This window comes from Streptomyces parvus (assembly GCF_032121415.1).
Taxonomy (GTDB): Bacteria; Actinomycetota; Actinomycetes; order Streptomycetales; family Streptomycetaceae; genus Streptomyces; species Streptomyces globisporus_A.
Genome location: NZ_CP135079.1, coordinates 2671179 through 2728849 on the forward strand (window position 1 = coordinate 2671179; position 57671 = coordinate 2728849).

The following is a 57671-nucleotide window of genomic DNA, read 5'->3' on the forward strand; positions in this document are numbered from 1 at the left end:
GCGCCCCGGGCCCCGGTGTCCGACACGGTCGCGAAGACCCGGTCGGGCAGCCCGTGGGTACGCCGGAAGGCGTGCCAGTCCAGGAACCAGCCGTCCTCCGGTGTGCCCGGCCGGTGCAGCGGCAGGGCGGTGGCCGGGGCGCTCCAGCTGCGCCGGCCGAGGACGAGCGAGCCGTACCGTACCCGGGGCCGGCCGGTGACCCCGCCGCGCGGCTCGCCCTCGGGGACGCCCGCCCACACGTTGAGCGGGGCCATCGAGGTCGGGGAGAGGAGGAGCAGGGTGCGGGGCAGTTCGGGCAGGGCGAGGGGGACGAGGTAGCCGAGGTAGACGGGGATCACTTCGCGGTCCAGCCGGACCGAGCGCAGGGCGAGCCGGTCGGCCTCCGGGTCGTGGATGAGATAGAGGTCGTCCAGGGCGATCCTGAACTCCTCGTCCAGCGTGCCGCGTTCGCCGGGGCAGACGATCTCGTACGGGGTCAGCCTGCCGTGCAGGTTGAGGTTGCTGGTGACCGGGCCGCCGGTGACCTCGGCGAGGACCGCCCCTTCGGGCACGAGGGCGTCGGTGTGCGCGAGGAGCCGTTCGCCGAGGCCGTCGAAGAGCTGGGTGAACCGGCTGAAGGGGAACGACACACCGCCGTAGGACCGGTTGAGGACGACGAGCGGGTCGCCCGGGCGGTCGGCGATCTGGACGTGGTGGCTCATCGGGGCGAAGTCGGACGGGGGGAGGTCCAGTTCACCGGCGACCGCGTCCAGGAAAGCGTCATCGAGCCACACCTCGGCCGCGCCCGGCTCCGCCGCCTCCCACAGCGCGGCCATCCGCGCGGTGAAGGTGCGGCGCGCGGCGTCGAGGGCGCGCAGCCGGGGCAGGCCGAGCCAGTTGACCTCCGGGACGTAGGTGCCGTCGGCGTCGTACGGGGTGCGGGAGGCGGTGAACGTCATGTACTGGTCGAAGAAGTCCTCGTGGAAGTCGTGGACCAGTTTCAGCAGGTCGTCGCAGCGGCCCCCGCGTCCGTAGCGCGCCAGGAAGAAGCCCTGGAAGGTGATCCGCTGCGGGAGGGTGAGGTCGAAGGCGGGCAGCACCCGCTCCACGGCCGCCAGCGGCCCGGCGGCCAGCCCCTGCCAGGCGTCGGCGTCCAGGGTGACGCCCGGGCCGTCCGGCGTGGCCACCGGACCCTCGGGGGCGACGCCCGGACCCGCCGCCGCGTCCTCGTACAGCAGCGTCTGCGGGACCTTCGCGCGCGCGACCCCCAGCTCCTCCTCCTGCACCGCCCGCAGCCCGGCCCGCACCGCTTCCAGCAGGGCGCGCCGCTCGTCCGGGGGCGCGTCGGCGAAGCGGGCGGCGTGGGCGGCGGGTTCCTCCAGCCGGTCCGCGAGCCGGGCGGCCCAGGGGCGGTCCAGTCCGCGCAGCGCGTCCTGGAAGGCACGCAGCGGGTCGGTGTCGTGGACCTCGGTCCGCAGGCACGGCACCTGGACCATGCCGACGTCCAGGAGCGCCCCGAGGTACTGCTCACACTCCTCCCGCGCCGCTCCCCGGTCCTGCTCCAGCCAGGCCGCCAGCTCGCCGTAGCGGATCGTGCCGCGTTCCTCGAACAGGCCGAGCAGCCGTTCCAGGGTGCCGCTGCGGCGCAGGAAGAAGAGCCGGTCCTTCACGGCGTCGAAGGTGACGGCGGTGTCGTCGTCCCCCGCCGTGACCCAGCGCCGGACGTAGCGGACCCGGTCGTCGTCGCGGCCCCAGCCGGAGGCGAGGGCAAGCGGCAGATCAGCCCGGCGGACCGGGTCGGCGATCACCGCGTCGGCCAGCCGGCCGAGCGCCACGACGTTGAGCCGTACCTGCGTCCGCCATTCCTCCCCCACCCGCACGCGCAAGCCCTCCGCGCCGGCGAGGACGCCGGGGGCGACGCCGGTGAAGGTGGAGAAGGGGCTGGTCTTGCACGCGGTCCGGTACACGTAGGAGAGCAGCGAGCGTTCGATCTTGCGCTGCTTGCGATCCGGTCGCGCCCCGGGGCGGGACGCCTTCTCCCGGTAGGCGTCGAGCTGGGCGTCCAGGGTCGGGGAGGCGAGCAACAGCCCTTTGCGCAGGCGTCCATGGCCCGCGATGCGGGCCAGCTCGGTGCGGGTGCGGTCCGTCTCGTCCGCCAGCAGAGCGGCCCCCGCCTCCCGCTTGTCGGCGAGGGCGCGCCGGCCGGTCAGCCAGTCGGCGACGGCCCGGGCGGCGGCGGGGTCGAGGGCGCGGACCCGGGCCAGGGCGTCCTCGGCGGCGAGGGGGGCCGGCAGCCGGTTGTTGAAGACGTCACGGCGCAGCTTCAGCAGGGCACGGCGCAGCGGTTCGTCGTCGCTGCCGCCGATCAGCCCGTGCAGCTGGTCCGCGGCCTTCCCGGCGAGCAGCGCCAGCTGTTCGGTGGTGTCGAGGACGTCGTCGGCCCAGCGGCGGCTGCCGGGGCAGCGCAGGGCCCGGACCTCGTCGACCGGGAGCCCGGCGACACGCAGCATGAACGCGGGCGGGACGGCCGGGGAGTTCGCGGTGTCGGTCATCGTCGTGTCCCCGCTCAGGCGATCTCGTAGCGGAAGTCGGCGGGGGCGGGGCGCTCGTTGCCGATCATCATGATCAGCAGGGGCGCCTCGCCCGTCCCTTCGAGACCCAGCTCCTCGATGTAGGAGATGTTGTCGAAGCCGAGGGCCACCCCGCAGCCGAGCTCCACCGCCGCCGCGGCGGTGTAGACGGACTGGGCGACGGCCCCGATGGTGGCGTTGACCAGCCGGTATCCCCGGTCGCCGACGGCGTCGAGGACGGCGGTGGTGCGGACGGTCGGCACGAGAACGGCCCCGGCCTGCTCCAGGTTGTAGTTGGCGAGGAAGTAGTTCCGCTGAAGGAACTCCCCCGGCCGCCCCTCCTTCACCCGCCGCAGGTTCCGCCGCCCGGGGTCGTAGACGTACGACCCGGGCTCGACGCCCTCGACGTGGCTCACGAACGCGTACACCTGCGCCAGCCGGACGTCACCGGTGTCGCCGCCGAGCCGCGATCCGGCCGAGGCGGCGGCCAGGCAGGCGGCCAACTGGTCGGCGGTGACCGGCTTCTGGGCGTCGAACCGGCCGAAGCTGCTGCGGCGGGTGCGCAGTGCGGTGCGCACATCGGCGTCCAGGGGCCGGGCGGGCGGCAGCGCGACCTCCGCGAGCCCCGGGTCGACGGGGTGTGCGGCGGCGGGCCCGAGGGCGTCCGGCGCGGGGCGGGCGGTGGCGTCGGCGGAGGTGGCCGCCTGCATGCGGAGCAGTGCGTCGAAGGTGAGGACGGTACGGGAGCGCTCGACGTCCGCCCGCCGGACGGAGACATTCGCGGTGGAGCCCTGCCGGCCCGAACATCCCCGCGCACCTGTCCACTTGAGCGGTACGACAGCGAAGATTCCCTCCTGCGCCGGGTCCACGCCGAGCAGGGCGGCAAGACGTTCCTCGTCGAACCAGAGGGCCGGTTCGACGGCCAGCCCCCGGGCGGCCGCCCACATCCGCCAGGTCTGGACGCAGGCTCCGAGGTCCATGGAGACGGCGTGGAAGGAGAAGCTGTTGTACTTGAAGGAGTTCTGCCAGTACTTGACGCCGAGTACCAGGTACTGATCGGTCCCCGCCCCCGGCGCACCGTCGCCCAGCGCCTCGCGCACCTGCCCCGAGACATCGCCCGTGAGCAGCCGTTGCATGGTGTGGTGCCGGGTGGAGTAGTAGTGCACCCCCGGCGGTACGGGGGCGCTCGGCCCGGACACCCAGTGGATGCTGACCGGGTAGAGGCCGCCGCCGGAGGCGGAGCCTCGCGACCAGTTGGCCAGCGGGTAGAAGGGCAGCGCGTTCAGGTCCGTGTTGGCCTGGACGCCGAGGCGGCGGCCGGTCAGACCGTACGAGTCGCGGAGCATGCCGGAGAGCGATTCGAGGTCGAACTCCCCCTGCGCCGGAGCAGCTTCGGGGAACAGGCCCCGATCGAGCGTCGCCCCGCCCGGATAGGAGGCGCCGGGCAGCGGGAAGCCGTCCGCGCCCGGGTGGTACTTCGCCTTGCGCGGGCCGTCCTGCCAGTTCGGTACGTAGTCGGCGGGGTCCATCGGGACCCGGCCGCGGTGCATGATCGCGGCGGCGTATTCATGGGCGTATCCCATGGCGGGCTCCTTGGTCACGGCAGGAGGGGGAAGGGGAGAGACGGTCATGGGGCCGGTCAGGGGAACGGGTGCGGGGCCGGGTTGAGTTCGGCGTCGGTGAGGTCCGCCGCCCGCAGGCCCGCTTCGCGCAGGGCGGTGCGGAGCCGGGGCATGCCGAGGGCGCGCTGACGGGTCCAGCCGAAGTCGATCGGCAGCAGTCCGGGCACGATCACGCTCACCGTGGTCAGCCCGAGATCCCGCTGTTCCGGCATGGTCTGGTCGACGACGACCACGTCGAACCCGGCGGCGGCCACGGCGTCCACGCACCGGCGGAGGTCCTCGCGCAGATCGTCGGAGACCGGGAGCACCGGACGCGCACCGCTCCCGCTCCCGTACAGCTCGTCGAAGGAGCGGGCCGGCGGGCGTACGCTCCCCGGCGCGCCGAGCAGGAAGTCCGCGTGGTCGCCCATCTCCGGGATCCCGTACGCCAGCGGGTGGTCGTGCAGCGCCTCGACCCGGGCGAAGTCGGCGGCCATGGCGCGCAGCCGCTCCTCGTCCCGCTCGGTGCGGCCCTGGAGGTTGACGGCGTCGGTGGCGATCTCGCAGAGCGCCCCGGCGAGGGCCGCCTCCGGGTCGAGCCCGGCCCCCGCGCCGAAGCACATCCGGCCGGGCCCGCCGTCGGGCCGGACGGCGACACCGGTGACGACGGGGATCGGGAAGGTGATCCGGGTGTCGAAGAACCGCGCCTCGTAGCCGTACATCTCCAGCCGGTCCACCATGTGCCGGGTGGCGGGGCGCCGGCTGGTGCGCGGGTCGATCTCGGGCAGCGCGGCCCGCCCGTACCAGGAGAGCAGGAACGCGTCCCGCTCCACGACCTCCATCAGCCCGAAGTAGACGGCCTCCTCCAACGCGCCGCCGGACGCGCAGCCGTTGGAGCTCTCCTGCACGAACCGGTTCTCCAGACCCGGCGCGTGGTAGTACGTGAGCACCTCGGGGACCAGGACGGTGCGGGAGTCGCGCAGCGACCAGCCGCGCACCCAGGGGATCTTCCGGTCCGGGGTGAAGGGCTTCACCCGGGGGTTGGCCCGGTGGAAGGCGTCGGAGTAGAGGCCGCAGACGCGCGGGTCCAGGGCGGCCCGGCCCTCGGCGCGCAGGGTGTCCAGGGCGGCGTGCACCTGGGCGTGCCGGGCCCGGGGCCGCATCCCCGCGTACCGCTCCAGCCCCTCCAGCACGCCGATGCGCACACTGTCGGCGAAGGTGTCGGCGTGCCCGCCCCAGAACGTCTCGCGCAGATACGGTCCCGAGCGCAGGGAGAAGCAGCCGATGGTGGCGGAGGTGGACGTGGAGGAGACGTCGTGGACGACGGAGGGGCCGAGCGACCCGCAGACGGGGTTGGCGTACGGCTCGACGGGCAGTTCGTAGTCCCGGAGGTCCCGGACCCGGAAGCCGCCGGGCCGCAGCTTGGGCGCCGGCTTCAGGGTGATGGCGGCGGCCTCGTCGCTGTCGGGTTCGGGCTGCCCGCAGCCGGGGCACTCCGGGTCGGGGACGAGCGGGTAGTGGCGGACGGCCAGGGTCTGGAGGTCGACGAGGTGGACGGCGGGGAATGCCCCGGTGTCCGGTCCACCGCCCGCCAGTCTGGCGGCGATCACCCCGGCGACGGCCTCGGCCGCGAACGGGGTGGCGTACGGGGACGGGCCCGCCGCCCGGGTCCCGGAACCGAGCTCCAGCGCCTCGCGCAGGGCGACGGACCGCACGGCCTGCCACCGGCGTTCCAGACAGCGGGCGCAGGGGCGTCGGGCGGTGCCGGGCGGCGTCGGCAGGGGGCCGACGACGGCGTGCCTCCCGTAGTAGCGCACGGGCACGGCATCGGCCCGGGGCGGCTTCCCGTCCGCCGTGAACGCGTCGCGCACGCCCAGGGGCCGGACGTCCGGTGACTGCGTGGCCGCCGCCCTTCCGTGCCGGGCCAGTCCCTGCCGCAGCAGCTCCCCGAGCAGCCGGGTGGACTCCCCCAGCACGGGAGCGTCCGGAGCGTCGGGCACGTCCGGAGCGCTCCGCGACGTCTCAACGGCCATCGGTGCCGCCCTCGCCGTCCACCGTGAGGAGCACCCGGGCCGTGGCGATGGAGCCGGAGCGCAGGTCCGCCGGGGTCGTCGGCACGTACAGGACGTCGCGTCCGGCGGACCCCAGCGCCTCCAGCACCGCGTCGAACGAGGTCTCCCTCCCGTCCGCCACGACGGACCCGCCGCTCACCGCGATCGCCCCGGGGGCCAGGTCGGCCACCAGCGGATCGCCGGGGTCGACCGCCGCCTCCGGGTCCTCGGCGGCGAGCTGCACCTGTCCGAGCAGGTCCCGCAGGGCGGCAGCGGCCGCCGTACGCCGGGACAGCCCGGCCCCGACCGCCCAACGGGCACCGGCGGAAGGCCCGTTCGCTTCACGGGCCAGCACCACGTGGGCCGTGCTGCGGTCCGCCTCGCCCAGGTCGAGGAGGTCCACGGCGATGTCCAGGTTGGCGGCGGACTTCAGCAGGAACACCAGCTCCGGGTCGTCACCGCCGATCGCCGCCGGGCGCACCCGGGTGGTGCCACGGACCGCGCGGAGCAGGGCGTCGTGGGCGAGCGCGGACAGCAGCCCCCGGCCCGCCGCCTCCGCCGCGCTGCCGCCCGCCCCGGCTCCGGCGGTGGTCGCCAGGTGCACCCGGTCGTGGTTGTGCGGCCCGAACGGGCGCAGGGCGGCGGCCGGTACGCGTACCGGGTCCTTGCCGATCAGGGACGTCGCCACCGCCCAGGCGGCGGGCGCGGCCCCGGTGCCGCCGCCGGTCGTCAGGGCGTCGGGCCCCAGCGTCCGCAGCTCCTGCGTACCGCCGTCCGTCCGGGCACCGGCGTCGGCGGCCTGCACGCCCGTCAGCGGAACCAGATGCTCCACATAGGTCTCGGCCGCCGCGTACAGCGCCCGGGTCCGTGCCCCGGCCAGGTGGTGCACGTCGAACGCGGCGATCCGGCGGCGGGCCCCGCCCCCGAGCGCCACCTCGACCCGGCTGAGCTTCAACGGGGTCTGGGTCAGCTCCTCGTCGTCGTAACGGCGGAAGGTCCCGGTGTACGGGCGGACCAGCGCGGAGCTGATCCGGTTCAGCTCCTCGACCAGCTCCTCCGCGTCCCGGGCGGTCTCCACGGTCGCGGTGACGGGCAGGGCGAGCGCTCCGGGGAGCGGGGCCGGTTCCTCGGCGGGGAGCCCGGAGCAGCGGGCGCAACGGGGGTGGGGCCGGACCGGTTCGGCCATCACGTCCAGCGATTCCAGGTCCTGGACGAGGACCTGGCCGGCCGTCTCGGCGGGCAGCGCTCCGGTGGTCAGGCGGAAGACCTCGTAGCCGACGAGGTTGCCGACCATCGCGGCGACAGGACCGGACAGGGCGGCCCCGTCGGACGGTGCGGCCCCCGCCGCCTCGCTCCACAGCTCGGCCGCCGTGCCGGGGTCGACGTTGCCGCCCAGGCGCAGCAGGGCGCAGGACCAGCAGCCGGTGGAGCCGGCGGTGGTGAGCGGGCCGACGACCAGTCGGCGGCCGAACAGCCAGGCGGGGATGAGCGTCACGCCCTCGGGCACCCCGGCAGCCAGCAGCCGGTGCGTGCGCGCCCCGGCCCCGGCCCCGCTGACGACGACGATGTCGTAGCCGTCCAGGTCGGCCCAGCCCGCGTCCGTTCCCGCGGGGATCGGGTCGATGCGCGCACCGTTGGCGGCGGCCTCGGCCGCGACACCCTCCGCAGCCGCGGCACCGCCCGGGGCCTCGACGGTCCCCACGCTCGCACACCCGTTGCGCACCAGGCTCAGCGCGCACCAGCGGGCCGTCTCGTCGTCGCCGAGGACGGCGACGCGGGTGGAGCGGTAGCGGGCGAAGCGGGCGGGGGCGTCGTCGGTGTAGTGGTCGACATAGGCGATCTGCGCGGCGAACCGTTCGGCGGTCTCCCGGTCGACCGCGTCCCCTGCGGTGTCGGCCTCGGGGATGTCCCGGGCGAAGCCGCGCGCGTACAGCATATTGACCAGCTCGGCGGCCATCGCCCGCCGCGCGGACCCGAACCCGGCGCAGAGTTCGGCCATGCGGTGCTGCCCGGTGAGGTGCGGGACGACGAGGGAGGCGAAACGGTAGGCGGTGCGGCCGGTGAGGTGGAAGCCGCCGTCGGCGTTGTGGAACAGCACCCCGCCGGGGGTCTCGGTGAACAGCACGTCACGGCGGATACGCGGCCGGGTGCCGGCGAGCGCGTCGAACGCCGTCGTCGCGGTGGTCGATGCGGGCGTGGCGGGTGCGGCGGACGTGACGGGGGCGGCGGGGGCAGCGCTCTCGGCCATGGGGGATCACACCTTCTCTGTGCGGCGGTCGCGGATCCGGGCGGTTCTTCGTACGTGGGCGCGGAGCAGATCGTGGATGCGGTACGGGCCCGGCGGGCCGTCCTCCAGCAGTCCGGCGTCGGCGAGTTGTTCCCGTACGGCTTCGGTGACGGGTCCCTCGTCCTCGGGGCCCCGGTCGTCGAGCAGCGCCGGGGGGCCCTGGGCGAGGTGGGTGAACGCCTCGGACAGCCGGGGGTCGAGCCGGCCGAGCGCCCGGTCGAAGAGGCCGGTGACCGAGTGGTCCGGGGAGTCCGTCAGGGTGAGCCGGGCGAGCGGGTCGTCGCCCAGCCAGTCGGCGGCGTCGGCGAGCCGCAGGCCCGGCCGGGTCAGCAGCCGGGCGGTGAGGATGCGCAGGGCGGCCGGGAAGTGGCCGCACACGGCGGCGAGCCGGTGGGCGGCACGGGGTTCGGCCTCCACCCGTTCGGCGCCCAGGGCGGTCAGCAGCAGGGCGTACGACTCGGCCTCGGTGAAGGTCGACAGGCGCTGCACCCAGCCGCCATGGGTCGCGATGAGTCCGCCGAGGCCCATCCGGCTGGTGACCACGACGGCGGGGCCCGGTCCGGCCCCGGCTTCCCCTTTCGGGGTGAGCAGGGGGCGCACCTGGTCGGCGTCGACCACATCGTCGAGGATGAGCAGCGCGCGCCCGTCGCCCGACGCCCCGAGCGCTGCCGCCACGTCGGCGGCCACCTCCTCGGCCGGGCGGGGTTCGCCGTCCGCGCGGGTCATCCGGACGAGTAGCTGCCCGGCGGGAAAGGCGTCCCGCACCAGCCGGGCGACGTGCTGGGCGAGCGCCGACTTGCCGATGCCCGGGGCCCCGGAGACCAGGACGGCGAGGGGCCGGTGGTCCTCGGGGCCGGGGGGCGGGGATGCGGTGAGGCGGGCGGCCAGGGCGGCGGCCTCGGCGGCGCGCCCGGTGAAGTGCGGCACGGCGGGGACAGGCCCGACGCGGGAAGCGGCGACCGGGGCGAAGGTCCCGGCGGCGGTGACGGCTGCCGCGACCGGCGTGGCGCCCTGGGCCGTGACGAGCGGTGCGCCTGGGGCCGTGGCGGACGCGGCGCCGTGGGCCGTGGCGGACGCCGCGTCCGGGGCTGTGATCGGCCGCGCGGCCGGGAGGGGAACGGTCTCGCCCCGGATGACACGGGCGGCCGCCGGGCCGGCCGGACCGAGGTCCTCACCGCGCAGGATGGAGAGTTCGAGCCGGCGCAGGGAGGGCGAGGGGTCCACGCCGAGCTCCTCCAGCAGGAAACCCTTGACCCTGCGGTATTCGGCGAGGGCCTGCGACTGGCGTCCGCTGCGGTAGAGGGCCTCGATGAGCTGTTCGTGGAAGCGTTCGTGCCCCGGGTGGACGCGCGTAGCGGTCCACAGGTCGACCAGCGCCTCACCGCAGCGCCCGAGCCCCAGCAGCAGGTCGCAGACCCGCTCGACCGCGCGCAGCCGTTCCTCCGCGAGCCGGGGCACCTCGTCGCGGTGCAGGACGACGGACCGTACGTTGGCGAGCAGCGAACCCTGCCAGAGCGAGAGGGCGTCCCTCAGCGCGCAGAGCTCCGCCTCGGGGTCCCGGTCCAGACCGGCGGCCCGGCGCACCCGGTCGCGGAAACCGAGGAGGTCCAGGGCGGGCGGGGCGGCGGTGATCCGGTAGCCGCCGGGTACCGCCTCGATGGAGGTGGTGACACCGTGCTTGGAGAACAGCCGGCGGAGCCGCAGCACACAGGTCTGGAGGGCCGCCCGGGCGGTGGCGGGCTGCTCCTCGCCCCATACCGCGCGCTGCAAGTACTCGGCGGAGACCGGGGAGTTGGCGTGCAGGAGCAGCGCGGCGAGCAGGTTCGCGGGTTTGGAGGGCTGCAGGACGACGGTGTCGGGACCGTCCGCCAGGGCGAGCGGCCCCAGGAGCTGGAACCGCATCCCGGAAGACGCCCCCAGGAGGCCTCCTGCCGCACCCGGTTCGCCGGCCGTGGTCGGCTCGTCGGCCGTGCCTGGTTCGCCGGCCGGGCGTGCCGGTCCCGCCGCGGCTGCTGGGCTCGACATGTCTAGTCCCAGCCGTTGACCAGCTTGCACATCTGGACGGGGGGCGATTCCGGGGGCAGTTGGCCGATGATCCCCGCCAGCTCCGTACAGATGATGCCGGCGATGTGGTCGGGGGCGTGCGGGAGGCCGGCCGGAGTGGTGGCCGATGCGGGGCCGGTCGAGAAGGTGAGGGCGGCGAGGGCGATACCGGTGACGAGGGCGGCGGCTCTGGCCGGGCGGCGCTGCTTCTGCGCAAGCGGAGACCTTGACACGTGTTCCCCTTCGACGGTGGCGTCGGAGCCGGGGATCGTCCCGGCACGGGAGACGATGCCAGCGCGGAACGCGCCACAAGAGGGGCCGCGATGTCAGCTTGCTGCACGGAGGTCCACCGCCCTGTGCAGCAAGCTGACACGGCCCACCGTGACCGACGGCCCGGGGTGGGGAACGGGGCGGGGAACAGGCTCGGCCCCGGGACGTTTGGAGGAACGTCCCGGGGCCTGCCGGTCATCCTACGGTGACGCCCTCGGGCTCACCTCCCGCCGGACGGGGGCGCGCTCACCCGTCCGTCGCGATGGCGTTCAGGACGTTCATCCGACCCGCCCGGAAGGCCGGGACGAGGGCGGCGAACAGTCCGACGAGGGCGGAGCAGGCGAAGACCGTGAGGATCGTCGGCCACGGGATCTCCAGGACCTCCAGGCCCTCCAGCGCCAGCAGCTTCTGGGCCGCGGTGCCCCAGCCCATCCCGAGTCCGAGTCCGAGCAGTGCTCCGAAGAGGGCGATGACCACGGACTCCAGCCGGATCATGCGGCGCAGCTGGCGGCGGGAGAGCCCGATGGCGCGCATCAGGCCGATCTCCCGGGTCCGTTCGACGACGGACAGGGCGAGGGTGTTCACCACACCGAGGACCGCGACGATGATCGCCAGGGCGAGCAGGCCGTACACGATGTTCAGCAGCTGTCCGATCTGGTCCTTCAGCTGCTCCTTGAAGTCGGCCTGGTTCTGGACCTTGTAGACCGGGTACTCGGCGATGGCGCTCTTCAGGGCCGCGTACGCCTCCTTCTCCTTGCCCTCCTCGGCCTTGGCGAACATGACCACGTTCTGCGGCATCCGGTCGGCCGGGACGTAGGACGCCGCCGTCGTGAGGTTGGTGTACATCGCGCCGCGGTCGATGTTGGTGTCGTCGGAGGTGATGGCCGCGACCTGGAGCTTCGCGGTCTCGCCCGCCTGGAAGGCGACGGTGATCGTGTCGCCGACCTTGATCCCGTGCCGCTCGGCGTAACCGTCGCCCACCGACATGGCGTCCTTGCCGTACGCCTTCGCGAGGTCACCGGAGACGACCGTCCGGCGGACGTCCTGCTGGTACGTCGGGTCGGCGGCGGTGAGCCCCTCGTCCTCCGTCCTGCCGTCCGGGGCGGTGATCTTCGCCTTGACGAAGGTGTAGTCGGTCATGTGCTCCAGGCCGGGGACGGCGCGCACGGCGTCGGCGGCCTGGGGCACGATCGGGCGGCCGGTGCTGCCGTCCTGGACGATGAAGTCCGCGCCGACCGACCTGTCGAGCTCCTCGGTGGCCGAGGCGACCATGGAGGACCCGACGACGGACAGGCAGGCCACCAGGGCGAGCCCGATCATCAGAGCCGCGCCGGTCGCTCCCGTACGCCGGGGGTTGCGCAGGGCGTTGCGCTCGGCCAGCCGGCCGACCGGGCCGAAGAGCCGCAGGACGACGACGCTCAGCCCGCGCACCACGACGCCGGCCAGGAGCGGGCCGATCACGATGAAGCCGATGAGGGTCAGCAGCACGCCGAGGGCGAGGAACATGGAGCCCTCGGTGGCCTTGTCCGCCTGGGTCGTCGCCCACAGGGCCGCGCCGCCCGCCGCCGTCAGGAAGAGGCCGATACCGGCCCTGATCCAGCCGGCGCGACCGTCGGCAGGGGTCCCGGCGTCGCGCAGAGCGGCCATCGGGGAGACCTTGCCGGCCCGGCGGGCGGGGATGTACGCGGCGAGGACGGTGACGACGATGCCGAGCACGAGGCCGATGGCGGGGGTCGTCCAGGCGACGGTGAGGTCCTCGGTGGAGAGCGTCATGCCGACGGCGCTCATCATCTTCATCAGCCCGACGGCGAGGCCGACGCCGGCCGCGACGCCGAGCAGGGAGCCGACGATGCCGAGGAGGACGGCCTCCAGGAGCACGGACCGGTTGACCTGCTTGCGGCTGGAGCCGATGGCCCGCATCAGGCCGATCTCGCGGGTGCGCTGGGCGACCAGCATCGAGAAGGTGTTGACGATGAGGAAGATGCCGACGAGGAAGGCGATGCCGGCGAAGCCGAGCATGGCGTACTTCATGACGTCCAGGAAGGCGCCCATGTCGTCCTTGTTGGCGTCGGCGGCCTCCTGCTGGGTCTGGAGCTTGTAGGCGGTGGAGCCGTCGAGGGCGGCGGCCACGTTCTTCTTGAGCTGGGTGTCGCTGACGCCGCTCTCGGCCGTCACCAGGATCTGGGTGAAGACGTCGGGGGCGCCCAGCAGGTGCTTCTGTGCGGTGGCGGTGTCGAGGTAGACGACGGCCGCGCCCGGGTTGGTGACGGTGAAGGACGCGATGCCGCTGATCTTCGCCTTGAGGTCGCCGGTGGCGGCGATGGTGCGCAGCTCGTCGCCGATCGTGAGCTTGTGCTTCTTCGCGGTGTCGGCGTCGACCATCACCTCGGTGGGACCGCGGGGTGCGTGCCCGGAGGTGATCTCCATCGAACGCAGGTCGTTCTTGGTCCAGTTGCCCGCGATGGTGGGGGCACCGGTGTCGGAGCCCATGTTCTTGTTGTCGCTGTTGACGACGGTGACCGCCATGGAGAAGGCGGAACCCTCGGCCCGCTCCACCCCGTCGGCCTTCTCGACCTGCTGGACCACGGAGGCGGGCAGCGAGACGGGCTTGCCGTTGCCGGGCTGCTCGCCTTCGTCGTCCGAGCTCTTCGGGCTGACGGTGACGTCGGGCGAGGAGATGGCGAAGAGCTTGTCGAACGTGGTGTTCATCGTGTCGGTGAAGACGAGCGTGCCGCAGACGAACGCCACGGACAGCAGCACCGCCACGGCGGAGAGGGCCATCCGGCCCTTGTGCGCGAGGAAGTTGCGCACCGAGGTCTTCCAGACGGTCATGACGTCCGCCCGCGTGCGTCGAAGTGCTTCATCCGGTCGAGGACCTGGTCCGCGGTCGGGTTCTGCATCTCGTCGACGATGGAGCCGTCGGCGAGATACAGCACCCGGTCCGCGTAGGAGGCGGCGACGGGGTCGTGGGTGACCATGACGATGGTCTGGCCCAGCTCGTCGACCGACCTGCGGAGGAAGGAGAGGACTTCGGCCCCGGCGCGGGAGTCCAGGTTTCCGGTGGGCTCGTCACCGAAGATGATCTCCGGCCGGGCGGCGAGCGCCCGGGCGACGGCGACGCGCTGCTGCTGACCGCCGGAGAGCTGGGTGGGGCGGTGCTTGAGACGCTCGGCGAGCCCGACCGTCTCCACGACCTGCTGGAGCCAGACGGCGTCGGGCTTGCGGCCCGCGATGTCCATCGGCAGCGTGATGTTCTCGATCGCGTTGAGCGTCGGGAGCAGGTTGAACGCCTGGAAGATGAACCCGATCCGGTCGCGCCGGAGCTGGGTGAGCTTCTTGTCCTTGAGCTTGGTGATCTCGGTCTCGTCGAGGAAGATCTCGCCCGCCGTCACCGTGTCGAGCCCGGCCAGGCAGTGCATCAGGGTGGACTTGCCGGAGCCGGACGGGCCCATGATCGCCGTGAACTGCCCGCGGGCGATGTCCACATCGACATGGTCGAGCGCGACGACCCGGGTCTCTCCGGTGCCGTACGCCTTCACGACCTGTCGCGCCCGTGCCGCGACGGCCGTACGCCCTCCAGTGCCCCCGTGCCTGGGAATGGTCACAGCCGTTGTCACGGTTTTTCTCCTATGTCGGTCGATGACTGGACGTCGCCGAGTACGTTCCGAGTCTGCGTTCCGGACCGGGCCCCGCGCGATGGTGCTCAGCGCAGTCTTCAGGTGGGGTTTTCCCCACCCGCCCCCCTGCGGTGAGCCGTAGCGGCGACGTAAGAAGAGGTTAAGGAGAGGCCCCCCGCCACCACGTCCTCCGCCGGGAGGAACGGGCCCTGGCCACTATGAGGGGGCGCCCCCTAGGGGAACTCGTTCCTCGGGCGGAGACGGGTCGGGGGCTCCCCCTCGGCGCCCCTGGATGAGACAGTGCCCCGGGGAGATACGTGCATAGGGAAGGAATCCGGTGAGCGGCACGGACGGCAAGAGCGGCGGGGACACGGGCGACACGGACGCGGACCGGAACGGGGCCGGCTCGGGCGGTTCAGGCCGGAACGGAGGCGGCTCGGGCGGTTCAGGCCGGAACGGCGGCGGCTCGGGCGGCACGCCCCGGAACGGAGGCAGCGGCGACGCCACGGAAGCGCCGACCGCCCTTGCCACGCCCCGGGGCCGTCGCCCCGTCGTGGCGGCGCTCATGCTCGGCATGGCGCTGGCCGCCATCGACGGCACCATCGTCTCCACCGCCGTCCCCCAGATCGTCGGCGACCTCGGCGGGCTCACCGTCTTCTCCTGGCTCTTCTCCGGCTATCTGCTGGCCGTCACCGTCACGCTCCCCCTGTACGGGAAGCTCTCCGACACCTTCGGCCGCAAGCCGGTCCTGATCGCCGGGATCATCCTGTTCCTGATCGGCTCCATCCTCTGTGCGGCCGCGTGGAACATGGCCGCGCTCATCGCCTTCCGCATCGTCCAGGGGCTGGGCGGCGGTGCGCTCCAGGGCACGGTGCAGACCATCGCCGCCGACCTCTACCCGCTCAAGGAACGCCCGCGCATCCAGGCGAAGTTGTCCACGGTGTGGGCCACCTCCGCGGTCGCCGGTCCGGTGGTCGGCGGGCTGCTCGCCGGGTACGCCGACTGGCGGTGGATCTTTCTGATCAACCTTCCGGTCGGGGCTGTCGCCCTCTGGCTGGTCGTCCGCCATCTGCACGAGCCCTCCCGCCCCCGGCCCGCCGGCCGGCCCCGCGTCGACTGGGCGGGCGCGCTCGCCGTCTTCGCGACCGGCAGCCTGCTGCTCACGGCGCTCGTGCAGGGCGGGGTGGCCTGGCCCTGGCTCTCGGCGCCCTCGCTCGGCCTGTTGGGGGCGAGCGCGGTGCTGGCCGTGCTCTCCGTCGCCGTCGAACGGCGGGCGGCGGAGCCGATCATCCCGGGCTGGGTGTGGCGGCGGCGCACCATCGCCTCGGTCAACCTGGCGCTCGGCGCAATGGGGCTGCTGATGGTCGCGCCGACCGTGTTCCTGCCCACGTACGCCCAGTCGGTGCTGGGTCTCGGTCCGATAGCGGCCGGGTTCGTGCTGTCGGTGATGACGCTGAGCTGGCCGGTGTCGGCGGCCCTCTCCGACCGGGTCTACAACCGCATCGGCTTCCGGCGGACCGCGATGATCGGCATGAGCGCGGCGCTGCTGATCCTGCTGGCCTTCCCCCTCCTCCCCTACCCCGGCGAGCCCTGGCATCCGGCCCTCCTCATGCTGCTGCTCGGCGCGGCCCTCGGCCTGTTCCAACTGCCGCTGATCGTGGGCGTGCAGTCGACGGTCGGCTGGGCGGAGCGCGGTACGACGACCGCGTCGGTCCTCTTCTGCCGCCAGGTGGGCCAGAGCATCGGCGCGGCGCTCTTCGGGGCCGTCGCCAACGGTGTCCTCGCCGCCCGCCTCCTCGACGCCCCCGTGGGCGGCCTCCCCGGCGACCTGGACACGGTGGCCCGCACGCTGGAGAACCCGGGCGCGTTCTCCGCGGCGGCGACGGACCACGTGCGCCGGGCGGTCGACGCGGCGGTGGACTACGTCTACGTCGGGGCGGCCGGAGCCGCGGCCCTGGCCCTGCTCGCCCTGATCACCCTCGCCCCGCGCCGCTTCCCGGTCATCACGGAGCCGACGGACGCGCCCGGGACCGCCGGGGCACCGGGCCGGCAGGACGCCGCTTCGTAGGGGCGGCGAGCACCCCGCTTGATAGGCAAGTCGCTACTTGCCTATGGTGGAGCCATGGCGGATGATGTCTTCAAGGCCCTGGCCGACCCCACCCGGCGGCGCATCCTCGACGAGCTGACCGACCGCAACGGCCAGACGCTGTTCGAGATATGCGGCCGGCTGGTGACCAGACACGGCCTCGGACTGTCCCGGCAGGCGGTCAGCCAGCATCTGGCCGTCCTGGAGGCGGCGGGCCTGGTCGCCACCCGCCGCGAGGGCCGCTACAAGTTCCACGACCTGAACACCCGACCCCTTGAGCACATCGTCACTCGATGGCTCGGACCGCAGACACCGCGGACACCGGAGAGCACCCCATGAGGATCAACCTGACCAGCGTCTTCGTCGACGACCAGGAGAAGGCCCTGCGCTTCTACACGGACGTCCTCGGTTTCGCGAAGAAGCACGACGTCCCGCTCGGCGGCGAGGACCGCTGGCTGACGGTGGTCTCACCGGAGGACCCCGACGGCACCGAACTCCTCCTGGAGCCGAACAAGCACCCCGCCGTGAAGCCGTACACGACGGCCCTGGTCGAGGACGGCATCCCGGCCACCGCCTTCGCCGTGGACGACGTACGGGCGGAGTTCGCCCGGCTCAGCAAGCTCGGCGTCCGCTTCACCCAGGAGCCGGCGGAGATGGGCCCCGTCACCACCGCCGTACTGGACGACACCTGCGGCAACCTGATCCAGATCATGCACAGCTCCTGATCCCGACACCGCACCCGCAAGCGCCCCGCCCACCACATCCGACGCCACCGCCCGCGAGCGGTCGGCAGGACGGGAAATCGACTCGGAGCTGGAGCATGAGCTCCGAGCACGTCTCCGCTTACTGGTGTCACTGAGCATTTACCGGCGCTATTCCGGACGCACCGGCGCCGAAACGCCGACCGATATGATCCGGTGAAACTTTCCAGGTTGGCCGAAAAGAATTCCTCGGCCCCCGAGGTGCCACCCCTTCACGGCGTACACCGAAGTCGAGCGGCGGGCGTCGCGCATATGCCCCGACCATTCCCGCGGGGCTCATTACAGCCCGGCGCCCGTCAGCGGTGCGCCGCCTCGCGAATACCACAACAGTCGAGTCACGCTGGCCACTTCCCGACAAAATCACTCTGCCTACGGACTATGCCGCTCACCGGATCAACCGCCGCACAAGCATGTCTACGATGTGGTCAACCCCTGACAGGAAAGGCTGCTTCCGCTTTTCTCCGATTCGCCAGGTGATCTGCACCTTCTCGGAGCGGCCGCACACCTTCCGCTCGGTAGAACTGAGGGACCGCATCCATGCCAGAATCCGTACCAGCCAATCAGCGGCGGAGGCCGATGAAAGCGCCCGGGGCGGCGACGGCGCCGCTTGTGGCCGTGCTGTCCGTATTCGCCGTCGCCGGAGCCGTGGCCGTGGTCCTGGCCCCGTCCGCGACGCGCGGCTGGGCGGTGGCGGTGGTGCTCACCGCCTGGGTGGTCCTGGCCGTCACGCTCACCGTCGCGCAGACGGTCACCCGCCGGACACAGCGCGCGGCCTCGGCCCGGACCGCGGAGGCCGAACGGCTCAAGACCTCGCTGACCGCACTCGAAGCGGACACCGCGCACACCGCCGACGTGGCCCTCCCCGCGCTGCTCCGCCTGGTACGCGGCGGAGTACCGGCCGACGACGCCCTCGGCCGCGTACCGCTGCCGCGCGGTCCGCGGCAGCGCAAGCTGCTGCACGTCCTCGCGGCCACGGTCGAAGAGCAGGAGCAGCAGACCGCCGCACTGCGCACCGAGAGCACGCGGATCCACGACGAGCTGGGCAGGGAGAACGCCCGGCTCCGCGAGGAGCTGCACGCCCTGACCTCGGAGGTGGAACGCTTCACCCGCGAGACCTTGCCGAGTGTGGCCGCCCGGTTGCGTGAGGGCGAGTCCGGCGCCGCGGTGCAGGCCGAGGTCTATCTCCCGGAACAGCCGCTGCTGCGCGCGTCCGTCGAAGCGGTGCTCCGGGAGCTCGCGCTCAGCGAACGCCGCGCCCTCGCCGCGCAGACCGCGTCCGCCAAGGCGCTCAGCCGCGTCCAGGCGAAGTCCGTCAGCATGCTCGCCGATCTGCGCAGCATGCAGGAACGTCACGGCGAAGAGGTGTTCGGCGATCTGCTGAAGCTGGACCACAGCACCTCGCAGCTCGGCCTGATGACGGACCGGCTGGCCCTGCTGATGGGCGGCCGGCCCAGCCGCGCCTGGAACAGGCCGATCGTCATGGAGAGCATCCTGCGGGGCGCGGTCGGCCGGATCGCCGCCTATCAGCGGGTACGGCTGCACTGCTCGTCGAACGTCGCCATCTCCGGCTTCGCCGCCGAAGGCGTCATGCACCTGCTCGCCGAACTGATGGACAACGCCGCCAACTTCTCGCCGCCCATCGACGAGGTGCACGTCTACGTCGAGGAGCGCGGCACCGGCGTCGTCGTCACCATCGAGGACAGCGGCCTGAAGATGGCCGACGCGGCGATGCGGCGGGCCGCGGACTCCGTCGCCGGACGGATGACCGACCTCGCGGCCCTCCAGGGCACGCGCCTCGGCCTCGCCGTGGTGGGACGGCTCGCGCTCAAGCACCGGATCAGCGTCAACTACCGGCCGTCCTCGCGCGGTGGAACCGGCGTCGTCGTCCTGCTGCCGAGGCATCTGATCGCGCAGGAGTCCCGCGAGAACCACCCGGCCCCGAGCCTCCGGGAAGCCACGGCCTCGGCCGCAGGCACAGGCGCCGCCGCAGCCACGGCCACCGCCGGGGCCGGACCGTCCGCGCCGACGCCCGCCCCCACGGCTACGCCCGCGCCCCCGGCCGTTCCCGTAACGGAACCCGTGGCACCGCCTGCCGCACCCGCGACGCCCTCTCTGCCGGACGCTGTCCCACCCGCCGCGCCGATGCGGCCACCGGCGCCCCCGGCCACCGACCCCCTCGTCGTCCGTCCGCGTCCTCCCGGGCAGCCCGCCTCCACCCCGGGCGGCCTGCCCGTCCGCACGCCCGGCCGCACCATGGGCGAGGCGGAGCGCGAGCGCGGCCGTCACCGCGGCGCGCCCGCTCCCACCTCCGCGGCGAACCCGCGGGGCGACACACCACGGGCCACCCCGCCCCGCACCGCGGGCCAGCAGTTCGGCGCCTTCCATCGCGGTCGGCGGCCCCAGGGCAACGCGGCGGCAGCGGAGCAGCCGGACGCCGGGACCGTACCGCCGCCGGACGCCACGCCGTAGCCAGGAACGCATCCACAGGGTGTCCGGGGCCACCGGACGCGCTCGCTCGAACATCGATTGGAGGTACGGGCCGTCGGCCGGATCCCGGCGCCACGGTCCCGTCACTCATCATGCAGACAACGGACAACAGCCTCACCTGGCTCCTGCAGAGGCTGCTGGAGCAGACCCCCGGCACGCGGCACGCCCTGGCCCTGTCCCGCGACGGGCTCAAGCTCTGCTGGAGCGAGCACCTCACCCTCGACCAGGCCGACCAACTGGCAGCCATCTGCTCGGGCATGCAGGCGCTGGCGCAGGGCGCCTCCATCGAGTTCGGCGACGGTTCCGGAGGAGTACGCCACTCGATGACCGAGTTCCACGGCGGCCTGCTCTTCATCGTCGAGGCCGGTGAGGGCGCCCATCTGGCCGTCGTCGCCACGGAGGAGGCCGACCCCAGCATCGTGGGCAACCAGATGACGCAGATGGTCGAGCAGATCGGCGAGCACCTGCGCGCCGCGCCACGCGGCACCGTACCGGGGAGTACGCCGCCCGGAGGCGCCTCGTGACCCGACGCCCCGTCGACACCGGTGCCCCCGACCGGCTCTACACGGTCACCGGCGGACGCAGCCGCGCCGCGGACTCCTTCGACCTGGTGACCCTGGTGGTCAGCGAGTCCCGGCCGGCCCCCGGCATGCAGTCCGAGCACGCGCGGATCCTGGAACTGTGCAGCCACCCGACCGCCGTCGTCGAGATCGCCGCCGAACTCGCCCTCCCGGTCACCGTGGTACGCATCCTGCTCGACGACCTCCACGTCATGGGCCGGATCACCGCCCGCCACCCCCGCGGGACCGCCTCACCGACCGAACTCCCCGACTCCGAACTGCTGAAGGAGGTGCTCCATGGTCTCCGGAAGCTGTGAGCTGCCGGCCCAGCGCACCCCGCTGTCCGACGCGGCCGAGACCGGCCTGAAGATAGTCGTCGTCGGAGGATTCGGCGTCGGCAAGACCACGCTCGTCCGCTCGGTGAGCGAGATCCGGCCGCTGAACACCGAAGAGGTCATGACCCAGGCCGGCGTCGGCGTCGACGAGACCAGCGGCGTCGACGCCAAGACGACCACCACGGTCGCCTTCGACTTCGGCCGCATCAGCCTCAACGAGCGCATCGTGCTGTACCTGTTCGGCGCCCCGGGACAGGAACGCTTCTGGTTCCTGTGGGACCGGCTGTTCTCCGGCACGCTCGGCGCGGTCGTCCTCGTGGACACCCGCCGGATGGACGACTCCTGGTACGCGATCGACCGGCTGGAACACCACGGCACCCCGTTCGTGGTGGCGGTCAACCGCTTCGACGACGACGTCGCCCACCCCCTCGAAGAGATCCGTCAGGCCCTGGCCCTGCCCGAGCACATCCCGATGATCGACTGCGACGCCCGGGTCAGGACGTCCAGCAAGAACGTCCTGATCACGCTCGTCGACCATCTGCGCACGATGGCCATCGCCCGGGAGACGACACCATGAGCACTTCCAGCCCCTCCTTCGACCCGCCCTTCGATCCGGGACCCGCCGCCCCTTCCGGCTGCCCGGCCGCCCCCGGTGCCGTACGTCTGTCCGGCGCCTCCTACCAGCAGACGCCCACGGAGCTCTACCGCACGCTGCGGCGGGAGCACGGCGCGGTGGCGCCGGTCCTGCTCGACGGTGACGTACCGGCCTGGCTGGTCCTCGGCTATGCCGAACTCTCCTACGTCACCACGCACGACGAGCTGTTCGCGCGGGACTCACGCCGCTGGAACCAGTGGGACAGCATTCCTCCGGACTGGCCCCTGCTGCCGTTCGTCGGCTATCAGCCGTCGGTGCTCTTCACGGAGGGCGACGAGCACCGCCGCAGGGCCGGCGTCATCACCGAAGCCCTGGAGGGCGTCGACCAGTTCGAGCTGGCCCGCGACTGCCGGCACATCGCCGAGCGGCTCATCGCGGACTTCGCCGGAAGCGGCCGGACCGAGCTGATGAGCAGTTACGTCCATGCCCTGCCGATGCGGGCCGTGGTCCAGATGTGCGGGATGCCCGTGTCCGGCTCGGACACCCAGCAGTTGGTGGACGACCTGCGGATCTCGCTCGACGCCGCCGAGGGGGACGACCCGGTCGCGGCCTACGGGCGCGTCGGCGACCGGCTGCGCCAACTGGTCGAGGACAAGCGGGCGGCACCCGGACCCGACGTCGCCTCACGCATGGTGACGCACGGCGCGGGGCTCACCGACGAGGAGATCGTCCAGGACCTGATCTCGGTGATCGCCGCCGCCCAGCAGCCCACCGCCAACTGGATCTGCAACACGCTGCGGCTGCTGCTGACGGACGAACGCTTCGCGGTGAACGTCTCCGGCGGCAGGCTCAGCGTCGGCGAGGCGCTCAACGAGGTGCTCTGGCTGGACACCCCGACGCAGAACTTCATCGGCCGCTGGGCCGTACGGGACACCCAGCTCGGCGGCCGGCACATCCGGGCGGGCGACTGCGTGGTCCTGGGGATCGCCGCCGCCAACACCGACCCGGAGATCTGGCCGGAGGCGTACGTCGGGGCCGAGAACTCCGCGCACCTGTCGTTCAGCGGCGGCGAGCACCGCTGCCCCTATCCCGCACCGCTGCTGGCCGACGTGATGGCCCGTACGGCGGTGGAAACGCTGCTGGAACAGCTGCCGGACCTGATGCTGGCGGTCGAACCGGCGGAGCTGACGTGGCGGCCCTCGATCTGGATGCGCGGACTGTCGGCGCTGCCGGTCCAGTTCAGTCCGATGGCGCAGTAGCGAGGGCCGGGACGAGCGGCCGGGGGGGGGGACGGTCCCCGGGCCGGTATCCCGGGCCGGAGCCCGTGGTTCCGGCCCCGGGTACGCCCCGGCCGCTCGGGGGCGACGCCGCTCCGTCAGCCCGGCACCGGTGTGAAAAGCACCGGCAGGCTCTTCGGCCCCCGGGTGAAGACACCGTGCTCGACCGGATCGAAGCCGTCGGCCAGCCGCAGATCGGGCATGGCGTCCAGCAACTGGCCCACGCCGATCTCCACTTCCGACCTGGCCAGCAGAGCACCCACGCAGAAGTGCCGGCCGAGCGCGAAGGCGAGATGGTCGGCCGCCGCCGAGAACGCGTTCGTGGCGGTCAGGTCCTCACGGAAGATGTCGAAGACATCGGGGTCGCGGTAGCGGTCCTCGTCACGGTTGGCGGAGCCGATCAGACAGGTCACCGTGGAGCCCGCCGGCACCGTGCCGCCGCTCAGCTCCACGTCCGTCGCCGAGTGGCGCATGATCATGTGCACCGGCGGGGTGTAGCGCAGCGTCTCGGCGAAGGCGCGGGCTATCAGGCTGCGGTCGGCGCGGACCGCAGCCAACTGCTCCGGCCGGGTCAGCAGGTTGGCGAAGATACCGGCGATGGCCTTGTCGGTGGTCTCCCCGCCCGCCGCCAGCAGCAGACTGCAGAACGCCTTGACGTCCTCGTCGCTCATCCGGACACCGTCGACCTCCGCGGTGCACAGCGTCGACAGCAGATCGTCGCCGGGCGCTTCCCGCCGTTCGCGGATGATCGGCAGCATGTACTCGGCGAACTCGACGCGCGTACGTTCACCGGCCCGCGCCACGTCCTGGTCGCCGGAGAGATTACCGAGAAAGGCGATGACGGCCGTATACCAACCGTGAAAACGCTCATAGTCGGACTTGTCCAGACCGAGCATGTCCGCAATGACGTTCACGGGAAATCGGGTGGCGTAGTCGGCGACCAGATCGACGGAACCGGAGCCACGGAACCGGTCGATCAATTCACGCGAATTGCGCTCGATGACGGGTAAGAACTTGTCCCGCAGGTCGGCGCCCCGGAAGGCGGGCGCGACAAGGGCCCGGCGTACGGCGTGCTCGCGCCCGCTGAGCTGGAGAATCGTCCGCCCGTGCACGGGCTCGATCTGCCAGTCGTAGTTCTCGGTGGTGAACTCACCGGCTCTGTCCTTGAAGACGCGCTCCACGTCCTCGTAGCGCGAGACGATGTAACTGCGGGTGGGCTCGTGCCACAGGAGCGGCGCGTCATGCCGCATCCGGCGATACGCCGCATACGGGTCTCTCTCGAACTCCGGCGACAGAATGTCCGGTACTCGGACGGTCATGACCACTCCCTTGCAAGCAGAACGGGGAACTGCGAGGTGCATGACTTATTCAGCTTGTACCGGCGGATATATGCAAGAGCCACGGGTCGCGAACTCCCCTGTCCGCGCCCGCCATCGGCCCGGGCGGCCCGGCCGGGGACGGCGCCCCCGGGGCCGCTTCACCGCCCGGCCGTCGGGCGCCCCGACGCCCCGGCGATCAGGCGTCCTCGTCCGCCGACGTCACCCGCCCCGTCAGCGCCGCCAGCGAGCTGCGTACGTGCGCCATGTGCGCCTGGACCTCCTCGCGGCCCTCCTCGTGCTCCCGCAGGATCCGCTCCGTCTCCCGGACCACCCGCTCCTCCCGGACCCGGGCCTCGGCCAGCAGCTCCGCCGCCCGCGCCTCCGCGTCCTCCTGCCCGTGCCGGGCCGCCTCCTGCGTGGCGGCGAGGTGCCGGCCCGCCTCCGTGAGCAGCGCCTGGGCCCGCTCGGTCAGCTCCGCGTGACGGGCCTCCAACGCGGCCTCCTCGGCGGCCAGTTCGGCCTCGGTCGCCTTGAGGCGCTCCGCGTGCTCCTGCTCCTGGTGGGCCAGCACACTCGCCGTACGGTCACGGGTCGCCGCCAACGCCGACGCGGCGGCCGCCCGCACCTCGTCGGCGTCCTGCCGGGCCGCAGCCAGCAGCCCTTCCGCCTCCCGGACCGCCTCGGCCACCCGCTCCTCCGCCGCCCGGTCCGCCGCCGCACGCACCGCCTCGGCCGCTTCGCGCGCCGCGTCCCCGGCGGCCCGGCCCGCCGCCTCCGCCTCGTCCCGCAGCGCCTGGGCCGCCGCCACGGCCTCGGCCTCCAGCGCCTGAGCCTCACTCTCGGCCAGGGCCAGGATCCGCTGCGCCCGCTCCCCCAGCTCCGCGTAGTCCTGCACGGGCAGCGTCGCGACGGTCTCCGCCAGCCGGGCAGCCTCGGCGTGAAGCTCCTCGACCCGCCCGGTCAGCCGCGCGATCTCGGCGAGCGCCCCGTCCCGCTCGGCCGTCAGGGCGGCCACCGCGCGGTCCACCTGCTCCGGGCGGTAACCCTTCCCCCGTACACCGACGACGTCGAACGCGGACACCGGTCCAGCACTCATCCCTGAAACCTCTCTCCGACCCACCGCGATACGTCAAGGATGCGGCAATTGGTGCCGGAAGTCGGAATCGATCAGCCGTATTCCGGCCGGAAGCGACCGGCATCACAGATCCGGGCGAACCAGCACACAGCGAGGCGTCCGGCCCCTTCCCGGGTCCGGGCGCGCCGGTCGGACCGTGCGGCCGGACCGTCGGATCGAGCCATCAGATCGGGTCAGATCAGATCAAGCCGTCCCACATCTGCTCCAGCAGCACCGACCACCAGCTCTCCGGCGACGCCAGCGCCGCCGGGTCCAGCGCCACCAGCTGTGCCTGGAAGTCGACGGTCCAACGCCCCGCCTGCTCCGGGTTCAGCCCGTACCGCAGCCGCCACATCCGGCCCAGCAACGCCATCGACCGCACGAACTCGGGCAGCCCCGTGTTCACGAACTGCGGCGGCACCGGCTGCCCGCCGGGTCCCGCCTCCACCGGCACGGCCACGATGTTCGCCGTGCCGTACTGCACGCAGATCGCCCGGCCGAAGTCCGTACCCATCACCAGGTACGACCCCGCGTCCGGCGCGGGCTGCACCTGGCGCTGCGCGGCCAGCTCGGCCAGCGTCGGCACCACCGGCTGCCCCGGCTGCGCCCAGAAGAACGGCCCGAAATCGGCGGGCAGCCCCGCCCACACCAGGGTGCGCGCGACGACCTCCGGCACCCCCTGACGGGAGACCGCCCGCTGGTCGAACCGGAGAATGCCCTGCGGACCGAACGCCTGCGCCAGCTCCTCGGCCACCGCCTCGGGCGGCAGCGCGGGCGCGGGCGGCATCTGCGGCAGCGGCGCCCGGACCGGCGCGGGCCGGGCCGGGCCGTCCGCCACCTGGTGCAGCTCGCCCTGGTGCGTCAGCAGATGCTGCATGCCCTGCTGGCGGCTGGCGTGATCCGTACCGTACGGAGCGACACTGGTGATCCGCACCTGCGGCCAGGTCTCCCGGATCATCCGCGCGCAGTACCCGCCCGGCAGCTCACAGGACTCCAGCTCCGTGTGCAGCTCGATGACCTGCTGCGGCGGCACGTTCATCGCCCGCAGCTCGTGCAGCATCTGCCACTCGGGGTGCGGGGTGCCCGGCGCCGAGCGGCGGATCAGCTGCTGTTCGCTGCCGTCCGGAGCGCGGAACCGCAGCACGGCCTGGTAGCCGGGGCCCACGGTCGGCCGGCCGGTGGGCTGCTGGGGATAGCCGTACGCCGCAGGCGGCGGGGTGTGCCCACCGGGCGGCGGACCGGGCGGACCGGGAGGACCCGGCGGCTGCGGTACGGGACCGGGGCCACCCAGGGAACCGCCCGGGGCCCCGGGCGGACCGGGCGGGCCGGGCGGACCGACCTGGCCCGGAGCCGCGAACATCGTCTCCGCGTGGTGCACCCCGCCACCCGGAGGCGGCGTGGAACCCGGCGGTGGACCGGGAGGCCCGGGAGGCTGCGGAGCACCCGGAGCACCGGGCGGGCCCGGCGGCCTGGGCGCACGCGGGACGCCCGCGCCGATGCTGCTCCCGTCGGCGAGCATCGTCGCGGCGTGGTGCACCCCGCCACCCGGAGGCGGCGTGGAACCGGGGGCCGCGGGCGGGCCGGGCGGAGCGGGCGGCGGGGTGGAACCCTGCGGCGGGCCCGGCGGGCCGGGCGGGGTGGCCCCGGGGGGGCCGAGCTGGGAGACCAGCTGCGTCGGGACGTACCCGCCCGCGGGGGCCCCGGGCGCGCCCGGACCCGAAGGCGGCGGCGTCGCGCCGGGAGGCATGCCGGGGATCCCCGGGGCGCCGGGCGGCGGCGGGGTCGACGGACCGCCCCCACGCGCCCCGCGCGGCGGCACCACGGCCTTGCTGGTGGCCGCGTCGGCGATGTCACCGCCCCCGTCCGGTGCGCCCTGCCCCGGCCGGAGCGCCGGGGCCACCTGCGTACGCGGCAGCTGGCTGCCACCCGACATCAGCGCGGTGGGCGCCTCCGCCGGAACGACCGGCGGCGGTGCCTCCTCGTCGTCCGTCCCCGACAGCGGCGGTGCGAACACCGTCGCGGGCAGCGGGACCGCCGCGTCGTCGGAGTCGGAGTTGGTGTCCGTACCGGCCCACGGGGTCGCCCCGGCGGGCACACCGTCGGAAGCCGTGGGCTCGTGGGCCGCGCCACCGTCGGCGGCGGGCCACGACGCGGCGGAGCCCCCGGCGGAAGGAGCGGAGGGCGGCGTCGCGTCCGCGGCGACGGGACCGGGAACGGGGGTCTGACCGGACGCCGATACGGACGGAGACGGGAACGGGGTCGACGGCGACGGCGACGGGACCGAAGGCGCGGACGGGGCCGGCGGCGACGCGGACTGCGACGACGGGGCCGGCTCAGCCTCCTCCGCGTCCCGGCGCTCCGCGCGGTGATCCGGAATCCCCAGCTTGTCCGCCGCCTCCTGGAGCCACTCCGGCGGCGTCAGCAGGAACGACGTCTGGTTCAGGTCCACCCGCTGCGGCGGCTCCGGAGCAACGTCCGGCGCACCCGCCGGAGTCCCGTACTCCTCCTCGTACCGCCGGATCACCTCACCCACCGGCAGCCCCGGCCACAGCGTCGCCTCACCGCTGTCCCGGGCGATCACCAGCCGCTGACGGCCCCCGTCCGAGACGGGGCCCTCCGGCCGGTCCTCGGCCCACACCACGAAACCGAGGTCGAACTCACGGACGCGCACCTCTCGGTGCTGATACGCGGGCACGTCACCGTTGACCCACTCGTCCGCCCGCTCCTGCGCCTGCGCGAAAGTCACCACCGCGCTCACCCCTCCACCGGGACGGCGCGCGCGAAGCCGCCGTCCACCATCAGGTTGGCCACGGTCTCCAGCTCCGGCGGATTGCCCGCGAGCCGCTCCAGGAAGGCGTCGAAGTCCGTGCCGCAGGGCAGCAGCAGCCGCTCCACACGCTCCTGGACGCTCCAGCCGTCCTGGTCCCGGGCATCGTCGTACGGGCAGAACCACACCGAACCGACATCCCGGCCGCGCACCTTCACGGCGAGAATCCCGCCCTGGACGAACGCGACGCCCAAGTAGTCCTTGGTGAAGTGGTCCCGCAGACACTTGTTGACGTACACCAGGTCGTTCATCGCGGCCTCGTCACGCACCGTGAAGAACGGCTGGTCCACCAGCAGCCCCAGTTCCGCGTCCAGCGCCGCACCCACGGGGGCCGAACCGCCCGCCGCCTTGAGGAACGAGCGGTACGCGCCGGGCAGCCGGTAGCCGAGGTCCTCCTCGACTCCCTGCACCTGCTGCTCGGTCACCGCGCCCGCGCCCTTCGGCAGCCGGAAGTGCGCCGGCCGGGTCTCCTGCAACGGGCGGGTGCCACGCCGGTTCTGGTCCACGTCCGTCCCCGCGAGGCCGCCGTGATGGCGCAGCAGCGCCTTCACCTCGACCGGCACCAGCTCCATCCGCCGACCCCCGGGCACGTGGTGCCACGTCCAGCCGTGCGGGGTCGCCACCGCGGGAATCGTGTCCCACAGGTCATGTCCGCTCGCCGCCATCGCCGCGTTCGCCGACACGTAATCGGTCAGGCGCAGCTCGTCGATGCCGAAGCCCGGAGGCGGGTCGGCGATCTCTGCCGCGGCGCGGGCGTACGGCGAGAGAACCGGGTGGCCGCCCCCGTCCATCCGCACCCCTCGGGGGTGCCGGGACGCCCGGACCGGATCCGGGAAATTCACGACCTGCCCGGCATAGGCGGCGTTCGGTGGCGCGGCTTGCTGCCCGAGCCGACCTGTCGTCATGGCTGATGCCCCCTGCTGCGTCCGGTGTTCCGCACAGCCTAAGCGGTGGGGCAACAGGGGGTCCCGCCCCGCCGTTTCCGTCACGAACGGTCACAGGCGCGTGACGGTGAGGCGGCAGTCTCGCACCTTCGGGCGACACGCAGACACGTTTCCCCGACCCAGCTTCCCCACCACCCGGCACATTTGGCAGGCTGTCCCCGCAACTCGGGGGATTGCAGGGAGGGACGTCAGCACGATGCATTCCACACAAACCGCCACATCAGGGGATCCGCGCCTCATCTGGAGCAGCACCGAAGCCGGCCGTACGCCCCGATTGATCCACCGCCGCGACGGGATCCTCCCGGCCGTGGCCGCCGCGCTGTCCGTCCGCGGCGAGACGCTGACCTGCACCGCGGGCAAGGGGGACCAGCCGCCGGTACTGCACCCGCTCGTCCAGGACTTCCTCGACACCCTCACCAGCGGCCAGCGCGAGCGCTTCACCGGCCGCTGCCCCGAAGCGATACTGCTCTCCCGTCAGCTCACCGCCGCCGAGGCCGGGCGCTCCAAACGGGCCCAGCGAAAACCCCTGACCAACGGAGAGGCGCGGCGCGCACTCAAGCACGCGCGGATCACCGCACGGCGGATCCGCGAGGACGGCGACCCGCTGCACGGCAGCTACGCGCCGCCCTGCCGGTCCTGTTCCGCCCTCCTGTCCCACTTCGGCGTACGCCCCGTCGACCTGACCTCCACCGGCGCCGCGACCACCGCCGAGAAGGGCTGACCGCCCACCGATGCACGACCGCCAGCAGCACACCTCCACCACCCGCTTCTCCGTCGCCGTCGACGCCGCCCTGCGCGACGCGGGCTGGCAGCCCGGGCGCTGGGACATCCGCCAGGCGGAGGAATGGGCCGACGCCCTGCGCTCCCACGCCTCCCCGGCCGGCCACCGGCACGCCGTGTTCCCGGCGGCGGTCGAGGCGTGGGCGGAGTTCGGCGGCCTCCGCATCACCGCGTCCGCGCCGGGCCGGCACATCGCGCCCACGGCGGTACGCATCGACCCGCTGAGCGGCCTGCATCTGGCCCGCACGCTCGGGGACCTCGGCCGGGCCCTGGAGACCGAGGTCAGTCCGCTGGGGGCGGAGGGCGAGGAGCAGGCGGTGCTGGCGATCGACATGGAGGGGCGGGTGTACAGCATCGACCACACCGGCGACTGGTTCCTGGGCCAGGACATCGACGAGGCCCTGGCCACGCTGGTAACAGGCACCCAGCCGCCGCGCCTGACGTCGGCCTGACCACGCAACCCGGCCCGTCCGCCGCCGGAGGACGGTCCCCACCACACCCAGCCCGTCCGGCGTTCGAGGACGGTCCCCACCACACCCAGCCCGTCCGGCGTTTGAGGACGGAACCGTCGCCCGGGACGAACCCGGCACCCTCACGCCCCGGACACGAAGGGGCCGCCGCTCCCCGACGCCAGGGTTCCGTCCTCAATCGCCGGACGGGCTTGAACGGCCGGCCCCCACGCGCCCAACAGGCAGGAATGGCCGCCCCCCACGCGCCGAACAGGCAGGAACGGGCCACTCTCACGCGCCGAGCGGGCAGGAAGGGGCCGCCCCCTCACGCGCCATGCAGGGTGGGCGGCGAAGGGTCAGGGCTTGCTCAGGGCCACCGGGAGTACCGCGGAGACGCGGAAGCCCCCCGCGTCCGTGGGGCCGGAGACGAACACGCCCCCCAGCGCCAGCACCCGCTCCCGCATCCCCACCAACCCGTTCCCGCCGCTCGGCAACCCCGCATCCGCCGCGGCCGCGTCCGACGGGCCGTTCTCCACCTGCATCGCGACCTCGGCCTCCCGATGCGCGAGCCGCACCCACGTCTTCGCGCCCGCCGCATGCTTGTGCACGTTCGTGAGCGCCTCCTGCACCACCCGGTACGCCGTCTGCTCCACCTCCGGCGGATACGGGCGCAGCTCTCCGTGGACCGTCAGCTCCACCACCATCCCCGCCTGCCGCGACTGCGCCACCAGCGCCTCCAGCTCGTGCAGCCGGGGCCCGTCCTCCGTCGCGGCGGCCGCGGCGGCCGCCGCGGCCGCCTGCCGTACCGACGCCAGCGGAACCCCGCCCGCCGCGGCCGGCGCGGTCAGCGCCTCCCCCGTCCGCAGCACCCCGAGCATCTCGCGCAGCTCCGTCAGCGCCTGCCGGCCCATGTCCCCGACCAGCGCCGCGTTGCGCACGGCCTTCGCCGGATCCTTCGGGGCGACGGCCTGGAGGGCGGCGGCGTGCACCACCATCAGGCTCACCCGGTGGGCGACCACGTCGTGCATCTCCCGGGCGATCCGGGTCCGCTCCTCCGTACGCGCCCACTCGGCCCGCTCCTCGGCCCGGTCCGCGAGCAGCGACAACTCCCGCTCCAGCGAATCGGCCCGCTCCCGCAGGCTCTCCATCAGTCGGCGCCTGGCCCCTATGTAGAGGCCGAGGAGCACGGAGGGGGCCGTGAGCCCGACGGCCATGAAGACGGATATCAGGGGGACGTACCAGTCCCCCGGCCCGAAGTCCGCCTGCTCGGCCACGGTCTGCCGCAGCCGTACGTACGTGACGATGAACGTGCCCACCAGCGCCATCCCCGCCAGCACGACGGTGATGCGGCGCGGCACCTCGGACGCGGCCAGCGTGTACAGGCCGACCAGGGCCATCAGGAAACCCATCTCCGCGGGCGTCATCGCGATCGTCAGCAGCACCACGACGATCGGCCACCGCCGGCGCACCAGCAGGACCGAACCCGCGAGAAGCCCGAACACCACGCCCACCGGCACCGGGATCCCGGTGTTCCGGGCGAACTCCACCCCCTCCAGGCCACACTCCAGCGCCGACACCAGCGCCAGTCCCACGTCCAGGGCGACACTCCGTCGCCGCTCCCACCACCAGTAGCCGCGGGTGGTCGATCCCGCCGCCTCCCGGTCTGCCCCCGTTGCGGTCATGGCATCCAGCCTAAGGGCGGGCGCATCTCAATTTCGGGTGACCGGCAACAGCGCGTTCCGCGTCCGATTCGAGCAGGAGCGCCGGACTCCGTCTCCCTTCTGTCGTCGCGTAGCAGGCGCTTGGTACGGCATAGTGTTGGGTGCCGATCCGGTGAACCGATCCAATGTCCGGTTCAATCGGAATTGATCCCCCATGGTGTAATCAGGCAGCACTGCGGTTTTTGGTACCGTCTGTTCAGGTTCGAATCCTGATGGGGGAGCTTCGACTCGCGGGCCCCGACCACACCGGTCGGGGCCCGCCCCCGTTTCCCGTGGAAACACCCCCGGTATCCTGCGGATGACCACCACCCGAAGCCGAAGGGCCCATCCGTGAGCGCAACCAGCCCGGCAGCCGTCGTCGTCCTCGCAGCGGGTGAGGGCACCCGTATGAAGTCGAAGACTCCCAAGGTTCTGCACGAGATCTCCGGGCGCTCGCTCGTCGGACACGTCGTCGCCGCCGCCCGCGAGCTGGACCCCCAGCACCTCGTCGTGGTCGTCGGCCACGCCAGTGAGCAGGTCACCGCGCATCTCAACGCCGGCGACGCCCCCGTGCGCACCGCCTTCCAGGCCGAGCAGAACGGCACCGGGCACGCCGTCCGCATGGGGCTCGAAGAGCTCGGCGGGGGCGTCGACGGGACCGTGATCGTCGTGTGCGGCGACACCCCGCTGCTCTCCGGCGGGACGCTCGGCGCGCTCGCCGCCACGCACGCCGCCGACGCCAACGCGGTGACCGTCCTGACCGCCGAGGTCCCGGACTCCACCGGCTACGGGCGCATCGTGCGCGACCCCGCTACCGGCGCGGTCACCGAGATCGTCGAGCACAAGGACGCCACCGACGAGCAGCGGGCGATCTCGGAGATCAACTCCGGGGTGTTCGCGTTCGACGGGCGGCTGCTGGGCGACGCGCTGGGCAAGGTGCGCACCGACAACAGCCAGGGCGAGGAGTACCTCACCGACGTGCTGTCCATCCTCCGCGAGGCCGGGCACCGCGTCGGGGCGTCCGTGGCGGGCGACCACCGCGAGATCCTCGGCATCAACAACCGGCTCCAGCTGGCCGAGGCCCGCCGGCTGCTGAACGAGCGGCTGCTGGAGCGGGCCATGCTCGCGGGCGTGACCGTGGTGGACCCGGCGTCCACGCTGATCGACGCGACCGTGACGTACGAGCGTGACGCGGTCGTGCACCCGGGGACGCAGTTGCTCGGTTCCACGCATCTCGCCGAGGACTCCGAGGTCGGACCCAACTCGCGGCTCAAGGACACCGTCGTGCGGGCCGGGGCCCGCGTCGACAACTCCGTGACGGACTCGGCCGAGATCGGGCCGGGGGCGACCGTGGGCCCGTACGCGTATCTGCGGCCGGGGACCCGGCTGGGGCTCAAGGCCAAGGCCGGTACGTACGTGGAGATGAAGAACGCCACGATCGGGGAAGGGACGAAGGTCCCCCACCTGAGTTACGTCGGTGACGCGACCATCGGCGACCACACCAACATCGGTGCGGCGAGCGTCTTCGTGAACTACGACGGGGTGGCCAAGCACCACACGACGATCGGCTCCCACTGCCGTACCGGTTCGGACAATATGTTTGTGGCACCGGTCACGGTCGGGGACGGGGTCTACACCGCCGCCGGGTCGGTCATCACGAAGGACGTGCCGTCCGGTTCGCTGGCCGTGGCGCGGGGCCAGCAGCGGAATATCGAGGGTTGGGTGGCCCGGAAGCGTCCGGGCAGCGCCGCCGCGCAGGCCGCTCAGGCGTCGTCGCAGGAGCCCGACGGGCAAAGCTGACCGGAAACAGGTGCGCTGGTGACGGCGTACCGTGATAGATGCTCACCCCATTTCGGCTGGCTCGTTGCACATCGGGACCTATGCGTGCAGCGCCAGATACACGTCTGAGGAGACTGTGCTGTGACCGGGATCAAGACGACCGGCGAGAAGAAACTGATGCTCTTCTCCGGCCGCGCCCACCCCGAGCTGGCCGAGGAGGTCGCCCATCAGCTGGGAGTCGGTCTCGTGCCGACCAAGGCGTTCGATTTCGCCAACGGTGAGATCTATGTGCGGTTCCAGGAGTCGGCACGTGGCGCGGACTGCTTCCTGATCCAGAGCCACACGGCTCCGATCAACAAGTGGATCATGGAGCAGCTGATCATGCTGGACGCGCTGAAGCGCGCGTCGGCCCGCTCCATCACGGTGATCGTGCCGTTCTACGGGTACGCCCGTCAGGACAAGAAGCACAAGGGCCGCGAGCCGATCTCGGCCCGTCTGGTGGCGGACCTGATGGCGACGGCGGGTGCGGACCGGATCCTCACCGTCGATCTGCACACGGACCAGATCCAGGGCTTCTTCGACGGCCCGGTGGACCACCTGTTCGCGCTGCCGATCCTGGCGGACTACGTGGGCGCGAAGGTCGACCGTTCCAAGCTGACGATCGTGTCCCCGGACGCGGGCCGCGTGCGGGTCGCCGACCGCTGGTGCGACCGGCTGGACGCGCCGCTGGCGATCGTGCACAAGCGCCGCGACAAGGACGTGCCGAACCAGGTCTCCGTCCACGAGGTCGTCGGCAACGTCGAGGGCCGGGTCTGTGTGCTGGTCGACGACATGATCGACACCGGTGGCACGATCTGCGCCGCCGCGGACGCCCTGTTCGCGCACGGCGCGGAGGACGTCATCGTGACGGCGACGCACGGCGTGCTGTCGGGCCCGGCGGCGGACCGCCTGAAGAACTCGAAGGTGAGCGAGTTCGTCTTCACGGACACGCTGCCGACCCCGGGCGAGCTGGAGCTGGACAAGATCACGGTGCTCTCGATCGCGCCGACGATCGCGCGCGCGGTGCGTGAGGTGTTCGAGGACGGTTCGGTGACGAGCCTCTTCGAGGAGCAGGGCTGACCGCCTGAGCGGTCCCTGTTGATCCACTTTGGGGTGCGGCCTCCCCGCCGGGTAGACTCAGCGAGTTGCTCGGCGAGGGAGGCCGTACCCATGTGTACGGCGGTCCGTTATCGACGCGCTCTTCGTAGCAGGCCTGTCGTGGGCCGGGTGACCGTTCGAGTTCCGTCACCCCTGACGGCTCTCCGTACCTGACGAGGAGTGCAACATGGCCGAGATCAAGCTCGCCACCGAGGTCCGTACCGAGTTCGGCAAGGGCGCCGCCCGCCGCGTCCGCCGTGCCGACCGTGTTCCCGGTGTCGTTTACGGCCACGGCGCCGAGCCCGTCCACGTCACACTGCCGGGCCACGACCTGCTGCTCGCCCTGCGTACGGCCAACGTGCTCATCGGTCTGGAGATCGACGGCAAGGACGCGCTGGTCATCCCGAAGGCCGTCCAGCGCCACCCCCTCAAGGGCACCATCGAGCACGTCGACCTGCTGACCGTGAAGCGCGGCGAGAAGGTCGAGGTCGAGATCGCGGTGCACGTCGAGGGCGACCTGGCGCCGGGCGCCAACCTGCTGGAGTTCGTCCAGAACACGCTGCTGGTCGAGGCCGAGGCCACCCACATCCCCGAGTCCGTGACGGTCTCCGTCGAGGGTCTGGACGCCGGTGACTCGATCGTCGCCAAGGACGTCCCGCTGCCGAAGGGCTCCGTGCTCGCCGGTGACGAGGACGCCATCGTGATCCAGGTCGTCGCCGCGCAGGCCGAGGAGCCGGCCGCCGACGGGTCCGCCGAGGGCGAGACCGCCGAGGCCTGAGCCTCTCGCTCCACCCGCACCACTTCTGTTCCACCTGCTTGACTGACGGGGTGGTGGCTCCCTTCCGGGAGCCGCCGCCCCGTTTGCCTGTGCCGTAAGCCGTATGTGAGGAGACCGAGCGCTGATGTCCGACGCCACCGACCCCTGGCTCATCGTGGGCCTGGGCAATCCGGGTCCCGACTACGCGGCGAACCGGCACAACGTCGGGTTCATGGTCGCCGATCTGCTGGCGACGCGGATCGGCGGGAAGTTCAAGCGGGCGCAGAAGGCGCAGGCGCAGGTCGTGGAGGGGCGGATCGGTCCGCCGGGTCCGGCGAGCCGGCGGGTGGTGCTGGTGAAGCCGATGTCGTACATGAATCTGTCGGGCGGGCCGGTGACGGCGCTGCGGGACTTCTACAAGGTGCCGACGGACCATGTCGTGGCGGTCCATGACGAGCTGGACGTCGACTACGGGGCGCTGCGGCTGAAGCTGGGCGGCGGGGACAACGGGCACAACGGGTTGAAGTCGATGACGAAGGCGATGGGTCCGGACTACCACCGGGTGCGGTTCGGGATCGGACGGCCGCCGGGGCGGATGCAGGTCGCGGACTTCGTGCTGAAGGACTTCTCGTCGACGGAGCGCAAGGAGCTGGCGTTCCTGGTGGACCGGTCGGCGGACGCGGTGGAGTGTCTGCTGGCGGAGGGGCTGGAGCGGGCGCAGAGCGCGTACAACTCCTGAGGGCCGTGTCCCGTTCGTCGCGCTTCCCCGGTGCGTACAACCCCTGACATTCCTGGTGCTGGTGGGGCGTTTCCCGGCCATAGGTTGACCGGGGGTGCGGGTCTGGCCAAGGATCTGCCCCCATGAAGCGGAGCTCTTCCCACCGGGTGGCGGTAGCGGGGCGGCGGGCGGCCATGGGGCTGGTCGTCCTGGTGCTGCTGGTCGCGGGTGCGTGGGCGTCGTGGGACGCCGCGCACCACATCATTCTGGCCAAGGGCCGTGACCACGGGACCGTGACGGTGACGGGGTGCGGCGAGGAGGAGTGCACCGGGTCGTTCACACCGGACTCGGTGTCGCGGGAGCGGCCGCGGGTGACCGTGGACCGGTCCGTCGCGGCGCGTGAGGGGGATCGTTTCCCCGTGGTGGTGAAGCCCGGTTCCGATGCGGTGGTCCGCACGGGGTGGCCGGGCTTTCTGCATGCCTGGGTGCCGCTGGCCGGGGCGCTGCTGCTGGCCGCGTTCGTGATCGGCGGCGGGCTGCGGATGGCGCGTACGGCGTGGGGTGTGGGAACGGCGGGGGCGGCCCTGCTGGTGGCGACCTTCGTCGCGCTGTAGCAGGACCGCCCCGGTCCGGCGTGCGTACCGTGCCTACGGTCAGCCGGTGTTGCGCAGACCTGCCGCGACGCCGTTGACGGTGAGCAGCAGGGCGCGGGAGAGCAGCGGGTCGGGCTCCTCGCCGCGTTCGGCGGCCTGGCGCTGGCGGGCCAGCAGGGAGACCTGGAGGTAGGAGATCGGGTCCAGGTAGGCGTCGCGGATGGAGAAGGTCTGCTGGAGCACCGGGTTGGTGTCGAGCAGCTTCTCGCCGCCGGTGATCCGCAGGACCTCCTGCACGGTGAGGGCGTGTTCGGCCTCGATGCCGTCGAAGACGTGCTTCAGCTCGTCGGGGACGAGCGTGTCGACGTAGTGGCGGGCGATGCGCAGGTCGGTCTTGGCGAGCGTCATCTCGACGTTGGAGATGAAGTTGCGGAAGAAGTGCCAGTGCTCGTGCATCTCGTCGAGGACGGTGTCGAGACCGGCCTCGCGCAGGGCCTTGAGGCCGGAGCCGACGCCGAACCAGCCGGGGACGATCTGCCGCGACTGGGTCCAGCCGAAGACCCACGGGATGGCCCGCAGGCCGTCCAGCGAGACCCCTGAGCCGGGGCGTCGGGAGGGCCGCGAGCCCAGGTGCAGGTCGGCGAGCTGGTCCACCGGGGTGGAGGCGAGGAAGTAGGCGGGCAGGTCCGGGTCCTCGACGAGCTTGCGGTAGGCGCTGTGGGCCGCGTCGGAGACGGTGTCCATCGCCGCGTCCCAGCGGGCGAGGGCCTCGTCGGACTGGCGGGGCGCGGTGTGCAGGGCGGAGGCCTGGAGGGTGGCCGCGACGGTCAGTTCCAGGTTCTCGCGGGCGAGGGCGGGGATGAGGTACTTGTCGGAGATGACCTCGCCCTGCTCGGTCACCTTGATCTCGCCCTCCAGCGTCCCCCAGGGCTGGGCGAGGATGGCGTCGTGGGAGGGGCCGCCGCCGCGGCCGACGGTGCCGCCGCGGCCGTGGAAGAGGCGCAGCCGTACGCCGTAGCGGTGGGCGACGTCCCGCAGTCGGCGCTGGGCGCGGTGGATCTCCCACTGGGAGGTGGTGATGCCGCCGAACTTGGACGAGTCGCTGTAGCCGAGCATGACCTCCTGGACGTCGCCGCGCAGAGAGACGAGGCGCCGGTAGGAGGGGTCGGCGAGCATCTCGTCGAGGATGAGGTCGGCGGCCTTGAGCTCGTCGGTGGTCTCCAGCAGCGGCACGATGCCGATCTTGGCCCAGCCGGCGTGGAGGTCGATGAGTCCGGCCTCGCGGGCGAGGACGGCGGCGGCGAAGACGTCGTCGGCGCCCTGGCACATGGAGATGATGTAGGACTCGATGACTTCGGGGCCGAAGCGTTCGAAGGCCTGCTTGATGGTGTGGAAGACGCCGAGGGTCTTCTCGCCGGCCGCGTCGAGCGGGGCGGGGGTGGGGGCCAGCGGCCGGCGGGAGCGCAGCTCCTTGGCCAGCAGCTTCTGCCGGTAGTCGCGCGGCATGTCGGCGTAGCGCCAGGATTCCTCGCCGAGCCGGTCGAAGAGCTGGCCGAGGGCGTGGTGGTGGGCGTCGGCGTGTTCGCGTACGTCCATGGTGGCGAGCTGGAGGCCGAATGCGGCGAGCGTGCGGATGGTGCGGTCCATCCGGCCGTCGGCGAAGAGGCCGCCGCGGTGCTCGCGGAGGGAGGTCTGGATGAGCTCCAGGTCGGCGATGAGCTCGGCGGTGCCGAGGTAGTCGCAGCCGGGGCGGTGGGGGGTGCCCTCGGCGAGGCGCTCGCGGGTGTTGACGAGCTTCTGCCGGATGCAGGTGGCCTTGAGGCGGTAGGGCTCCTCGGCGTTCAGCCGCTTGTAGCGGGGGCTGATGCCGGGGAGGCGCTCCAGGTCGGCCTGGAGGGAGGTGAGGAGTTCCTCGGTGGCTCCGGCGTAGCGGATGGAGTTGGAGAGGAGGCCGCGGAGGTAGTCGATCATCTCCAGGGCGTCGGTGATGCCGTGCTCGTGCTGGAGGATCAGGACGTCCCAGGTGACGGCGGGCGTCACGTTGGGGTTGCCGTCGCGGTCGCCGCCGATCCAGGTGCCGAAGGTGAGCGGGCGGGTCCCGGCCGGGAGTTCGACGCCGACGCGGTCCAGCTCGGCGGCGAGGTCTTCCAGGACGTCGCCCACCGCGTTGGCGTGCAGCTCGTCGAGGTAGTAGATGGCGTTGCGGGCCTCGTCGGCGGGCTCCGGGCGGACGACGCGGAGTTCGTCGGTCTGCCAGATGAGGTCGATGTTCTCGGCGAGGCGGAGGTCGAGGCGGCGGCGGTCGGCCTCGATGACCGGGGTCTCCAGCAGCTCGGCGATGCGGCGCAGCTTGTTGAGGACGGAGCGGCGGGCGGCCTCGGTGGGGTGGGCGGTGAAGACCGGCCGGACGTTGAGGTTCTTGACCGTCTCGCGCAGGTGCTCGGGGTCGGCGTCCTTGAGGCGGTCGGCGGTGCGGGCCAGGAGGCCCCCCTCGGCGGAGCGGCGGTCGCGCATCTCGTGGGCGCGGTGGACCTGCTCGGTGACGTTGGCGAGGTGGAAGTAGGTGGAGAAGGCGCGCACGAGCAGTGCGGCGGTCTCCAGGTCCGTGTCGCCGAGGAGCTCGGCGGCGGCTTCGCCGTCGGTGCGGGTCAGGGCGCGTACTCGTTCGACGAGGTCGAGGAGTTCCTGGCCCTCCTGGCGTACGAGGGTCTCGCCGAGGAGGTCGCCGAGGCGGCGGATGTCGGCGCGCAGCGCGGGGCTGGCGGCAGGGGTCTGGTCGGCACTGCTCACAGTGTGCGGCTCCTTGCAGTGAATGAGGAGGTGCGTTCGCTTCGCCGTCCCCCACCTGGGTGGCGGTGGGAGCGGGTGGCGGGGTCCGGGGCCCTGCGGCTGCCAGCGGTGCTGTCGCCACGCCCCGACGAGCGGGTGCGGACCGCGCTGTCCGACCCTCCCAGGATAGGTGTCGTCGCAGGCGGCGTGTCCGTGGGTCGCGGCCGCCGCCCGGGACACCCGGGCGGTTACCCCCTACCCCGGGGGGCGGACGGGTTACCGCGCGGGACGGGCTGGAGCGGCCTCTCGTGTTGTGGGGCCCGTCACTGCCATACTTACCAAGCCGTAGGTTACGGAACCGTAGCCACGGCCGTCCGAGCCTTCTCCCTCACCCTCAGAGGTATCCCCCCATGCCGAGCACTCCTCCCGGGATCGACGAGACCGAGCCACCCGGGGCAACGGCGGCACCGCTGCCCTCCGCCACGCTGGGCGGCGACAGCAAGCGGTCGATCGAGCAGTTCGCGCTGCTGGCGTTCATCGTGGTGCCGTTCGTGGCGCTGGTCGCGGCGGTGCCGCTGGCGTGGGGGTGGGGGGTGAGCTGGCTCGACATCGGTCTGCTGGTGGCGATGTACTACATCGGCTGTCACGGGATCACGATCGGCTTCCACCGGTATTTCACCCACGGTTCGTTCAAGGCGAAGCGGCCGTTGCGGATCGCGCTGGCCGTGATGGGTTCGCTGGCGGTGGAGGGGCCGCTGGTGCGGTGGGTGGCCGATCACCGCAAGCATCACCGGTTCTCGGACGCGGAGGGCGATCCGCATTCTCCGTGGCGGTTCGGGGAGAGTCTGCCGGCCCTGATGAAGGGGCTGTGGTGGGCGCACATCGCGTGGATGTTCGACGAGGAGCAGACGCCGCAGCAGAAGTACGCCCCCGACCTGATCAAGGACCCGGCGATCCGGGCGGTCTCGCGCCACTTCCTGACCTTCACGATCGTCTCGCTGGCGATCCCGCCGCTGGTGGGCGGTCTGGTGACGATGTCCTGGTGGGGTGCGGCGACGGCGTTCTTCTGGGGTTCGCTGGTACGGGTCGCCCTGCTGCACCACGTGACCTGGTCGATCAACTCGATCTGCCACGCGGTGGGCAAGCGGCCGTTCAAGTCGCGTGACCGGTCGGGGAACGTGTGGTGGCTGGCGGTCCTGTCGTGCGGCGAGTCCTGGCACAACCTGCACCACGCGGACCCGACGAGCGCCCGGCACGGGGTGATGCGGGGGCAGATCGACTCCAGCGCCCGGCTGATCCGCTGGTTCGAGAGGCTGGGCTGGGCCTATGACGTGCGGTGGCCCGATGCCGCGCGTATCGACTCCCGGCGCACGTCCGTACCGGCCGACGCGGCATGATTGACGACGTGGCGACCGACCCCAGCACGAGCAGCGACAAGAGCAGGACTTCCCCCTCCCGCCGGGCCCGGCGGGTCCGGATGACGGGGAAGGAGCGCCGCGAGCAGCTGCTGGACATCGGGCGGGCCCTGTTCGCCGACAAGGGCTTCGAGGGCACGTCGGTGGAGGAGATCGCGGCGCGCGCCGGGGTGTCCAAGCCGGTGGTGTACGAGCACTTCGGCGGCAAGGAGGGCCTGTACGCGGTGGTGGTCGACCGCGAGATGCGCCGGCTGCTGGACATGGTGACGGGGGCGCTCACGGCGGGCCATCCGCGCGAGCTGCTGGAGCAGGCGGCGTTCGCGCTGCTGGACTACATCGAGTCGTACACGGACGGTTTCCGGATCCTGGTGCGGGATTCGCCGGTGGCGCAGTCGACGGGTACGTTCGCGTCGCTGATCAGCGATATCGCCACGCAGGTGGAGGACATCCTGGGCCTGGAGTTCAAGGCCCGCGGCTTCGACCCGAAGCTGGCCCCGCTGTACGCGCAGGCACTTGTGGGGATGGTGGCGCTGACGGGCCAGTGGTGGCTGGACGTCCGCAAGCCGAAGAAGGCCGAGGTGGCCGCCCACCTGGTGAACCTCTGCTGGCACGGGCTGGAGAACCTGGAGGCCAAGCCCCGGCTGATAGGGCACCGGAAGAGCTGAGGAGCGGGCCGGGTTACGCGTCCGGTTCCAGGAACTCCAGGCGGTTGCCGGCCGGGTCGTGGGCGTAGAAACGGCGGTGGCCGGGGAGGGCTCCGTCCCATTCGACGGGGACGCCGTGGGACTCCAGGCGGGCCGCGTACGCCTCGATGCCGGTGACGCGCAGGCCCGGGTGGGCCTTCTTCGCGGGGCGGAAGTCCTCCTCCACGCCCAGGTGGAGCTGGACCGGTCCGGCGGCGAACCAGCAGCCGCCGCGGGCGGCGAGCACCGGGGGCTTGGGGATCTCCTTCATGCCCAGGGCGTCGGCGTAGAAGGTGCGCAGGGCGTCCTCGGAGCCGGGCGGGGCGGCGAGCTGGACGTGGTCGACGGCGGCGAGGCCGGCAGCGGCGGTCATCACCTCTCCTTGCGGGCTACGGCGAAGATGCGGCGGAACGGGAAGACCGTGCCGTACGGGCCCGGCGGGTAGGCCTCGCGGAGCAGGTCGCGGTATTCGGCGAGGAACGCGTCGCGGGCGGCCTGGTCGTCGGCGAGGGCGGTGAGGACGGGGCGCAGGGCGGTGCCCTTGACCCAGTCGAGGACCGCGTCGTCGCCGTGCAGGGTCTGCAGGTAGGTGGTCTCCCAGACGTCGGCCGCGCAGCCGAGGTCGCGGAGGCGGGTGAGGTAGTCGGCGGGGTCCAGGACCGAGGCGGTGCGGTCGCCGACGCCGTGGAGCAGGGGGCGCCAGCGGTCGGACTCGCGGAGGCGGGCCAGGAGCGTGTGGCTGGGGGCGGTGAAGTTGCCGGGAACCTGGAAGGCGAGGGTGCCGCCGGGGGCGAGGGCGTCGAGCCAGCGGGGGAAGTGGCCGGCGTGTCCGGGGATCCACTGGAGTGCGGAGGTGGAGACGATCAGGCCGTACGTCTCGGTGGGCTCCCAGGTCGCGGCGTCGGCCTCGGCGAAGTCGAGCAGGGGCGGCCGGGCGTGGGCGGCGGCCTCGGCGAGCATCTCGCGCGAGGTGTCGTAGCCGGTGATCCGGGCGTCGGGCCAGCGGTCGGCGAGGAGCGCGGTGACGTTGCCCGCACCGCAGCCGAGGTCGGCGATACGGGGTGCGGGGTGGCCGGGGAGGTGGCCGATACGGGCCAGGAGGTCCTGGAAGGGGCGGGTCCGGTGGTCCGCGTGACGCAGGTACTGCTGCGGATCCCAGGAGGGCTGGTCGCATGAGGTCATGGGAACAGGATCACGCCGCAACTCTCTTGATGTCAAGACACTTGAATTCAAGAGACTTCATGTCGAGGGACCCTCTACACTGATCGACATGGAGGACGAGGTCGACCGACTGGTCGCTGCATGGCGCCGCGAGCGCCCCGACCTCGACGTGGAACCACTCGAGGTGCTCAGTCGCGTCTCCCGCCTGGCGCGCCACCTCGACCGGGCCCGCCGCATAGCCTTCTCCGAGCACAACCTGGAGCCGTGGGAGTTCGACGTGCTCACGTCGCTGCGCCGGGCCGGCGCCCCCTACCAGCTCTCCCCCGGGCAGCTCCTCACCCAGACCCTGGTCACCTCGGGCACGATGACCAACCGCATCGACCGGCTCACCAAGAAGAACCTCGTCGAGCGGCTGCCCGACCCGAACGACCGGCGCGGCGTCCTCGTCCGGCTCACGGCCGAGGGGCGCGACAAGGCCGACCAGTCGCTGGCCGGGCTGCTCGACCAGGAGCGCGCCATCCTCGGCGAGCTGTCCCGCGCCCAGCGCGGCGAACTGGCCGGGCTACTGCGCCAGTTGACCGCCCCGTTCGACAACATCCCGACCTGAAGCACCCGTTTGCGGGCTCACGGGGCCGACCCCCGCCCGGCGGGCCAGCGCCACCGCGGCCAGCGTCGAGTGCACCCCGAGCTTGCCCAGCACGTTCTGCATATGGGTGCGCACGGTGTGCGGGGACAGGAACAGCCGCTCTGCGACCGCCTTGCGGCCCAGGCCCGCCACCATGCAGCGCAGCACCTCGCGCTCCCGGGGCGTCAGCGACTCCACCAGCCGCTCGCTCTCGGTGCGGTGCTTGCGGGCGGTGGTCAGCTCCCGCAGGACGCCGGTGAGCAGGGCGGGCGGCAGATGCGTCTCGTCGCGCAGCACGCCCCGGATCACCGACAGCAGCCGTTGCAGCGAGCAGTCCTTGGCCACCCAGCCCGAGGCCCCCGCCTGGAGCGCCCGGGCGGCGGCGCGCGGGTCGTCCTTCTCGGCGAGCACCACCGACCGCACGGCGGGCCGGGCCGCGCGGACCCCGGCGACCAGCGCGATGCCGTCGACGGCGGCCGTCTCCTCCTGCCGGGGCGCGGGGACGGCAGACGGCTCACCGCCCGTCAGGGCACCCAGCTCGGCGTCGACCAGGAGCACGTCGTAACCGCGCCCCTCGGCGGCCGCGCGCTCCAGGGCGCGCAGCGCGGCCGGGCCGCTGCCCGCGGCGGAGACGTCGACGTCCGGTTCGGCCGCGAGGGCGGCCGCGAGCGACTCGGCGAAGATGCGGTGGTCGTCCACCACGAGAACCCGGATACGCGCCACAGAACCCCCATCGGCGGGGGCGGAAAGCTGCGGGTACGGCGTCCGGGGCCGCACTGTGGCCTGCCGCGCCGACGACCGCCGTCGTCGAACCGCCTGCCATCCTGCCCGGACGCCGTACCCGGCTTTCTCGCTCCCCTGAATCGACACCGGCCCCCACCGGTGCTGAGCATCAGCGTACGGGCGGGGGCCGCAGGGGGAAGGCGATTCGGCGAACTGGTTGTCTCAGACGGGTCTTAGGGTGGATTCATGTTCCGTCTTGAGACAGAAGTAGACAAAGAACGTCGCATTCTGCTGAGCGGGCGTCTGCACGAGGACAACGTCGCCGCGTCGGCGGGCCTGCGTGATCTGCTCTCCACCTCCGCCGAGCACGAAGTCCCGCTGGAGGTGTGGGCGTTGGACGAGCACGGGGCCCTGGCCGGCGGGCTGACCGGGCGGACCTGGGCGTACTGGCTGCACGTCGATCTGCTCTGGGTCGACGCCCCGCACCGGGGCCTCGGCCTCGGCGCGGGGCTGCTCGCCGAGGCCGAGCGGGCTGCCCGCACCGACCGCGCCTGCACCCGCTCGCGGCTGGAGACCTGGGACTTCCAGGCCCCCGGCTTCTACCGCGGACAGGGGTACGAGGAGATCGGCCGGGTCGCCGACTACCCGCCCGGAGTCACCGAGTTCATCCTGGTCAAGGACCTGTGAACCCCGGACCCGGAGACGGCTCGAAGGCCCTCGGGCTCAGCGCAGCCGACGTGCTCCGGCGGACGGAACGGCGTCGAAGATCCCCGGGGCCGCGTGCCCGGCCGACGCGAACGCCTCGCTGACCGCCTTGGCCACCGCCTCGGCCGCCGCCTCCTCCACCAGGACGACCGCCGAGCCGCCGAAACCGCCCCCGGTCATCCGCGCACCGAGCGCCCCGGCCGCGTTCGCCGTCTCGACCACGAGGTCCAACTCCGGGCAGGAGACCCGCAGATCGTCGCGGAGCGAGAGGTGCCCCTCGTTCAGGACGGGGCCCGCGGCGCGGACGTCGCCCGCGTCGAGCAGGGCGATGACCTGCTCGACCCGGCGGTTGTCGCCGACGACATGGCGTACGTAGCGGATGACGGACTCGTCCGCCCCGGCGTCGGCGAGGGCGGTGAGCGCCGTGGCGAGGTCCTCGTACGGCAGATCGCGCAGCATCGGTATGCCGAGCAGCCGGGCGCCCTCCTCGCAGCCGGCCCGGCGCTCCGCGTACGCCCCGTCGCCGAGCGCGTGCTTGACCCGGGTGTCGACGACCAGGAGCGTCAGGCCCTGGGAGGCGAGGTCGAAGGGGACCTGGCGCAGGGAGAGGTCCCGGGTGTCGAGGTGGAGGGCGTGGCCCTCGGTGCAGCAGGCCGAGGCCATCTGGTCCATGATTCCGCAGGGCACGCCCACGAAGTCGTTCTCGGCGCGGCGGCCGATGACGGCGAGTTCGGCGGCGCTCAGGCCGAGTTCGAAGAGGTCGTTCAGCGCGAGCGCGGTGACGACTTCGAGGGCGGCGGAGGAGGACAGGCCGGCACCGGTGGGCACGGTGGAGGTCAGGGCGATGTCCGCCCCGGGGACCGGGTGCCCGGCCTCGCGCAGGGCCCAGAGCACCCCGGCGGGGTAGGCGGCCCAGCCGTGGCCGGAGTGCGGGGCGAGTTCGTCGACGCGCAGCGAGACGACGCCGCCGGGAACGTCGGTGGAGTAGAGGCGCAGAACACCGTCGGCGCGGCGGGAGACGGCGGCGACGGCGGCGTGCGGGAGGGCGAGCGGCATGACGAAGCCGTCGTTGAAGTCGGTGTACTCGCCGATCAGATTCACTCGTCCGGGTGCGGCCCAGATGCCCTCGGGCTCGCTTCCGTACAGCTCGGCGAAGGTGGCGGCGGGGTCGGCCGGGTCTCCCTCGACGACGGTCACGGTCGGTTCAGCGTGCTGGGTCATGGGGTGGTCGTGTCCTCTCGGCGGGCGAACTGCCAGGCGTCGGCGATGATTCCGGCCAGGTCGGCGCGGGAGGGCTGCCAGCCGAGGCGCTCGACGGCGGTGGCGGCGGAGGCGACGAGGACGGCCGGGTCGCCGCCGCGGCGGGGGGCGGCGGTCTCGGGGACCGGGTGGCCGGTGACCTTGCGGACGGTCTCGATGACCTCGCGGACCGAGAATCCGTTGCCGTTGCCGAGGTTGCAGATCAGGTGCTCGCCCGGGGCTGCGGCGGTCAGGGCCAGCAGGTGGGCCTCGGCGAGGTCGGCGACGTGGATGTAGTCGCGGACGCAGGTGCCGTCGGGGGTGGGGTAGTCGTCGCCGTAGACGTTGATCGACTCGCGCTTGCCGAGAGCGACTTGGAGGACCAGCGGGATGAGGTGGGACTCGGGGTCGTGGCGTTCGCCGCACCTGCCGTACGCCCCGGCCACGTTGAAGTAGCGCAGCGAGACGGCGGCCAGGCCGTGGGCGGTGGCCTCGCCGCTGATCATGTGGTCGACGGCGAGCTTGGACGCGCCGTAGGGGCTGGTGGGGGCGGTGGGGTCGGTCTCGGTGATGGGGCTGGAGACCGGTTCGCCGTAGGTGGCGGCGGTGGAGGAGAACACGAGGGTGCGCACGCCGTGTTCGCGCATGGCGGCGAGCAGGGCGGTGGTGCCGCCGACGTTGTTGACCCAGTACTTCTCGGGGTTCACCACGGACTCGCCGACCTGCGAGAAGGCGGCGAAGTGCAGGACGCCGTCGTAGGAGGGGTCCAGATGGCGGGCGGCGTCCTGGATGCGGCCCTCGACGAACGCGGCCCCGGCCGGGACGCCCTCGCGGAAGCCGGTGGACAGGTCGTCGAGGACGGTCACGGTGTGCCCGGCCTCCAGCAGGTGCTGGGCGACGACGCTGCCGACGTATCCGGCACCGCCGGTGACCAGGTACTTCTTCCGGTCGTCGCGGACGTTCTGGGGGTTGCTCACTGGCTCGCTACCTCTCGCAGTCGCTCGGCCGCGGCCTCCGGCGGCACGTCGTTGATGAACACGCTCATGCCGGACTCGGACCCCGCGAGGAACTTCAGCTTGCCGGAGGTCCGGCGAATGGTGAAAAGCTCCAGGTGCAGGGCGAACTCCTCCCGGCCGTCGACCCCGAAGGGCGCCTGGTGCCAGGCGGAGATGTACGGGGTCGGCGGCTCGCCGGGTCCGAAGATCCGGTCGAAGCGCCTCAAGAGTTCCAGATAGACCTGGGGGAACTCCGCCCGCGCGCCCTCCTCCAGCTCCCGCAGGTCGGGGACGCGGCGGCGGGGGTGGAGGTGGACCTCGTAGGGCCAGTGCGCCGCGTAGGGGACGAAGGCGATCCAGTGGTCGGTGGCGAGGACGACGCGTGAGCCGTCCTTCTCCTCGCGGGCGACCACGTCGTCGAAGAGGTTGGAGCCCTTCTCCTCGCGGTGCCGGGCTGCCGAGCGGAGCATCAGCTCGGTGCGCGGGGTGACGAAGGGGTAGCCGTAGATCTGGCCGTGCGGGTGGCCGAGGGTGACGCCGATCTCGGCGCCGCGGTTCTCGAAGCAGAAGACCTGGGTGACCTGGTCGAGGGCGGCGAGGGCGGCGGTGCGGTCGGTCCAGGCGGCGAGGACGAGCGCGGCCTGCTCCTCGGTGAGGTCGGCGAAGGACGCGTCGTGGTCGGAGGTGAAGCAGACGACCTCGCAGCGGCCGGAGTCACCGGCGAGCGAGGGGAAGCGGTTCTCGAAGACCGCCACGTCGTAGTGGCCGTCGGGGATCTCGCTGTGCCGGCCCTCCCGGGTGGGGCAGAGCGGGCAGGCGTCGGCAGGCGGGTGGTAGGTGCGGGCCTGGCGGTGCGAGGCGATGGCGACCGCGTCGCCGAGCAGCGGATCGCGGCGGATCTCGGACGAGGTCGAGACGGGGTCCAGGGGGCGCTGGTCGACGGCGTCGCGGACGGTGTCCTCCGCGGCGTCGTAGTAGATCAGCTCACGGCCGTCGGCGAGGGTCGTCACCGTCTTCTTCACCAGGGTCCTCCACCAGATCCCTCCAACATAATCGCACATAACAAATCACAAGCGAACACCTCCGTCAATGCCGGAGGACGGCGGGTCCAGCGCCGGGAGCGCGGGCCGCATACCCGGACATTCACCCGCACTCGATCACGATCGAACAAAGAACGCCAACGAGACTGTTCATTTCTCGAACATGACGGCGTAAGTTCCGTCGGGTTAAGTTCGCGATACGAAGCGAGTACCCCCCATGCACACACTGGCCGAAGGGCTTCGGCTCCCCACGAACGGGCTCGACTACGCCATCCTGGCGATCTACTTCGTCGTCGTCCTCGGCATCGGCTTCATGGCCCGTGCCAGCGTCAGGACGAGCCTCGACTTCTTCCTCTCCGGACGGTCCCTGCCCGCCTGGGTGACCGGGCTCGCCTTCGTCGCGGCGAACCTCGGCGCCACCGAGATCCTCGGCATGGCGGCCACTGGCGCGCAGTACGGCGTCGCGGTGGTGCACTGGTACTGGATCGGCGCGATCCCCGCCATGGTCTTCCTCGGCCTGGTGATGATGCCGTTCTACTACCGCTCCAAGGTGCGCTCGGTGCCGGAGTTCCTGCTCCAGCGGTTCGACAGGTCCGCGCACCTGCTGAGCTCCGTGCTCTTCGCGTTCGCGGCGATCCTCATCGCGGGCGTCAACCTCTACGCCCTGTCGATCGTCGTGGAGGCGCTCCTCGGCTGGCCGCAGTGGGTCGCGATCGTCGTCGCGGGCCTGTTCGTGCTGGTCTACATCACGATCGGCGGGCTCTCCTCGGCGATCTACAACGAGGTGCTCCAGTTCTTCGTCATCCTCGCCGCGCTGATCCCCCTCACCGTCCTCGGCCTGAAGCGGGTCGGCGGCTGGGACGCCATGAGCGACTCGCTGACGAAGCAGCACGGCGGGGACTTCATGACCGCCTGGGGCGGCACCGGCATCGGTGACCCCAACCCGCTGGGCGCCAACTGGCTGACGATCATCCTCGGCCTCGGCTTCGTGCTGTCCTTCGGCTACTGGACGACGAACTTCGCCGAGGTGCAGCGCGCTCTCTCGGCGAAGAACCTCTCCGCCGCCAAGCGCACCCCGCTGATCGCCGCCTTCCCGAAGATCTTCATCGTCTTCGCGGTGATGATCCCGGGCCTGGTCGCCGCCGTGATCGTGCCCAAGATCGGCACCCCGGACTCCGACCTGACCTACAACGACGCGATACCCCTGCTGATGCAGGAGCTGCTCCCCAACGGTGTCCTCGGCATCGCGGTGACCGGTCTGCTCGCCGCGTTCATGGCGGGCATGGCGGCCAACGTCTCCTCGTTCAACACGGTGTTCACCACCGACATCTGGCAGCGGTACGTGGTGAAGGACAGGCCGGACACGTACTACCTGAGGTTCGGGCGGCTGATCACGGCGATCGGCGTCCTGGCCTCGATCGGCACGGCGTTCATCGCCGCCAGCTTCTCGAACATCATGAGCTACCTCCAGACGCTGTTCTCGTTCTTCAACGTCCCGATGTTCGTCGTCTTCATCATCGGCATGTTCTGGAAGCGGGCCTCGATGAAGTCCGGCGTCTGGGGCCTGGTCGCGGGTACCGCGGCCGCGATGATCAACTACTTCTGGATCTACAAGGGCGGGATCATCGACATCCCCTCCGACCAGGGCGCCAACTTCGTCTCCGCGATCGTCGGCTTCGTCGCCGGAGCCGTCGTCATGGTCGTCGTCACCCTCTTCACCGCGCCGAAGCCCGAGGCGGAGCTGGCCGGTCTGGTGTACGGGACCGAGTCGCCGAGCCCCGACGAGGAGCTGGAGGAGGCCGACAGGGCCTGGTACCGCAAGCCGGCGCTGCTCGGCTGGGGCGCGATCGTGCTCGCCGCCGCGTGCTACATCCCCTACTCGTTCTGATCGGAGGCACTCACCATGTCCGACCTGCACAAGGAAGTCTCCGAGCTGGAGCGCAAGTCCGCGACCGCGGCCCGTCTCTTCGACATCCGGCGGATCATCGGCGGCCTGTTCGTGGTCTACGGAGTGATCGTCACCATCGCCGGGCTCAGCCCGTCCGACGCCGACCTGAAGAAGGCCGAGGGCGTCCACATAAACCTGTGGACCGGCCTCGCCATGCTGGCGCTCGGCCTGTTCTTCCTGGTCTGGATGAAGCTGCGCCCGGCCGAGGCTCCGGCGGCCCCGGAAGCGGAGCCGGAGCGGGCGCCGGGGGCCGACGCGGACTGATCCGCCGCGCGCCCCCAGGGGCCGTACGTCACCCGCGCTGTCCGGGAACGTACGGCCCCTGCTGCGTACCGCCGGGGGTGTTCTCCCGGTGCGTTCCGCGCGTTCCCCCGGGGGCGTACGGGCCCCGCGGCGCGCCGCCGTTCGCCGCGGCGCGCTCCAGGAGCCCGGTGCGGGCGGCGAGGGCCGCCGCCTCCAGCCGGGAGCCGACCCCGAGCTTCATCAGGACCCGCTGGACATGGGTGCGGGCGGTGCTCGGGGCGATGTCCATCCCGGCCGCGATCAGCCGGGTGCCCTCGCCCTCGGCGACCCGTACCAGCACCTCGGCCTCGCGCGGGGTGAGCATCCGCAGCAGCCGCCGCCCCTCGTCGTCGGGCTGGGCCGCCGGATCGAGCAGCTCGGCGAAGGCCCCCCGCAGCAGCTGCGGGGCGATGGCGCTCTCCCCTGCCCGCGCCTTGAGCATGGCCCGCTCGACGCCCTCGATGCGCTCGTCGTGCCGGACGTACCCCGCGGCCCCGGCGGCGAACGCCGCGGCGATCCCGCGCGGACTGGGCACCGGCCCGAGGACCACCACCGCCACCTGCGGGCGTTCCTGGCCGATACGCGTGATCGGGTCGAAGACGCCGGGGGCGGCGGGCGAGGCCGTACCGAACAGGCAGACCTCCGGGGCCCTGCTGACGACCAGTTCCGCGGCACCGGAGGTCGGCGCCGCCGCCGCGAGCACCCGGTGCCCGCGGAGTTTCAGCGCCGAGGCGAGTGCCTCGGCGAGCAGACGGTGATCGTCGACCACCATGAGCCGCACGCCCATCGGTCCTCAGCCCCCAAAAGCCCTGTACGCCCGGCCCCCCGGACTCCTGACCCGGCAAGGTACACGCTCGTCCGACGCCGCGCGGCGCTTACGTCGGAGAAGCTCGTGGGATTGCCGAATTCCGCACCGTTCGGCCTCCGTTGACCTGCGGTAGGTGATCACGTCAGGAGCAAGTGGGGCGGAAAACGATCGGCCCCGCCGGTCGGGAGATCGACCGGCGGGGCCTGTTGTCGCCCGGAAGGGGCGGGGTGATCAGTCGGTGCCGTAGGCGACGACGAGGTAGACCTTCTCGTCGGGGGTGACGGTGCTCGGCTTGTGGACCGACGTGGCGGCCATGTAGAACTGCCCGTCCGAGTAGAGGAGTTCGGCCGAGCCGATGCTGAAGCGCTTCTCCGCCTTGCGGATGGCCTCGTCGTCCGGGTTCTCCATCAGCGTGGTCTGCTTGAAGGTCTCGCCGTCGATGGAGACGACCTGGCCGCCCTTGTCGTAGGGGGCCTCCTTGTAGGCGATGACGCTGGTGCCGTCCATCCGGAGCGGGGTCAGGATGTGGCGGTCGCCCGCGTCCGCCCGGCCGCCGAGGAGCTTTCCGGTGTCCAGGTCGAAGGCGACGACCTCGTTGGTGTCGCCGTACTCGCCGGTCCCTTCGTGGCGCTCGGTCGGCAGGTAGAGCCGGTTGTTGCCGACGGCCATGTTCTGGCACTTCTCGACTTCGGTGGAGTCGCAGTCGCCCGCGTACTTCTCCGCGTCGGCGGGGATACGGACCTTCAGCTTGCCGGTCGCCGCGTCGATCGAGAAGAAGTCGGAGATGCCGCTGCCGTCGCCGGCGGTGTCGCCGACGTCGGCCGCGACCACCAGCGGCTTGGTGGAGACGATGTGCGCGTACTCGACGCCGGCGGGCATCTGGTACGAGGACAGCGGCTCGCCGGAGGTCGGGTTGAGCGCCTGCACGGTGAGCTGCGGGCTGTCGTACGTACCGCACTTGCGGACCACGGCAAGGGCCTCGCCGCCCGCGTAACCGCGGTCGTAGCAGCCGTCCGCGCCGACCTTCGGCTTCCAGAGCTCGGCGCCGTCGGCCAGCTTGAAGGCCGCGCCGCCCGAGGTGCCGCCCGCCGCGACGGTGGTCCCGCTGAGCGTGACCTCGTCGAAGGAGACCGGCCGGTCGCCGCCGGTGGCGGAGGTGACGCTCTTGCTCCACAGGAGCTTCCCGGCGGCCAGGTCGATCACACCGACCTGGTTGCACGACGGGTACTTGTTCTCCTTGGTCGGCTTCGTCTCCTGGAAGACGACGGCCGTCTTGTAGTCCTTGCTCACGTGCCGGGACGCCGTGCACATCTCGCCGGGCAGCGGGAAGGACCAGAGCTTGGTGCCCTTGTCGCGGTCGTAGCCGTTGATCTCGTTGATCCCGGACTTCACGTACGCCTTGTCGGTGAGCCAGGAGCCCTCGACCGTCACGATGTCCTTGACCACAGGCTGCGGCACCTGGAAGGCGACCTTGGACTTGGTGTTGGCGGGCACCTTCTCGCTGCCGCCGGCCAGTCCGCTGCCCTCGCCGCCCTTGCCGCCCCCACCGGTGGAGCCGGACGAGGAGGCCTCGTTCTTGCCGTCGCCGTCACCGCTGGTGGTGGAGTAGATGACCCCGGCGCCGATGATCAGCACCACGGCGACGGCCGCGGCGACGATGATCTGCATCTGGGTGGAGAACTTCTTGCCCCCGTTGCCGCCCGGCTGCGGGCCCCCGTACTGCGGCTGCATCGGCTGGGTCGGGTAGCCGTACGCCTGCTGCGGCATCCCGTGCTGGCCTGCGGGCGCCTGCGGGTAGCCGTACCCCGGCTGCGGGGCCTGGGGGTAGCCGTAGCCGTTGGGCTGCGGCGCGGGCGGGGTGGGATAGCTGCCCGGCGCCGGGGGCGGCGGGGTGCCGTAGCCCCCGGCGGGCGCGTCCTGCGGCGCGGCGGGCGGCTGCGGCGGGGCGGCGGGCGGCTGCTGTGGCTGCTTGCCGAAGGGGTCCGCGGGCGGCGGAGTCGGCCGGCCGAAGCCCCCGGGCGGCGGGTCCTGCGGCGCACCGAACCCACCGGCGGGCGGTGCCGGGGGCGTGTTCGGTGCTTCCGGCGGCGTGTTCGACGGCTCGTCGGGGTGGGGCGGCTGCTGCGGCGGCTGGGTCATGGCGTGCGTACCTCGGGGGACGTGTGGGTGGGGGAGAGCGTGGGGCCGGGAGCGGCCGGCTGGGTTCGGGTGCCGGGGAGAGCCGTCACTTCTCGAACACCAGCATCGTCGTCTGCTCCAGCTCTTCCTCGTCGTTGCTCGCGCTCACGCGCTGGCTGAAGACGAAGGAGCGGCCGCCCTGGTAGAGGACCTTGGAGGAGAAGAAGCCGTTCTCGACCCGGCCGGCCCCCGACGGGTGCTGGAGCAGCGTCGTGGGGGTGCCGCCGGTCGGCGGGAGGGTCACGATGGCGCCGGCGGTGTCGTACTTCGGCCGCATGTAGAGCAGGACGTTGCCGCCCTCCATGCCCAGCGGCTTCAGCACGCGCTCGGCCGGGGCGGGCGCCTCCCACTTGGGCTTCCCGGTGTTCAGGTTGAAGGCGACGACCTTGTTCGTCCGGGCGGTCCCGCTGCTGTCGTCCTCGGTCGCGATGTAGAACGTGTTGGCGTCGGCGGCGACGCCGCTGCACCCTTCGAGCTTCTCGCCGAAGATCGCGAAGCTGTTGCCGCAGTCGGCGGTGAGCTTGTTGCTCTTGCCGGGCACGAGCTGGGAGCGGAGCTTGCCGCTCTCGGTGAGCGCGACGATGGTGTACTGCTTCTTCTCCTCGTGCTCCAGCCGCACGACGAGCGGGGTGGAGGAGTAGACCTTGCTGACCTCCCAGCCGCGCGGCGGCGCGTACGTCCACCGGGGCTTGCCGGTGGCCGGGTTCAGCTCCTGGACCTGGTGCTGCGGGTTCTTGACGTCGTCGGTGCGGCAGCTGGCCGCGGCGATCAGCTTCTCGCCCCCGGAGAAGGCGAAGGGCTTGCAGTTGCCCTCGGGGTTGCCGAACAGCTCCTTGCCGTCGCTGACCCGGTAGGCGTTGGAGTTGCCGGTGCGCCCGACGGCGACGGTGTCCCCGCTGATCGCCAGGCCGATGTCCGACAGGAAGTCCCAGGTCCCGTTCTGCTTGACCTCCTTCTTCCAGCCCGCCTTGCCGGTGTTGAGGTCGACCATCTGGAGGACGGAGCAGTCGGCGCGGTCCGTGGTGCCGTTCTTCACCCCGATGACGATCTTGCCGTCGGGGGTCGGGGAGTTGGGCGTGGCACACACGTCGGCGGGGAGATCGAGCTTCCACTTCTGCTTGCCGTCGGCGACGGAGTAGCCGGACACGCTGCGGTACATGGCCTTGGCGACCACGTCGCCGACGAACCAGGGGCCCTGGACGGAGGAGCCGCTGCGCGGCAGGTCGACGTCGTTCTTCTGGAGCCAGGCGACTTTGGCCTCGCCCGGCTTGCGCCCGGCGTTGAGGTCGTCGCCGGCCTCGCGCCCGTCACCGCTGCCGTCGCCCTCGTCGACCGTCGGCGACTCGCTGGGGGCCTTGGGGTCGTTGCTGCCGGTGGCGACGGGCTTCTTCGGGTCGTCGTCACCGCTGTCGCTCACGAGGAACCAGGTGCCCGTCCCGGCCGCCAGGACCACGGCGAGCGCCGCCGCGACGACGATGCCGGTCTTGCCCTTGAGGAACCCGCCGCCGGAGCCCGGTCCGCCGGGGGCGGGGGCACCGGGGTACTGCTGCTGCGGGTAGCCGTAACCGGTCTGGGGCTGCTGCCCGTACGGACCGGGAGCCTGCTGCCCGTACGGGCCCGGGGCCTGCTGACCGTAGGGCCCGGGCTGCTGGCCGTAGGGCCCGGCCTGCTGGCCGTAGGGCCCGGCCTGCTGCCCGTACGGGCCGGGGGCCTGGCCGGGCTGCTGCGGGTAGCCGTAGCCGGACTGCGCCGGGGGCTGCTGCGGGTAGCCGTACGCCGGGGCGCCCGGCGGGGGCGTCTGCGGCGGACCGGCAGGGGGCGCCGGAGGCTGCGCGGGCGGCGGCGTCTGCGGCGCATCGGCCGGATTCGGCTGGCCCTGGGGCGGCTGAGGAGCTCCGTTCGGCGGCTCCTGCGGAGCCCCGAAGCCTCCCTGCGGCGGTTGCTGGCTGGGCGGCTGGCTCATATCAGCGCGTCCCCCTTCGTGCGGCCCGGTGCGCGATCCGGTCTCCCCCGCATTCCCAAGAGGGTCAATCCCCCTCGGAAAGGAGCGAATCGGGCATGGCTTCCGCAGTGTTACGACAGTCGGGCGGGGCTTCTTTGTACCACCCGCCGGGCGTCGGGTACCGATTCGGGCCAGCCCCTGTTCCCAAGGGAGAACCGCCTTGTGATGCCGTCGTTACGCCGCGGCCGAAGTGATGGTCAGTCACCGAAGGCGACCATCGTCCGCATCTCCAGCTCCTCCTCGTCGGTGTCTCCGGAGACATGGGACTGCATCAGGAGTGAGCGTCCGTCGACGTAGAGGACGAGTGGCGCGAGGAAGGTGCGCTCGATGGCCGCAGCCGACGCGGGGTGCCGCAGGACCGGTTGAAGGGGGCCGCCCTGCGGGCCGAGCGCCACGATGCCTCCGACGCCCCCCTTCTTCTTCGACCAGGGCGGAGCCAGGTACATCAGCACCCGGCCGCCCTCGACCCGCAACGGCATCAAGGAATGCTCGGCGGGAGCCGGGACCTTCCACTTCCTCTTGCCGGTGGTGATGTCGAAGGCGAGAACGGCGCTGGCCAGCGACCCGTCCGCGACCGTGTACCTCGTGCGGGTGTAGAGCGTGTCGGCATCGGCGGCCACGCCCCTGCAGGTGTCGAGGTTCGCACCCACGTCCCGCGCCGCGCCGCTGCACTGCACCGCGATTTCCTTTTCGACATCGGCGACGAGTCGGGAGCGGAAGGTCCCGTCGGCGTTCAGGACCACGACCGCCAACCTGCCACCCGAATCCCTGCCGCTGTCCAACAAGAGCACCAGCGGGTCGACAGAGTAGAACTCGGCGACCGACCAGCCCTTCTTCATCTTGTACGTCCACACGGTCCGGCCGGTGACGGGGTCGATGCGCCGCAATTCGGCGTAGGCCTCGCCGGTCGGCTTCTCGCGGCAGCGGACAGCGGCGAGCATGACGGCACCGCCCGTCATGCCGTACGCATAACAGGGCCCGGGCAGTTTGCCCCACAGGTGCTTGCCGTCGCTGACCCGATAGGCGTCCGTACGGCCGACGCGCCCGATCGTCAGGACGTCGCCGCTGATCGCCATGACGATGTTCGCGAGCCCGTCCTGCGTCGGCGCTTGCGGGAAGGTCGAGGACCAGCCTGCCTTCCCGGTGGCCAGATCGATCATCCGGAGCTTTTCGCAGACCGGATCCTCCGAGGAGCTGTCGGTCATGAGCCCGATGACGATCTTCCCGTCCGCGGTCGGCACAGTGGGTGCCGCGCAGACGTCGGCCGGCAGGCGCACGCTCCACTTCCGCGATCCGTCCTCCAGGGAATAGCCGGACACCGTGCGGTACATGGCCTTGGCCACGATGCCGCCGGCGACCCAGGGGCCGAGAGCGGATGCACCACCCCCCGGCAGGTCCACGCCGTTCCTCTGGATCCAGCGGACCTTCGCCTCGCCTTTCTTGCGCTCCTTGTTGATCTCCGCGGCTTCCGCGGCGGGCGTCGTCTTCCGCTCCGGCTCGGCGCCGGGCTGCTTCGGGGCGGCGCTCTCCTTCGCGACGGGATTCTTGCCGTCGGAGCCGTCATCGCCGCCGACGACGAACCAGACACCCGCCCCGACGACGAGAACCCCCGCGAGCACGGCGGCGACGAGACCGGTGACGCGGCCCCGCGAGCGCCCACCGGAAGGCCGGTTCGGAGGCTGCGCCTGGTGCCGGCCGTACGGCACGGTGGGCGGCTGCGGCGGACAGCCGTAAGGCGGCCGGGGCGGCTGCCCGTAGGGACCGGGCTGAGGCTGCCCCGGGTCGCCGTACACACCCGGCTGTGGTTCGTACGGAGCACCGAAGCCCTGCTGCGGCGGCGGCTGCGACATCGGTGGGGTCCCCCTCGAACGTACGGTCACGGCTGTCTCGTTCTACCAGCCGTCCCACCGGCCCCACGGGTCCGGTCAGGCGTCCTCGGCCAGTTCCAGCCAGCGCATTTCCAACTCGTCGCGCTCAGTGACGAGTTCACGCAATTCGGTGTCGAGCTTGGCGACCTTCTCGAAGTCGGTGGCGTTGTCCGCGATCTGCTTGTGCAGCGTGGTCTCGCGGGTGGAGAGCTTGTCGAGCTGCCGCTCGACCTTCTGCAGCTCCTTCTTCGCGGCGCGGGACGCCTGCGCGGAGACGGCCGGGGCGGCGGGGGCCGAGGACGAGCGGGGCGCGGCGGCGGCGGAGGGGGTCGCCGCCTCCTCCATCTTCTGCCGGCGCTCCAGGTACTCGTCGATCCCGCGCGGCAGCATCCGCAGGGCGCGGTCGCCGAGGAGGGCCATGACCCGGTCGGTGGTCCGCTCGATGAAGAACCGGTCGTGGGAGATCACGATCATCGATCCGGGCCAGCCGTCGAGGAGGTCCTCCAACTGGGTCAGGGTCTCGATGTCGAGGTCGTTGGTGGGCTCGTCGAGGAAGAGGACGTTGGGCTCGTCCATCAGCAGCCGCAGGATCTG

Annotated in this window: 46 protein-coding genes and 1 tRNA gene (2 of these 47 cut by a window edge); 22 read left to right on the top strand and 25 right to left on the bottom strand. The window is 72.2% G+C overall.

Annotated elements, in window-relative coordinates:
• From RNL97_RS12855 to RNL97_RS12890, 8 genes are all read right to left on the bottom strand, one after another.
• On the bottom strand, positions 1–2531 hold the 5' portion of the coding sequence (locus tag RNL97_RS12855; protein ID WP_313750707.1) for a lantibiotic dehydratase. Its footprint begins 211 nt before the window's first position; the window shows 2531 of its 2742 coding nt (coding positions 1–2531); its start codon is at positions 2529–2531; its stop codon lies beyond the left edge, outside the window.
• A 14-nt stretch (positions 2532–2545) separates the two neighbouring features.
• Positions 2546–4132 carry a SagB family peptide dehydrogenase gene (locus RNL97_RS12860; RefSeq protein ID WP_313750708.1) on the bottom strand — a complete coding sequence of 529 codons (1587 nt, stop codon included), beginning with the start codon at positions 4130–4132 and terminating at the stop codon, positions 2546–2548.
• A 56-nt stretch (positions 4133–4188) separates the two neighbouring features.
• Positions 4189–6183 (bottom strand): TOMM precursor leader peptide-binding protein, encoded by a 1995-nt coding sequence (locus tag RNL97_RS12865; RefSeq protein ID WP_313750709.1) that lies wholly within the window; start codon positions 6181–6183, stop codon positions 4189–4191.
• Complete coding sequence (locus RNL97_RS12870; RefSeq protein ID WP_030589120.1) at positions 6173–8449, bottom strand: TOMM precursor leader peptide-binding protein; 2277 nt, start codon at positions 8447–8449, stop codon at positions 6173–6175. The genes RNL97_RS12865 and RNL97_RS12870 overlap by 11 nt, the downstream gene beginning before the upstream one ends.
• Positions 8450–8455: 6 nt before the next feature.
• On the bottom strand, positions 8456–10390 hold the full coding sequence (locus tag RNL97_RS12875) for an AfsR/SARP family transcriptional regulator (protein WP_030589117.1): 1935 nt from the start codon (positions 10388–10390) through the stop codon (positions 8456–8458).
• 125 nt (positions 10391–10515) lie between these two features.
• Complete coding sequence (locus RNL97_RS12880) at positions 10516–10764, bottom strand: hypothetical protein (RefSeq protein ID WP_030589114.1); 249 nt, start codon at positions 10762–10764, stop codon at positions 10516–10518.
• A 283-nt stretch (positions 10765–11047) separates the two neighbouring features.
• Positions 11048–13633, bottom strand: a complete 2586-nt coding sequence (locus tag RNL97_RS12885; protein WP_313750710.1) for an ABC transporter permease — start codon at positions 13631–13633, stop codon at positions 11048–11050.
• Positions 13630–14418, bottom strand: coding sequence for an ABC transporter ATP-binding protein (locus RNL97_RS12890; protein ID WP_030589108.1), 789 nt, complete (start codon positions 14416–14418; stop codon positions 13630–13632). Before RNL97_RS12890 ends, RNL97_RS12885 begins: the two co-directional genes overlap by 4 nt.
• Positions 14419–14755: 337 nt before the next feature.
• Here RNL97_RS12890 and RNL97_RS12895 point away from each other — a divergent pair, with 337 nt between their 5' ends.
• From RNL97_RS12895 to RNL97_RS12930, 8 genes are all read left to right on the top strand, one after another.
• A complete protein-coding gene (locus RNL97_RS12895) occupies positions 14756–16486 on the top strand; it encodes an MFS transporter (protein WP_463674042.1) in 1731 nt (576 codons plus the stop codon).
• 54 nt (positions 16487–16540) lie between these two features.
• Positions 16541–16843 carry an ArsR/SmtB family transcription factor gene (locus RNL97_RS12900; protein WP_030589102.1) on the top strand — a complete coding sequence of 101 codons (303 nt, stop codon included), beginning with the start codon at positions 16541–16543 and terminating at the stop codon, positions 16841–16843.
• On the top strand, positions 16840–17229 hold the full coding sequence (locus tag RNL97_RS12905; RefSeq protein WP_243314198.1) for a VOC family protein: 390 nt from the start codon (positions 16840–16842) through the stop codon (positions 17227–17229). The genes RNL97_RS12900 and RNL97_RS12905 overlap by 4 nt, the downstream gene beginning before the upstream one ends.
• Before the next feature lie 612 nt (positions 17230–17841).
• Complete coding sequence (locus RNL97_RS12910; RefSeq protein ID WP_313750711.1) at positions 17842–19734, top strand: ATP-binding protein; 1893 nt, start codon at positions 17842–17844, stop codon at positions 19732–19734.
• 110 nt (positions 19735–19844) lie between these two features.
• Complete coding sequence (locus tag RNL97_RS12915; protein WP_243314200.1) at positions 19845–20276, top strand: roadblock/LC7 domain-containing protein; 432 nt, start codon at positions 19845–19847, stop codon at positions 20274–20276.
• Positions 20273–20629 (top strand): DUF742 domain-containing protein, encoded by a 357-nt coding sequence (locus tag RNL97_RS12920; protein WP_030589090.1) that lies wholly within the window; start codon positions 20273–20275, stop codon positions 20627–20629. The genes RNL97_RS12915 and RNL97_RS12920 overlap by 4 nt, the downstream gene beginning before the upstream one ends.
• Positions 20610–21224, top strand: coding sequence for a GTP-binding protein (locus tag RNL97_RS12925; RefSeq protein ID WP_030589086.1), 615 nt, complete (start codon positions 20610–20612; stop codon positions 21222–21224). The genes RNL97_RS12920 and RNL97_RS12925 overlap by 20 nt, the downstream gene beginning before the upstream one ends.
• Positions 21221–22501, top strand: coding sequence for a cytochrome P450 (locus tag RNL97_RS12930; RefSeq protein ID WP_313750712.1), 1281 nt, complete (start codon positions 21221–21223; stop codon positions 22499–22501). The genes RNL97_RS12925 and RNL97_RS12930 overlap by 4 nt, the downstream gene beginning before the upstream one ends.
• Before the next feature lie 116 nt (positions 22502–22617).
• Here RNL97_RS12930 and RNL97_RS12935 read toward each other — a convergent pair whose 3' ends face one another.
• From RNL97_RS12935 to RNL97_RS12950, 4 genes are all read right to left on the bottom strand, one after another.
• Positions 22618–23769, bottom strand: a complete 1152-nt coding sequence (locus tag RNL97_RS12935) for a cytochrome P450 (protein ID WP_243316312.1) — start codon at positions 23767–23769, stop codon at positions 22618–22620.
• A 265-nt stretch (positions 23770–24034) separates the two neighbouring features.
• Positions 24035–24934, bottom strand: coding sequence for a coiled-coil domain-containing protein (locus tag RNL97_RS12940; protein WP_030589080.1), 900 nt, complete (start codon positions 24932–24934; stop codon positions 24035–24037).
• 217 nt (positions 24935–25151) lie between these two features.
• The gene (locus RNL97_RS12945; protein ID WP_030589078.1) at positions 25152–27710 is read right to left on the bottom strand and encodes an SUKH-4 family immunity protein; all 2559 of its coding nucleotides are present in this window, start codon (positions 27708–27710) and stop codon (positions 25152–25154) included.
• Positions 27707–28684, bottom strand: coding sequence for an SMI1/KNR4 family protein (locus RNL97_RS12950; RefSeq protein ID WP_030589076.1), 978 nt, complete (start codon positions 28682–28684; stop codon positions 27707–27709). Before RNL97_RS12950 ends, RNL97_RS12945 begins: the two co-directional genes overlap by 4 nt.
• A gap of 235 nt (positions 28685–28919) precedes the next feature.
• Between RNL97_RS12950 and RNL97_RS12955 the strand changes: the two genes are divergently transcribed.
• Both RNL97_RS12955 and RNL97_RS12960 read left to right on the top strand, forming a co-directional pair.
• The gene (locus RNL97_RS12955; RefSeq protein WP_030589074.1) at positions 28920–29444 is read left to right on the top strand and encodes a YwqJ-related putative deaminase; all 525 of its coding nucleotides are present in this window, start codon (positions 28920–28922) and stop codon (positions 29442–29444) included.
• A gap of 10 nt (positions 29445–29454) precedes the next feature.
• Entirely contained in the window at positions 29455–29955 is a 501-nt protein-coding gene (locus tag RNL97_RS12960; RefSeq protein WP_030589071.1) for an SUKH-3 domain-containing protein, read from the top strand.
• A gap of 353 nt (positions 29956–30308) precedes the next feature.
• Here RNL97_RS12960 and RNL97_RS12965 read toward each other — a convergent pair whose 3' ends face one another.
• The gene (locus tag RNL97_RS12965) at positions 30309–31634 is read right to left on the bottom strand and encodes a sensor histidine kinase (RefSeq protein WP_030589069.1); all 1326 of its coding nucleotides are present in this window, start codon (positions 31632–31634) and stop codon (positions 30309–30311) included.
• A 187-nt stretch (positions 31635–31821) separates the two neighbouring features.
• On the opposite strand from RNL97_RS12965, the gene RNL97_RS12970 reads away from it, so the two are divergent.
• The 6 genes from RNL97_RS12970 (at position 31822) to RNL97_RS12995 (ending at position 36657) form a co-directional block, all read left to right on the top strand.
• Positions 31822–31894: transfer RNA gene (locus RNL97_RS12970), tRNA-Gln, on the top strand.
• 109 nt (positions 31895–32003) lie between these two features.
• A complete protein-coding gene (gene glmU, locus RNL97_RS12975) occupies positions 32004–33452 on the top strand; it encodes a bifunctional UDP-N-acetylglucosamine diphosphorylase/glucosamine-1-phosphate N-acetyltransferase GlmU (RefSeq protein WP_030589066.1) in 1449 nt (482 codons plus the stop codon).
• A 120-nt stretch (positions 33453–33572) separates the two neighbouring features.
• The gene (locus RNL97_RS12980) at positions 33573–34550 is read left to right on the top strand and encodes a ribose-phosphate diphosphokinase (RefSeq protein ID WP_030589063.1); all 978 of its coding nucleotides are present in this window, start codon (positions 33573–33575) and stop codon (positions 34548–34550) included.
• Positions 34551–34755: 205 nt separating this feature from the next.
• The gene (locus tag RNL97_RS12985) at positions 34756–35346 is read left to right on the top strand and encodes a 50S ribosomal protein L25/general stress protein Ctc (protein WP_030589059.1); all 591 of its coding nucleotides are present in this window, start codon (positions 34756–34758) and stop codon (positions 35344–35346) included.
• Positions 35347–35470: 124 nt separating this feature from the next.
• Positions 35471–36064: an aminoacyl-tRNA hydrolase gene (gene pth, locus RNL97_RS12990; RefSeq protein ID WP_010071032.1), complete on the top strand. Its 594-nt coding sequence runs from the start codon at positions 35471–35473 to the stop codon at positions 36062–36064.
• A gap of 122 nt (positions 36065–36186) precedes the next feature.
• Complete coding sequence (locus RNL97_RS12995; RefSeq protein WP_243314203.1) at positions 36187–36657, top strand: hypothetical protein; 471 nt, start codon at positions 36187–36189, stop codon at positions 36655–36657.
• Between the two features lie 39 nt (positions 36658–36696).
• Here the strand turns inward: RNL97_RS12995 and ppc are convergent, their stop codons facing one another.
• Positions 36697–39426 (bottom strand): phosphoenolpyruvate carboxylase, encoded by a 2730-nt coding sequence (gene ppc, locus RNL97_RS13000; protein ID WP_030589051.1) that lies wholly within the window; start codon positions 39424–39426, stop codon positions 36697–36699.
• 389 nt (positions 39427–39815) lie between these two features.
• On the opposite strand from ppc, the gene RNL97_RS13005 reads away from it, so the two are divergent.
• Positions 39816–40802: an acyl-CoA desaturase gene (locus RNL97_RS13005; RefSeq protein ID WP_030589048.1), complete on the top strand. Its 987-nt coding sequence runs from the start codon at positions 39816–39818 to the stop codon at positions 40800–40802.
• Positions 40799–41485, top strand: a complete 687-nt coding sequence (locus RNL97_RS13010) for a TetR/AcrR family transcriptional regulator (RefSeq protein ID WP_030589046.1) — start codon at positions 40799–40801, stop codon at positions 41483–41485. Before RNL97_RS13005 ends, RNL97_RS13010 begins: the two co-directional genes overlap by 4 nt.
• A gap of 13 nt (positions 41486–41498) precedes the next feature.
• Here the strand turns inward: RNL97_RS13010 and RNL97_RS13015 are convergent, their stop codons facing one another.
• Positions 41499–41876, bottom strand: a complete 378-nt coding sequence (locus tag RNL97_RS13015) for a VOC family protein (RefSeq protein WP_030589043.1) — start codon at positions 41874–41876, stop codon at positions 41499–41501.
• A complete protein-coding gene (locus RNL97_RS13020) occupies positions 41876–42685 on the bottom strand; it encodes a trans-aconitate 2-methyltransferase (RefSeq protein ID WP_030589040.1) in 810 nt (269 codons plus the stop codon). The genes RNL97_RS13015 and RNL97_RS13020 overlap by 1 nt, the downstream gene beginning before the upstream one ends.
• 88 nt (positions 42686–42773) lie before the next feature.
• Between RNL97_RS13020 and RNL97_RS13025 the strand changes: the two genes are divergently transcribed.
• Positions 42774–43271, top strand: coding sequence for a MarR family winged helix-turn-helix transcriptional regulator (locus tag RNL97_RS13025; protein ID WP_006125172.1), 498 nt, complete (start codon positions 42774–42776; stop codon positions 43269–43271).
• Here the strand turns inward: RNL97_RS13025 and RNL97_RS13030 are convergent.
• Entirely contained in the window at positions 43227–44012 is a 786-nt protein-coding gene (locus RNL97_RS13030; RefSeq protein ID WP_030589037.1) for a helix-turn-helix transcriptional regulator, read from the bottom strand. The genes RNL97_RS13025 and RNL97_RS13030 overlap by 45 nt on opposite strands.
• A gap of 246 nt (positions 44013–44258) precedes the next feature.
• Here RNL97_RS13030 and RNL97_RS13035 point away from each other — a divergent pair, with 246 nt between their 5' ends.
• On the top strand, positions 44259–44699 hold the full coding sequence (locus tag RNL97_RS13035) for a GNAT family N-acetyltransferase (RefSeq protein WP_030589035.1): 441 nt from the start codon (positions 44259–44261) through the stop codon (positions 44697–44699).
• 36 nt (positions 44700–44735) lie between these two features.
• Here the strand turns inward: RNL97_RS13035 and galK are convergent, their stop codons facing one another.
• The 3 genes from galK to galT are packed head-to-tail and all read right to left on the bottom strand — an operon-like array spanning position 44736 to position 47973.
• Positions 44736–45938, bottom strand: coding sequence for a galactokinase (gene galK, locus RNL97_RS13040; protein ID WP_030589032.1), 1203 nt, complete (start codon positions 45936–45938; stop codon positions 44736–44738).
• Positions 45935–46933, bottom strand: coding sequence for a UDP-glucose 4-epimerase GalE (gene galE / locus RNL97_RS13045; protein WP_030589030.1), 999 nt, complete (start codon positions 46931–46933; stop codon positions 45935–45937). Before galE ends, galK begins: the two co-directional genes overlap by 4 nt.
• On the bottom strand, positions 46930–47973 hold the full coding sequence (gene galT / locus RNL97_RS13050; protein WP_030589025.1) for a galactose-1-phosphate uridylyltransferase: 1044 nt from the start codon (positions 47971–47973) through the stop codon (positions 46930–46932). The genes galE and galT overlap by 4 nt, the downstream gene beginning before the upstream one ends.
• Before the next feature lie 235 nt (positions 47974–48208).
• On the opposite strand from galT, the gene RNL97_RS13055 reads away from it, so the two are divergent.
• Together RNL97_RS13055 and RNL97_RS13060 are read left to right on the top strand one after the other, a co-directional pair.
• Positions 48209–49879: a sodium:solute symporter family protein gene (locus tag RNL97_RS13055; RefSeq protein ID WP_030589021.1), complete on the top strand. Its 1671-nt coding sequence runs from the start codon at positions 48209–48211 to the stop codon at positions 49877–49879.
• Positions 49880–49894: 15 nt separating this feature from the next.
• A complete protein-coding gene (locus RNL97_RS13060; RefSeq protein WP_030589018.1) occupies positions 49895–50203 on the top strand; it encodes a hypothetical protein in 309 nt (102 codons plus the stop codon).
• A gap of 28 nt (positions 50204–50231) precedes the next feature.
• Here RNL97_RS13060 and RNL97_RS13065 read toward each other — a convergent pair whose 3' ends face one another.
• The 5 genes from RNL97_RS13065 to RNL97_RS13085 form a co-directional block, all read right to left on the bottom strand.
• Positions 50232–51008 carry a response regulator transcription factor gene (locus RNL97_RS13065; RefSeq protein WP_030589014.1) on the bottom strand — a complete coding sequence of 259 codons (777 nt, stop codon included), beginning with the start codon at positions 51006–51008 and terminating at the stop codon, positions 50232–50234.
• Between the two features lie 252 nt (positions 51009–51260).
• A complete protein-coding gene (locus RNL97_RS13070; RefSeq protein WP_030589011.1) occupies positions 51261–53168 on the bottom strand; it encodes an outer membrane protein assembly factor BamB family protein in 1908 nt (635 codons plus the stop codon).
• An 85-nt stretch (positions 53169–53253) separates the two neighbouring features.
• A complete protein-coding gene (locus tag RNL97_RS13075) occupies positions 53254–55170 on the bottom strand; it encodes an outer membrane protein assembly factor BamB family protein (protein WP_313750714.1) in 1917 nt (638 codons plus the stop codon).
• Positions 55171–55406: 236 nt separating this feature from the next.
• Positions 55407–57059: an outer membrane protein assembly factor BamB family protein gene (locus RNL97_RS13080; RefSeq protein WP_243314208.1), complete on the bottom strand. Its 1653-nt coding sequence runs from the start codon at positions 57057–57059 to the stop codon at positions 55407–55409.
• Positions 57060–57134: 75 nt separating this feature from the next.
• Positions 57135–57671, bottom strand: partial view of an ABC-F family ATP-binding cassette domain-containing protein gene (locus RNL97_RS13085; RefSeq protein ID WP_030589003.1) — the 3' portion only. The gene runs 1281 nt beyond the window's last position; 537 of the gene's 1818 nt are visible here — the last part of the coding sequence; its start codon lies off the right edge, out of view; its stop codon occupies positions 57135–57137.

Excerpts from the sequence above, each read along its gene's own strand:
- RNL97_RS12860 (WP_313750708.1), bottom strand. The coding sequence starts at position 4,132 with ATGGGATACGCCCATGAATACGCCGCCGCGATCATGCACCGCGGCCGG.
- RNL97_RS12865 (WP_313750709.1), bottom strand. The coding sequence starts at position 6,183 with ATGGCCGTTGAGACGTCGCGGAGCGCTCCGGACGTGCCCGACGCTCCG.
- RNL97_RS12870 (WP_030589120.1), bottom strand. The coding sequence starts at position 8,449 with ATGGCCGAGAGCGCTGCCCCCGCCGCCCCCGTCACGTCCGCCGCACCC.
- RNL97_RS12875 (WP_030589117.1), bottom strand. The coding sequence starts at position 10,390 with ATGCGGTTCCAGCTCCTGGGGCCGCTCGCCCTGGCGGACGGTCCCGAC.
- RNL97_RS12885 (WP_313750710.1), bottom strand. The coding sequence starts at position 13,633 with ATGACCGTCTGGAAGACCTCGGTGCGCAACTTCCTCGCGCACAAGGGC.
- RNL97_RS12900 (WP_030589102.1), top strand. The coding sequence starts at position 16,541 with ATGGCGGATGATGTCTTCAAGGCCCTGGCCGACCCCACCCGGCGGCGC.
- RNL97_RS12905 (WP_243314198.1), top strand. The coding sequence starts at position 16,840 with ATGAGGATCAACCTGACCAGCGTCTTCGTCGACGACCAGGAGAAGGCC.
- RNL97_RS12910 (WP_313750711.1), top strand. The coding sequence starts at position 17,842 with ATGAAAGCGCCCGGGGCGGCGACGGCGCCGCTTGTGGCCGTGCTGTCC.
- RNL97_RS12915 (WP_243314200.1), top strand. The coding sequence starts at position 19,845 with ATGCAGACAACGGACAACAGCCTCACCTGGCTCCTGCAGAGGCTGCTG.
- RNL97_RS12925 (WP_030589086.1), top strand. The coding sequence starts at position 20,610 with ATGGTCTCCGGAAGCTGTGAGCTGCCGGCCCAGCGCACCCCGCTGTCC.
- RNL97_RS12930 (WP_313750712.1), top strand. The coding sequence starts at position 21,221 with ATGAGCACTTCCAGCCCCTCCTTCGACCCGCCCTTCGATCCGGGACCC.
- RNL97_RS12935 (WP_243316312.1), bottom strand. The coding sequence starts at position 23,769 with ATGCGGCATGACGCGCCGCTCCTGTGGCACGAGCCCACCCGCAGTTAC.
- RNL97_RS12940 (WP_030589080.1), bottom strand. The coding sequence starts at position 24,934 with ATGAGTGCTGGACCGGTGTCCGCGTTCGACGTCGTCGGTGTACGGGGG.
- RNL97_RS12950 (WP_030589076.1), bottom strand. The coding sequence starts at position 28,684 with ATGACGACAGGTCGGCTCGGGCAGCAAGCCGCGCCACCGAACGCCGCC.
- RNL97_RS12955 (WP_030589074.1), top strand. The coding sequence starts at position 28,920 with ATGCATTCCACACAAACCGCCACATCAGGGGATCCGCGCCTCATCTGG.
- RNL97_RS12960 (WP_030589071.1), top strand. The coding sequence starts at position 29,455 with ATGCACGACCGCCAGCAGCACACCTCCACCACCCGCTTCTCCGTCGCC.
- RNL97_RS12965 (WP_030589069.1), bottom strand. The coding sequence starts at position 31,634 with ATGACCGCAACGGGGGCAGACCGGGAGGCGGCGGGATCGACCACCCGC.
- RNL97_RS12985 (WP_030589059.1), top strand. The coding sequence starts at position 34,756 with ATGGCCGAGATCAAGCTCGCCACCGAGGTCCGTACCGAGTTCGGCAAG.
- pth (WP_010071032.1), top strand. The coding sequence starts at position 35,471 with ATGTCCGACGCCACCGACCCCTGGCTCATCGTGGGCCTGGGCAATCCG.
- RNL97_RS12995 (WP_243314203.1), top strand. The coding sequence starts at position 36,187 with ATGAAGCGGAGCTCTTCCCACCGGGTGGCGGTAGCGGGGCGGCGGGCG.
- RNL97_RS13005 (WP_030589048.1), top strand. The coding sequence starts at position 39,816 with ATGCCGAGCACTCCTCCCGGGATCGACGAGACCGAGCCACCCGGGGCA.
- RNL97_RS13010 (WP_030589046.1), top strand. The coding sequence starts at position 40,799 with ATGATTGACGACGTGGCGACCGACCCCAGCACGAGCAGCGACAAGAGC.
- RNL97_RS13015 (WP_030589043.1), bottom strand. The coding sequence starts at position 41,876 with ATGACCGCCGCTGCCGGCCTCGCCGCCGTCGACCACGTCCAGCTCGCC.
- RNL97_RS13020 (WP_030589040.1), bottom strand. The coding sequence starts at position 42,685 with ATGACCTCATGCGACCAGCCCTCCTGGGATCCGCAGCAGTACCTGCGT.
- RNL97_RS13025 (WP_006125172.1), top strand. The coding sequence starts at position 42,774 with ATGGAGGACGAGGTCGACCGACTGGTCGCTGCATGGCGCCGCGAGCGC.
- RNL97_RS13035 (WP_030589035.1), top strand. The coding sequence starts at position 44,259 with ATGTTCCGTCTTGAGACAGAAGTAGACAAAGAACGTCGCATTCTGCTG.
- galK (WP_030589032.1), bottom strand. The coding sequence starts at position 45,938 with ATGACCCAGCACGCTGAACCGACCGTGACCGTCGTCGAGGGAGACCCG.
- RNL97_RS13055 (WP_030589021.1), top strand. The coding sequence starts at position 48,209 with ATGCACACACTGGCCGAAGGGCTTCGGCTCCCCACGAACGGGCTCGAC.
- RNL97_RS13060 (WP_030589018.1), top strand. The coding sequence starts at position 49,895 with ATGTCCGACCTGCACAAGGAAGTCTCCGAGCTGGAGCGCAAGTCCGCG.
- RNL97_RS13065 (WP_030589014.1), bottom strand. The coding sequence starts at position 51,008 with ATGGGCGTGCGGCTCATGGTGGTCGACGATCACCGTCTGCTCGCCGAG.
- RNL97_RS13070 (WP_030589011.1), bottom strand. The coding sequence starts at position 53,168 with ATGACCCAGCCGCCGCAGCAGCCGCCCCACCCCGACGAGCCGTCGAAC.
- RNL97_RS13075 (WP_313750714.1), bottom strand. The coding sequence starts at position 55,170 with ATGAGCCAGCCGCCCAGCCAGCAACCGCCGCAGGGAGGCTTCGGGGCT.
- RNL97_RS13080 (WP_243314208.1), bottom strand. The coding sequence starts at position 57,059 with ATGTCGCAGCCGCCGCCGCAGCAGGGCTTCGGTGCTCCGTACGAACCA.